General features: G+C 67.8%; 52 protein-coding genes and 1 tRNA gene (1 of these 53 cut by a window edge). 26 read left to right on the plus strand and 27 right to left on the minus strand.

Features of this window, described 5'->3' with window-relative positions; genetic code table 11:
- Window positions 1-768: the end of a S8 family serine peptidase gene (locus tag AC13F7_RS04910; protein WP_482999418.1), read on the plus strand. The gene continues 2,100 nt to the left of window position 1, outside the view; the window shows 768 of its 2,868 coding nt (coding positions 2,101-2,868); its start codon lies beyond the left edge, outside the window; it ends in the stop codon at window positions 766-768.
- Between the two features lie 84 nt (window positions 769-852).
- On the opposite strand, the gene AC13F7_RS04915 is transcribed toward AC13F7_RS04910, so the two are convergent.
- Window positions 853-1,950: a Glu/Leu/Phe/Val dehydrogenase dimerization domain-containing protein gene (locus AC13F7_RS04915; protein ID WP_482999419.1), complete on the minus strand. Its 1,098-nt coding sequence runs from the start codon at window positions 1,948-1,950 to the stop codon at window positions 853-855.
- A 333-nt stretch (window positions 1,951-2,283) separates the two neighbouring features.
- Here AC13F7_RS04915 and AC13F7_RS04920 point away from each other — a divergent pair, with 333 nt between their 5' ends.
- On the plus strand, window positions 2,284-3,363 hold the full coding sequence (locus AC13F7_RS04920) for an HDOD domain-containing protein (RefSeq protein ID WP_482999498.1): 1,080 nt from the start codon (window positions 2,284-2,286) through the stop codon (window positions 3,361-3,363).
- A gap of 1 nt (window position 3,364) precedes the next feature.
- Here AC13F7_RS04920 and AC13F7_RS04925 read toward each other — a convergent pair whose 3' ends face one another.
- From AC13F7_RS04925 to AC13F7_RS04935, 3 genes are all read right to left on the minus strand, one after another.
- Window positions 3,365-4,942: a phospholipase D family protein gene (locus AC13F7_RS04925; RefSeq protein ID WP_481468874.1), complete on the minus strand. Its 1,578-nt coding sequence runs from the start codon at window positions 4,940-4,942 to the stop codon at window positions 3,365-3,367.
- A gap of 48 nt (window positions 4,943-4,990) precedes the next feature.
- Window positions 4,991-5,701 (minus strand): rRNA pseudouridine synthase, encoded by a 711-nt coding sequence (locus AC13F7_RS04930; RefSeq protein WP_482999420.1) that lies wholly within the window; start codon window positions 5,699-5,701, stop codon window positions 4,991-4,993.
- 81 nt (window positions 5,702-5,782) lie between these two features.
- Complete coding sequence (locus tag AC13F7_RS04935; protein WP_121038688.1) at window positions 5,783-6,280, minus strand: M48 family metallopeptidase; 498 nt, start codon at window positions 6,278-6,280, stop codon at window positions 5,783-5,785.
- A 72-nt stretch (window positions 6,281-6,352) separates the two neighbouring features.
- Here AC13F7_RS04935 and AC13F7_RS04940 point away from each other — a divergent pair, with 72 nt between their 5' ends.
- Window positions 6,353-6,904, plus strand: coding sequence for a DUF2058 domain-containing protein (locus AC13F7_RS04940; RefSeq protein ID WP_482999421.1), 552 nt, complete (start codon window positions 6,353-6,355; stop codon window positions 6,902-6,904).
- 109 nt (window positions 6,905-7,013) lie between these two features.
- A complete protein-coding gene (locus AC13F7_RS04945) occupies window positions 7,014-7,280 on the plus strand; it encodes a DksA/TraR family C4-type zinc finger protein (protein WP_482999422.1) in 267 nt (88 codons plus the stop codon).
- A 22-nt stretch (window positions 7,281-7,302) separates the two neighbouring features.
- Here the strand turns inward: AC13F7_RS04945 and AC13F7_RS04950 are convergent, their stop codons facing one another.
- Together AC13F7_RS04950 and AC13F7_RS04955 are read right to left on the minus strand one after the other, a co-directional pair.
- Entirely contained in the window at window positions 7,303-7,884 is a 582-nt protein-coding gene (locus tag AC13F7_RS04950) for a mechanosensitive ion channel family protein (protein WP_482999423.1), read from the minus strand.
- An 80-nt stretch (window positions 7,885-7,964) separates the two neighbouring features.
- Complete coding sequence (locus tag AC13F7_RS04955) at window positions 7,965-8,156, minus strand: hypothetical protein (protein WP_259259557.1); 192 nt, start codon at window positions 8,154-8,156, stop codon at window positions 7,965-7,967.
- Window positions 8,157-8,291: 135 nt separating this feature from the next.
- Between AC13F7_RS04955 and AC13F7_RS04960 the strand changes: the two genes are divergently transcribed.
- From AC13F7_RS04960 to AC13F7_RS04970, 3 genes are read left to right on the plus strand one after another with little or no spacing between them, the layout of a single operon-like run.
- Window positions 8,292-8,876, plus strand: coding sequence for an RNA polymerase sigma factor (locus AC13F7_RS04960; RefSeq protein ID WP_482999424.1), 585 nt, complete (start codon window positions 8,292-8,294; stop codon window positions 8,874-8,876).
- On the plus strand, window positions 8,873-9,394 hold the full coding sequence (locus AC13F7_RS04965; protein WP_481468861.1) for a hypothetical protein: 522 nt from the start codon (window positions 8,873-8,875) through the stop codon (window positions 9,392-9,394). Before AC13F7_RS04960 ends, AC13F7_RS04965 begins: the two co-directional genes overlap by 4 nt.
- A gap of 11 nt (window positions 9,395-9,405) precedes the next feature.
- Complete coding sequence (locus AC13F7_RS04970; protein ID WP_482999425.1) at window positions 9,406-10,287, plus strand: DUF4097 family beta strand repeat-containing protein; 882 nt, start codon at window positions 9,406-9,408, stop codon at window positions 10,285-10,287.
- A gap of 50 nt (window positions 10,288-10,337) precedes the next feature.
- Here the strand turns inward: AC13F7_RS04970 and AC13F7_RS04975 are convergent, their stop codons facing one another.
- The 3 genes from AC13F7_RS04975 to AC13F7_RS04985 form a co-directional block, all read right to left on the minus strand.
- Window positions 10,338-10,517, minus strand: coding sequence for a hypothetical protein (locus tag AC13F7_RS04975; protein WP_019183415.1), 180 nt, complete (start codon window positions 10,515-10,517; stop codon window positions 10,338-10,340).
- Window positions 10,518-10,528: 11 nt separating this feature from the next.
- Entirely contained in the window at window positions 10,529-10,828 is a 300-nt protein-coding gene (locus AC13F7_RS04980) for a YkgJ family cysteine cluster protein (protein ID WP_481468956.1), read from the minus strand.
- A 317-nt stretch (window positions 10,829-11,145) separates the two neighbouring features.
- On the minus strand, window positions 11,146-12,501 hold the full coding sequence (locus tag AC13F7_RS04985) for an Hsp70 family protein (RefSeq protein ID WP_482999426.1): 1,356 nt from the start codon (window positions 12,499-12,501) through the stop codon (window positions 11,146-11,148).
- A gap of 118 nt (window positions 12,502-12,619) precedes the next feature.
- Between AC13F7_RS04985 and AC13F7_RS04990 the strand changes: the two genes are divergently transcribed.
- Window positions 12,620-12,955, plus strand: a complete 336-nt coding sequence (locus AC13F7_RS04990; RefSeq protein ID WP_346471812.1) for a zinc ribbon domain-containing protein YjdM — start codon at window positions 12,620-12,622, stop codon at window positions 12,953-12,955.
- Window positions 12,956-12,961: 6 nt separating this feature from the next.
- Here AC13F7_RS04990 and AC13F7_RS04995 read toward each other — a convergent pair whose 3' ends face one another.
- The gene (locus tag AC13F7_RS04995) at window positions 12,962-14,098 is read right to left on the minus strand and encodes a tetratricopeptide repeat protein (protein ID WP_482999427.1); all 1,137 of its coding nucleotides are present in this window, start codon (window positions 14,096-14,098) and stop codon (window positions 12,962-12,964) included.
- Window positions 14,099-14,331: 233 nt separating this feature from the next.
- Between AC13F7_RS04995 and AC13F7_RS05000 the strand changes: the two genes are divergently transcribed.
- The 4 genes from AC13F7_RS05000 (at window position 14,332) to AC13F7_RS05015 (ending at window position 17,267) form a co-directional block, all read left to right on the plus strand.
- A complete protein-coding gene (locus AC13F7_RS05000; protein ID WP_482999428.1) occupies window positions 14,332-14,937 on the plus strand; it encodes an HD domain-containing protein in 606 nt (201 codons plus the stop codon).
- A gap of 63 nt (window positions 14,938-15,000) precedes the next feature.
- Window positions 15,001-15,180: an oxidoreductase-like domain-containing protein gene (locus AC13F7_RS05005; protein WP_088434487.1), complete on the plus strand. Its 180-nt coding sequence runs from the start codon at window positions 15,001-15,003 to the stop codon at window positions 15,178-15,180.
- A 14-nt stretch (window positions 15,181-15,194) separates the two neighbouring features.
- Window positions 15,195-15,842, plus strand: a complete 648-nt coding sequence (locus AC13F7_RS05010) for a DUF998 domain-containing protein (RefSeq protein WP_482999429.1) — start codon at window positions 15,195-15,197, stop codon at window positions 15,840-15,842.
- Between the two features lie 78 nt (window positions 15,843-15,920).
- Entirely contained in the window at window positions 15,921-17,267 is a 1,347-nt protein-coding gene (locus AC13F7_RS05015) for a virulence factor family protein (RefSeq protein WP_481468848.1), read from the plus strand.
- 27 nt (window positions 17,268-17,294) lie between these two features.
- Here the strand turns inward: AC13F7_RS05015 and mprF are convergent, their stop codons facing one another.
- Complete coding sequence (gene mprF, locus AC13F7_RS05020; RefSeq protein ID WP_482999430.1) at window positions 17,295-19,859, minus strand: bifunctional lysylphosphatidylglycerol flippase/synthetase MprF; 2,565 nt, start codon at window positions 19,857-19,859, stop codon at window positions 17,295-17,297.
- A gap of 193 nt (window positions 19,860-20,052) precedes the next feature.
- Here mprF and AC13F7_RS05025 point away from each other — a divergent pair, with 193 nt between their 5' ends.
- A complete protein-coding gene (locus AC13F7_RS05025; RefSeq protein ID WP_121038644.1) occupies window positions 20,053-20,400 on the plus strand; it encodes a RidA family protein in 348 nt (115 codons plus the stop codon).
- Between the two features lie 94 nt (window positions 20,401-20,494).
- Here the strand turns inward: AC13F7_RS05025 and rnfB are convergent, their stop codons facing one another.
- The 8 genes from rnfB to AC13F7_RS05065 form a co-directional block, all read right to left on the minus strand.
- Window positions 20,495-20,914: an Rnf electron transport complex subunit RnfB gene (rnfB, locus tag AC13F7_RS05030; RefSeq protein WP_482999431.1), complete on the minus strand. Its 420-nt coding sequence runs from the start codon at window positions 20,912-20,914 to the stop codon at window positions 20,495-20,497.
- A gap of 28 nt (window positions 20,915-20,942) precedes the next feature.
- A complete protein-coding gene (locus AC13F7_RS05035; RefSeq protein ID WP_482999432.1) occupies window positions 20,943-21,584 on the minus strand; it encodes an HAD family hydrolase in 642 nt (213 codons plus the stop codon).
- 60 nt (window positions 21,585-21,644) lie between these two features.
- On the minus strand, window positions 21,645-23,723 hold the full coding sequence (gene metG / locus AC13F7_RS05040; RefSeq protein WP_482999433.1) for a methionine--tRNA ligase: 2,079 nt from the start codon (window positions 23,721-23,723) through the stop codon (window positions 21,645-21,647).
- 97 nt (window positions 23,724-23,820) lie between these two features.
- Window positions 23,821-24,264 (minus strand): DUF2147 domain-containing protein, encoded by a 444-nt coding sequence (locus tag AC13F7_RS05045; RefSeq protein ID WP_070425636.1) that lies wholly within the window; start codon window positions 24,262-24,264, stop codon window positions 23,821-23,823.
- Window positions 24,265-24,365: 101 nt separating this feature from the next.
- The gene (gloA2, locus tag AC13F7_RS05050) at window positions 24,366-24,785 is read right to left on the minus strand and encodes an SMU1112c/YaeR family gloxylase I-like metalloprotein (RefSeq protein ID WP_482999434.1); all 420 of its coding nucleotides are present in this window, start codon (window positions 24,783-24,785) and stop codon (window positions 24,366-24,368) included.
- Window positions 24,782-25,822 (minus strand): serine hydrolase domain-containing protein, encoded by a 1,041-nt coding sequence (locus tag AC13F7_RS05055; protein ID WP_482999499.1) that lies wholly within the window; start codon window positions 25,820-25,822, stop codon window positions 24,782-24,784. Before AC13F7_RS05055 ends, gloA2 begins: the two co-directional genes overlap by 4 nt.
- A 57-nt stretch (window positions 25,823-25,879) precedes the next feature.
- Window positions 25,880-27,796: a DUF885 domain-containing protein gene (locus AC13F7_RS05060; RefSeq protein WP_481468837.1), complete on the minus strand. Its 1,917-nt coding sequence runs from the start codon at window positions 27,794-27,796 to the stop codon at window positions 25,880-25,882.
- Between the two features lie 131 nt (window positions 27,797-27,927).
- Window positions 27,928-28,605, minus strand: coding sequence for a DUF502 domain-containing protein (locus AC13F7_RS05065; protein WP_123730567.1), 678 nt, complete (start codon window positions 28,603-28,605; stop codon window positions 27,928-27,930).
- A gap of 99 nt (window positions 28,606-28,704) precedes the next feature.
- Here AC13F7_RS05065 and AC13F7_RS05070 point away from each other — a divergent pair, with 99 nt between their 5' ends.
- Window positions 28,705-29,976 (plus strand): hypothetical protein, encoded by a 1,272-nt coding sequence (locus AC13F7_RS05070; protein WP_482999435.1) that lies wholly within the window; start codon window positions 28,705-28,707, stop codon window positions 29,974-29,976.
- 23 nt (window positions 29,977-29,999) lie between these two features.
- Here the strand turns inward: AC13F7_RS05070 and AC13F7_RS05075 are convergent, their stop codons facing one another.
- The 5 genes from AC13F7_RS05075 to trxA form a co-directional block, all read right to left on the minus strand.
- A complete protein-coding gene (locus AC13F7_RS05075; RefSeq protein ID WP_482999436.1) occupies window positions 30,000-30,728 on the minus strand; it encodes a hypothetical protein in 729 nt (242 codons plus the stop codon).
- Between the two features lie 51 nt (window positions 30,729-30,779).
- The gene (locus AC13F7_RS05080; RefSeq protein WP_482999437.1) at window positions 30,780-31,244 is read right to left on the minus strand and encodes a DUF4442 domain-containing protein; all 465 of its coding nucleotides are present in this window, start codon (window positions 31,242-31,244) and stop codon (window positions 30,780-30,782) included.
- A 64-nt stretch (window positions 31,245-31,308) separates the two neighbouring features.
- On the minus strand, window positions 31,309-32,940 hold the full coding sequence (locus AC13F7_RS05085; protein WP_482999438.1) for a CHASE2 domain-containing protein: 1,632 nt from the start codon (window positions 32,938-32,940) through the stop codon (window positions 31,309-31,311).
- A complete protein-coding gene (locus AC13F7_RS05090) occupies window positions 32,937-34,595 on the minus strand; it encodes a FecR family protein (protein WP_482999439.1) in 1,659 nt (552 codons plus the stop codon). The genes AC13F7_RS05085 and AC13F7_RS05090 overlap by 4 nt, the downstream gene beginning before the upstream one ends.
- A 213-nt stretch (window positions 34,596-34,808) precedes the next feature.
- Window positions 34,809-35,672 (minus strand): thioredoxin, encoded by an 864-nt coding sequence (trxA, locus tag AC13F7_RS05095; protein ID WP_482999440.1) that lies wholly within the window; start codon window positions 35,670-35,672, stop codon window positions 34,809-34,811.
- A gap of 126 nt (window positions 35,673-35,798) precedes the next feature.
- Here trxA and AC13F7_RS05100 point away from each other — a divergent pair, with 126 nt between their 5' ends.
- The 8 genes from AC13F7_RS05100 to AC13F7_RS05135 all read left to right on the plus strand — a co-directional run bounded on the left by AC13F7_RS05100 (window position 35,799) and on the right by AC13F7_RS05135 (window position 42,916).
- On the plus strand, window positions 35,799-36,410 hold the full coding sequence (locus AC13F7_RS05100) for a DUF998 domain-containing protein (RefSeq protein ID WP_482999441.1): 612 nt from the start codon (window positions 35,799-35,801) through the stop codon (window positions 36,408-36,410).
- 186 nt (window positions 36,411-36,596) lie between these two features.
- A complete protein-coding gene (leuS, locus tag AC13F7_RS05105) occupies window positions 36,597-39,245 on the plus strand; it encodes a leucine--tRNA ligase (RefSeq protein ID WP_482999442.1) in 2,649 nt (882 codons plus the stop codon).
- 117 nt (window positions 39,246-39,362) lie between these two features.
- Entirely contained in the window at window positions 39,363-39,998 is a 636-nt protein-coding gene (locus tag AC13F7_RS05110) for an LPS-assembly lipoprotein LptE (RefSeq protein ID WP_481468821.1), read from the plus strand.
- Window positions 39,999-40,029: 31 nt separating this feature from the next.
- A complete protein-coding gene (holA, locus tag AC13F7_RS05115) occupies window positions 40,030-41,067 on the plus strand; it encodes a DNA polymerase III subunit delta (protein ID WP_481468819.1) in 1,038 nt (345 codons plus the stop codon).
- A 4-nt stretch (window positions 41,068-41,071) separates the two neighbouring features.
- The gene (gene nadD / locus AC13F7_RS05120; RefSeq protein WP_482999443.1) at window positions 41,072-41,737 is read left to right on the plus strand and encodes a nicotinate-nucleotide adenylyltransferase; all 666 of its coding nucleotides are present in this window, start codon (window positions 41,072-41,074) and stop codon (window positions 41,735-41,737) included.
- 58 nt (window positions 41,738-41,795) lie between these two features.
- Window positions 41,796-42,227: a ribosome silencing factor gene (gene rsfS, locus AC13F7_RS05125; RefSeq protein ID WP_481468815.1), complete on the plus strand. Its 432-nt coding sequence runs from the start codon at window positions 41,796-41,798 to the stop codon at window positions 42,225-42,227.
- An 84-nt stretch (window positions 42,228-42,311) separates the two neighbouring features.
- The gene (gene rlmH / locus AC13F7_RS05130) at window positions 42,312-42,782 is read left to right on the plus strand and encodes a 23S rRNA (pseudouridine(1915)-N(3))-methyltransferase RlmH (protein WP_259259584.1); all 471 of its coding nucleotides are present in this window, start codon (window positions 42,312-42,314) and stop codon (window positions 42,780-42,782) included.
- A gap of 57 nt (window positions 42,783-42,839) precedes the next feature.
- Window positions 42,840-42,916: transfer RNA gene (locus AC13F7_RS05135), tRNA-Asn, on the plus strand.
- A 126-nt stretch (window positions 42,917-43,042) separates the two neighbouring features.
- Here the strand turns inward: AC13F7_RS05135 and AC13F7_RS05140 are convergent.
- The 3 genes from AC13F7_RS05140 to AC13F7_RS05150 all read right to left on the minus strand — a co-directional run bounded on the left by AC13F7_RS05140 (window position 43,043) and on the right by AC13F7_RS05150 (window position 47,644).
- Window positions 43,043-45,862: a TonB-dependent receptor gene (locus tag AC13F7_RS05140; RefSeq protein WP_346471833.1), complete on the minus strand. Its 2,820-nt coding sequence runs from the start codon at window positions 45,860-45,862 to the stop codon at window positions 43,043-43,045.
- Window positions 45,863-46,040: 178 nt separating this feature from the next.
- Window positions 46,041-46,694, minus strand: a complete 654-nt coding sequence (locus AC13F7_RS05145; protein WP_482999444.1) for an energy transducer TonB — start codon at window positions 46,692-46,694, stop codon at window positions 46,041-46,043.
- 212 nt (window positions 46,695-46,906) lie between these two features.
- Window positions 46,907-47,644, minus strand: coding sequence for an SIMPL domain-containing protein (locus AC13F7_RS05150; RefSeq protein WP_346471835.1), 738 nt, complete (start codon window positions 47,642-47,644; stop codon window positions 46,907-46,909).
- 130 nt (window positions 47,645-47,774) lie between these two features.
- On the opposite strand from AC13F7_RS05150, the gene AC13F7_RS05155 reads away from it, so the two are divergent.
- The 4 genes from AC13F7_RS05155 to tldD are packed head-to-tail and all read left to right on the plus strand — an operon-like array spanning window position 47,775 to window position 55,227.
- A complete protein-coding gene (locus tag AC13F7_RS05155; RefSeq protein WP_482999445.1) occupies window positions 47,775-48,356 on the plus strand; it encodes a Maf-like protein in 582 nt (193 codons plus the stop codon).
- Window positions 48,349-49,836 carry a ribonuclease G gene (gene rng, locus AC13F7_RS05160; RefSeq protein WP_346471837.1) on the plus strand — a complete coding sequence of 496 codons (1,488 nt, stop codon included), beginning with the start codon at window positions 48,349-48,351 and terminating at the stop codon, window positions 49,834-49,836. Before AC13F7_RS05155 ends, rng begins: the two co-directional genes overlap by 8 nt.
- 30 nt (window positions 49,837-49,866) lie before the next feature.
- Window positions 49,867-53,727 carry a YhdP family protein gene (locus tag AC13F7_RS05165; RefSeq protein ID WP_482999446.1) on the plus strand — a complete coding sequence of 1,287 codons (3,861 nt, stop codon included), beginning with the start codon at window positions 49,867-49,869 and terminating at the stop codon, window positions 53,725-53,727.
- A 54-nt stretch (window positions 53,728-53,781) separates the two neighbouring features.
- Window positions 53,782-55,227 (plus strand): metalloprotease TldD, encoded by a 1,446-nt coding sequence (gene tldD, locus AC13F7_RS05170; protein ID WP_481468808.1) that lies wholly within the window; start codon window positions 53,782-53,784, stop codon window positions 55,225-55,227.
- The last annotated feature ends 52 nt before the right edge of the window (window positions 55,228-55,279 follow it).

Genomic DNA, 55,279 nt, shown 5'->3' on the forward strand with positions numbered 1-55,279 from the left:
GGGCAGGGCAGCTTCGCCGGCAACGGCGTGGCCACCCGGGGCTGGATGATGGGCCAGGACATGGCGCTGGGCAGCCACGGCATGCTCGGGTTCGCGTTCGGTGAAACGCGCAGCTTCGGCGGCCGTGACTGGGGCAGCGACCGTGGGCGCGACCGCCAGTCGCAGGCGCAGTTGTATGCAGGCTGGGGCACCGGCCGCGCCTATGCGATGGGGCAGCTGGGGGCAGGCCAGTTCACGCGCGAGATCGACCGCCAGTTGCTGCTCGGCGCGGGCCAATACGGTGTCAACGCACGCTATGGCGGCAGCTTCAGTGCGGCCAGCGTGGAATCGGGATATCGCTTCGGCAATGCCGTCGCGTCGCTGACGCCCTATCTGGGCGCGGAGTATGCCCGCGTGGACAGCGACGGTTTCAGCGAGCAGGGCGGCATGGGCTTCGGCCTGCGGACGCTCGATGCGGTCAGTACGCGCACCCAGGCCTTGATCGGCATGCGTGCCGAGCGTCGCTGGGGTGGGTGGTCGCTGCGCGGCTATGCCGAGTGGCAGCAGCACCTGGCCAGTACGGGACAGGTGCAGGAGGCCAGTTTCGTGGGCGTGGAGGCCTGGGCGCCACTGTCCGGCCTGCAGCCGGCGCGCTCGGGCGGCCTGTTCGGGCTGTCCGTGGAATCGTGGTTGAGCCGCAACACGCGCCTGGCGTTCGGCTATGACCAGCGGTTCGGCCCGCGGGGCGATCTGCGCCAGGTGCAGCTGCGCTACTCGGCCGGGTTCTGAGGGCGGGCCCCACCGCGAGGTGCGCTACAAAAAAGAGGGCGCGATCCATGATCGCGCCCTCGTCGTTTTGATCGCCGCAGCAGATCAGTTGCCGCGCAGCGTTCCCAGCCGCGGCGTGGCGCGGCCCAGTGGCATCTTCAACTTGCCGATCGACAGGATGCGCGACTCGGCGATCTGATCGGCGGCGCGCTGTGGCGCGATGCCTTCGCTCTGCGACAGCGCGAAGATGCGGCCCAGGTTGTGGTAAATGCTGCGGATCAGGCGCATCGCACGCTCGCGGTTGTAGCCGTCGATTTCCAGCGAGACGTTCATCACGCCGCCGGCGTTGACCGCGTAATCGGGCGCGTAGAGGATGCCGCGCGCATGCAGCTCGTCACCCACGTCCAGGCTGGAGAGCTGGTTGTTGGCGGTGCCGCAGACGATCTTGCACCTCAGGCGCGGCAGCGTCTCCGGGTTGATCGCACCTTCCAGGGCGCAGGGCGCGAAGATGTCGGCATTGACGTCGTAGATGTCCTCCGGCTTGACGGCTTCGGCACCGTATTCGGTCACCGCACGCTCGACCCGCGCGCTGTCCAGGTCGCTGACGTACAGCTTGGCGCCGCGGTCGCGCAGCAGCTTCACCAGTTCCATGCCGATGTGGCCCAGGCCCTGCACCGCGATGCTGGCCTTGCCGACTTCCTCATGGCCCAGCTTGTGCTGCATCGAGGCCATCAACGCCTGCAGTGCGCCGTACGCGGTGAACGGTGCCGGATCGCCGGAGCCGCCATGCACCTGGTGTACGCCGGTGACGTACTCGCTTTCCAGGTAGATGTTCTCCATGTCGTTGACATCGGTGCCGACATCTTCGGCGGTGATGTAACGCCCGCCCAGCGAATCCACGTAACGGCCGAACGCGCGGAACAGCACTTCGGTCTTGTCGCGCTTGGGGTCACCGATGATCACGGCTTTGCCACCGCCTACGTTGAGGCCGGCCAGCGCGTTCTTGTAGGTCATGGTGCGGCTCAGCCGCAGCGCATCTTCCAGGGCCTCGTCAGTGCTGGCGTAGGGACGCATGCGCACACCGCCCAGGGCTGGGCCCAGCGTGGTGTTGTGGATCGCGATGATCGCCCTCAGGCCGGCATCGCGGTTGTGGCAGAACACCACTTGCTCGTGACCGGTAGATTCGAGGGTTTCAAATAACATGGTGGCTCCGATGGTGCGAACGGTGGCGAACAGCGGCGAACGCGCCAGCAAAAGGTGGGGTGTAAAACAAAAAAAGCGACGTCGTCGGGTCTCGGACGGGTCGCGCGGCGCCATTCTAGAGCATTCCGCCGGAGGGTGGTGTCAGGGTTCCGCTGCGGGGGGCATGGCCACCGCCATTAAAGTTGCTGACGTGCAGGCCGATGCCGTCGCAAGGGTGTGCATCACCGGCAATCGCAGGACGGATCACGTGGGCGCAGTCGCAACAAGGCAAGTGCGGTATCCCACGTGGCCAGGAGCCCTGGCGTGACGGGCGCAGTCTTCCTCGCGGTCGTGGTGGCAGCCCTGCTGGGTGGGGGGCTGCTGCTCCGCCGCCGGCGTGCCGCGGCGGCTCCGGCGGCCGCCCGCGCGGTAAGCGGGCACTACCCGGCAACCGCGGCCGCTGGCGCGCCCCTGCACCAGGCAGCCGATCCCGTGGCGGCCCTGCAGGTGGGCCTGCACGCGCTCGCTCTGGTGCCCCGCAGTGGCGATCCGGCCGATGCGGCGGTCGGCCATTCGGTCGAACTGCGCGATGCGGTCACCGCGTCCCTGCTGGCCCGGGACTGGTCGGCCAAGCATCTGCCGCGTCGCCCGCAACTGCTGCCGCAGCTGATCCAGACCGTCAACGACAGCGACGCCTCCGCCCGCGCCATGGCCAGCATCATCGGGCAGGATCCGGTGCTGACCGGCAACCTGCTGCGGATCGCCAACAGTCCCGTCTACCGGGTGCAGGCCAAGCCGGTGGAAACCCTGCAGCGTGCCGTCACCCTGGTCGGCACCGACGGGATCCGCCAGATCATCAGCGCGGTGCTGGTGCAGCCGGTGATGCAGCTGCAGTGCGACGCGTTTCCGCAGTTCAGCGCGGTGATCTGGGAGCATGCGCTGCTGGCCTCGCGCGTCGCCGCCGACCATGCGCGCACGGTGACCCATGAGGACGGTTTCGCTGCGCAGTGGCTCGGCCTCACTCAAGGGCTCGGCGCGGCGCTGGTGATGCGCCACCTGCTCGATGCCTGCGCGCAACAGCAGGTGGCCGCGCCGCCGCGCGTGCTGGCCGCCGACCTGCTCGACAGCTGGACCCTGCCGGTGGCGAGCCGGATTGCCGCGGCATGGGAGTTGCCCAAGGCCGTGCATGATGCCCTGATCCGCCAGAGTGGCAGTGGCCTGGCCGCCAGCCTGCGTTTCGCGCGGGCGGTGGCCGCGGCCAGCCTGCTGTGCCGCCATGGTCAGATCGGGCAGGTCCAGGCACTGGCCTGGCTGGAACAACTGGACGACACGCCGCCGCATGCGCTGCAGTGGATCTGGCGTCGCGTACACGGACGCTCGGTGGAAACGCTGGAGGGCGATGAGCCCGGATTCGAGGTGGCGCAGGCCGGCTGAGCTAGAGCTGCGATTCCAGCGGCAGCCAGCTGATCGCGCGTGCGCTGGCCCGCAGCCAGACGCCGGCCTCCGGCTCGGTGTACAGCCAATGCGGCGGCTGCGCATCACGCTCCAGCCAGCGAACCTTGTCATCCGGCCCCAGCGCCACCCAATAGCTCTGGCGCGGGTCGGCCAGGTGCAGGTATTCCTCGCGCAGCTTCCCCGCCAGCACGGGATCGTCGAACAGCACGCCCATCTCGGTGTTGAGATAGGCTGAGCGGGGGTCCAGATTGAACGAACCGACGAAGCCGCGCTGGTCATCGATCATGAAGGCCTTGGTGTGCAGGCTGGCGCCGCTGCTGCCGAACAGGCCGCCGCCATCGACATTGCCACGTGATTTGAGCTCGTACAGCTGCACGCCACTGCGCAGCAGTGGGGCGCGGTAATGCATGTAACCGCTGTGCACGGCAGCCACGTCATTGGCGGCCAGGGAGTTGGTGATGACCGCGACCTGGGCCCCGCGCGCGACCATCGCACCCAGCCCTTCGGTGCCGTCCTCACCAGGAACGAAGTAGGGCGAGATCAGCAGGGCTTTATGCCGTGCGCTTTCCAGTTCCTGCACCAGGCGCGTGACCAGCCAACCGGCCTGATCGTCGCGGCGGTGCTTCATCGGCGGGTCCGAGGCGATATCCACGTGGTCCGTCCAGTGAAGACCCAGCGTATCGCGGTAGTACGATTTCTCCGCCTGCGAGCGCGCCACGCGTTCCAGGTAAGGCTTGGCACTGTCCAGCCGCGCTTCGTGCTCGCTTTCGCGGATCAGCAGGCGCAGCTGCGGTTCGGTATAGAACGCCAGTGCACGGATCGGCACGGCGGTATCGCTGTTCCAGTAATCGTCGAAAATCGTGTTGGCCTGCTGCACCGATTCGCCGGCCACCAGCAGGTCCAGGTCGCGGAAGTTCACGTCCGGGCGCGCGCTGAAATACTCCTCGCCGATATTGCGGCCACCGACGATCGCCACGCGCCCGTCGGCGATCCATGACTTGTTGTGCATGCGGTGATTCACGCTGAAAACGCGCTGCACCATCTCGACCAGGCGCCAGAGCCCGCTGCGGTTGCGGAACGGGTTGTACAGGCGGATCTCGATGTTGGGGTGCGCATCGAGCGCCATCATCAGCGCGTCCTTGTCCTGTGCGTTCATGTCATCGAGCAGGATGCGGACCCGCACGCCGCGCTCGGCCGCGCGGTACAGCTCGTTGGCCATGAGATGGCCGATCAGATCGTCGTGCCAGATGTAGTACTGCAGGTCCAGGCTGCGCCCGGCGTGCTGGGTGATCACCGCGCGCGCGGCGTACGCATCCAGTCCATCGGACAGGAAGGCCACACCGCTCTGGCCAGGATGCTCGGCCTGCAGGCGGGCCAGCTCGCGATCGATCGCGGTCTGGTCGGCCTGCGTGGGCAGCACCGTGGAACGCTCACCCAGGGCCTGCGGGGTGAGGTGGTCGGCCAGCAGCAAGCCGCTCAGGACCAGCAGGATCAGCAGGGCGAAGACGATCCCCAGCCAGCGCAGCAGCCGGCGCCAGAACGGTTTTTTATCGGTCATGCCCTGATCGTAAGCGGCGCGGGCGTGCAGCGCGAGCGCTGGCGCGGTTCAGAAGCGCTCGTCCGGCGCCAGGTAACGCCATTGGCCCGGCGCCAGTTTGCCCATCGCCACGCGGCCGATGCGCAGGCGGCGGATGCTGATGACCTCCAGCCCGACCTGGGCGCACATGTCGCGCAACTGGCCCGGATGCACCGGCTTGATCGCAAAGCGCAGGCGGGTTTCGTTCTGCCAGCTCACCTTGCACGGTGGCAACGGCCAGCTGCGGAAGCTCAGCCCGTGCGCGAGGCGCTTCATGCCATAGGGCGCCAGCTCGCCACTGACTTCCACCAGGTATTCCTGCTCCAGCGTTGCACCGCGATCCTTCAGGTGCGAGATCACGCGCCCGTCCTGGCTGACCACGACCAGGCCGCTTTCGTCATCGGACAGCGGCATCACCAGTTGCAGGGCGTGGAAATGCCGCTGCAGCAGGGTCACACCGGTGGCATCGAGTTCACTGCGGGTGTCCGGGGTGACCAGCGCGCACAATTCGTCCGAGCGCATGCCGGCCGGCTTGTGCAGCAGCATGCTCACGGTCTCGGTGCGGGTCGCCTCGGCGTTCTCGCGCAGCACGATGTCCTCGTCGGTGACCATCGTCTGCGGCTGTTCGACCACCTTGCCGTTGACGGTCACCCAGCCGCCTTCGATATAGCGCTGGGCGTCGCCACGGGAGCAGCCGATCAGGCTGGTCAGGCGTTTGTCGAGTCGGATCGGGTCGGTCATCGGGCAGGCAACATAAAACGGGAAGCGGGCGGGGAGTGTACTGGCTGGGGCCCGGCGCTGCGCGATGCTGGACGCCGCGGCTCAGGCCGGCGTGCGTTCCAGGTGGGTCAGGTACAGGCGCAGATCGAACTCCAGCTGGTGGTAATCCGCTTCCATGTGGGTGCACAACTGGTAGAACGCCTTGTTGTGGTCCGATTCCTTCAGATGGGCCAGCTCGTGCACCACGATCATCTTCAGGAACGGCGCCGGCGCCTCGCGGAACACCGTGGCGATGCGGATCTCGCGGCTGGCCTTGAGCCGGCTGCCCTGTACCCGCGAGACCGTGGTGTGGGTGCCCAGGGCGTGCTTGAGCACCTGCAGCCGGCTGTCATAGATCACCTTGGAGAGCGGCGCGGACTGGCGCAGATAGCGCTCTTTCAGGCCCTGGGTGTAGTCGTAGAGCTGGCGGTCGTTGCGCACCGTATGCAGTTCGGCGTAGCGCCGCTCCAGCCACGGCCCCAGCCGGTCGCCCGCGATCAGCTCGCGCACCTGCTGCTGCAGGGCGTCGGGATAGCCGGCGAGGTACTTCAGGGCGGTCATGGGGCGGTTGGGACGGGGCGGGCAGACCAGTATGATGGTCCCCGGAATCCCGCAACAACAGATGCTAGGCGTATGGCGAAGGCAAATCCCCTGCAGGAGCAGCTGCTCAAGGCTGGGCTGGTCAAGAAATCCCAGGTCTCCCAGGCCGCCCGTGAACAGGTGAAAGCCCGCCACGGCAAGGCCCCGGTCGCGCCCAGCGAAAGCCAGCGCGAGGCCGAGCGCCTGCGTGCCGAGAAGGCTGAACGCGATCGCGCGCTGGAAGCCGAGCGCAAGGCCAAGGCCCACGCCCAGGAACTGCAGGCCCAGGTCCGCCAGATCGTCGAGGCGCACAAGGTCAAGCGTGAAGGCGAAAGCGAGTACCGCTTCAATGACGGCACGCTGATCCGCACGATGCTGGTCAACAACGTACTGCGTCGCCAGCTGGCCTCGGGCAGCCTGGTGATCGTCCGCCATGGCGACGGCTTCGAACTGCTGCCGAGGACGGCGGCCGAAAAGGTCCGTGAGCGCGACGCCAGCGTGGTCGTGCTCGACAACAGCCAGCCCGGCAGCGAGCCGAGCACCGGCAACGCCGAGGACGATGCCTACTACGCCCAGTTCCAGGTGCCGGACGACCTGGTCTGGTAAGCCACGTCTGAAGCGTTCACCCGGCGCCGCGGGCGTTCAGCCCCACGTTGGCTGGGCGTGGTGGGCCGGGTCTATGCTGGTGCCCTGACACCGGCATGGGAGACACATCATGGCGACAGGTTGGGCAGGCGACGGCGCCGTCCAGGATCAGATCGACGCCACCGTCGATGAGGCGATCCAGCGGGCCCGCGCGCAGCTGCGCGATGGCCCGGGATTGACCCACTGCGAGCACTGCGACGCGCCCATTCCCGAGGCGCGGCGGAAGGCCGTACCCGGCGTACGCCTGTGCGTGCGCTGCCAGGAAGAAGAGGACGCCGCCCAGCAGGAGGGCAGCAGCTACAACCGCCGCGGCAGCAAGGACAGCCAGCTGCGCTAGGTATCGATACTGGGCCGGGGACTCAACCGTCCCCTTGAATACCGCCCGGCGCCTGCGACGGATCCCGCCAGCGGCGTACCGTGCGCTGGAAGAACATGTTGTTGGGCATCTGCAGGACCGTGCCTTCGTGCCCGCTGCCGGTTTCCTGCAACGTGGTGTAGATCAGATTGATGTCGATCACGCGGCCCTTGAGTCCTGGCTTCTCACCGTTTTCCAGCAGCTCGATGTAATCGTGCAGGCGGAACGGCCGCGTGGTGAAGATCAGCAGCGTGCAGAAGATGTTGGACAGCACGCTCCACGCGGCGAAGAACGCCACCGCGCCGACCGCGGCAAACCCGGTGAATGCAGTCCACAGCACCGAGGCCGATGCGCCGATGATGCTCAGCACGATCAACACCGCACCGAAATTGATCACGAAGCTGCTGATGCGGCGCGCGCCCATCACCATTTCCGGCGGCAGCGTGTAGTGTTCGCCGAGGCGGCGGATCAGCCGACGGGCAACCAGCCGCAGCAGCCAGGCCACCAGCAGGGTCACCAGAATCTGCAGGGCAGGGACCCCGTAGTGCAGCCATTCGTGGGTCCAGGCGGGCAGATGCTCTTTCATGGGGGCGGAATTCCTTTGCAGCGATAGTGCCGATCCCGCCATGGTAATGCCGATGCGCGTCACCGCATCGTGGTATCGGTTTACGACAGGGGGCTGCCGTACACGTCGAACACCGCGATCATCGCCGAGGCACACAGCGGCGCGTTCTGCGCGTACTGCACACAGACATCGGGTGCTTCAGGCCTCAACGTGACCTGGATCTGCAGCGGGCTCCACGGCAGCGTGCAGCCGGTGGCCAAAGAGAGCAGCAGGGCCAGGCAACTGGAAGACATGGGAATACTCCTTGGCGGGGGCCGGTAGTGACACAGGCTTGGATGCCGCGTCGGGCAGGAAGGTTTAAAGGCCGCGCAGAAAAAGAAAGTCAGCACGGGCTTAAACCTTTTCCATGCCCCCCGCATCCAACGGATATGCTCGACACGACCATGCCCGCCTCCAGCGCCACGACCCAGGCCGATGCCGCCGATGACCACGCCCTCGTGCGTGCCGCGGCGGCCGGAGACGTGGCCGCATACGAATGCATCTACCGGCGGCATTCGCCGCGCGTGTACGCCGTGCTGTGGCGGCTGTGCGGCGGCCATGCGGCCCGCGCCGAAGACGCCCTGCAGGAGGCCTTCCTGCAGGCATGGCGCGCACTGCCGGGCTTCCGTTTCGAAAGCAGCCTGGGCACGTGGCTGCACCGCCTGGGGGTCAACGCAGCACTCATGGAACTGCGCGCCAATGCCACCGGCGATGCGCGCGATGCCGGCGAGCAAGGCTGGGAATCGCTGGCGATGCTGCCGGCCCAGGACCGCTGCGCCGGCACCGCCATGGACCTGGAGCGCGCGCTGGAAACACTGCCGCCGCGAGCCCGCGCGGTTCTGGTCCTGCATGACATCGAAGGGTGGAAACACCAGGAAATCGCCGACCAGCTGCAGATGGCGGTCGGCAGTTCCAAAGCACAGTTGCACCGTGCGCGCGGCCTGCTGCGTGCACGCCTAGGAGAAACCGCATGACGCCCCATGATGCCGATCACGACGACCTGACCGCACGCCTGCGTGCCTTGCCCGCCGAGCGCGTTCCGCCGGCGCGGGTCTGGCAGGGCATCGCGGCACAGTTGCCGGCACCGCTCACGGCACCGTCCACGCCGATCGCCACCGTTTCGCTGGCCGCACACCGGTCCCGCCGCCAGCGCTGGCCCCTGCGGGTAGGCCTGGGCCTGGCCGCCGCACTGGCCGTGCTGATGGTGGTGCCCACGCCGGTTCCGCACACGCCGGCACCGTCGCTGCTGCAGCGCCAGGCTGACGCGATGGCCGGCGAGTACCAGCAGGCCATCGCCGCCTTGCCCAGTGCCGATGTCACCGATGAGTGGCGCCCGGCTCTGCATGAACTCGATGCCAGTGCGGACACCATCCGCGCGGCCATCGCTGAAAACCCCCGCTCGCGCTATCTGCTCGGGCAACTGCAGCGTACCTATGCGCTGCGGCTGGAACTCACCCAGCAGGCGGTGCTGTCCGCCGGCCTGCCCACTTGAAGGAGAACCCCATGCGCATTCCTCTGTCCCTGCTCGCCGCCCTGGCTCTGTGCCTGCCGCTCGTCGCCCAGGCTGCCACCAACGTCAATGAGCGCCATCCACTGGGCGCCGGCGGTCGCGTGGAAATCAGCAACATCGCTGGCAAAGTCACCGTGCGCGGTTGGGACCGCAGCGACGTGGCGTTGACCGGTTCAATGGCCGATGGGCTCACTCTCAAGCAGGACAAGAGCAGCAACCGCGTGCGCTGGGAAGTGGAATACCCGCGCGGCCGCAGCAACGGCGGGGCGACCCTGGAGCTGCGTGTGCCGCGTTCGGTGGAAGTGCAGCTGGGCACCATCAGCGCCGACATCGACGTGGCCGACATCGACGTGCGCCGCCTGCAGGCCAACAGTGTCAGCGGCAGCATTACCGCGGCCGGGCGCAGTGGCGAGACCACGTTGAACACGGTCAGTGGTGGGATCCGCTCGCAGCTGCAGACGCCGCGGTTGGACGCACGCACGGTTAGTGGCCAGTTGCTGGCCGGTGGCGGGGCGTCGGGAGATGTGGCGGCCGAATCGGTCTCCGGCCGGGTCAACGTCAACGCCGGACGGGTCCAGCGGCTGGCGGTGGAAACCGTCTCGGGCAGCCTGGACGTGAGCGCGACCGGTATGGCGCCGGGCGGCAAGGTGACGATGCAGACGGTCAGCGGTTCGGTCGCGCTGAAGCTGCCGGCCAATGTGTCGGCGCAGTTGAACGTCAAGACGTTCAGTGGTGGCATCCAGTCCGACGCCGGGCAGGTGGAAAAGCCGCGCTATGGTCCGGGCCGCAGCCTGGATGCGCGTCTGGGATCGGGGGATGGGGATATTTCGATCAACGCCCATTCGGGGAGCGTGCGGGTCAGCCTGGGCCGCTGAGTGCGGTGCGGCCACCGCACCGGCCAATGCCGGTGCGGTCGGCAGCAACGTCAGCCGGCTTTCTTCAGCGCCAGGGTATTGCCCAGCACTTCGATCTTGCCGCCACCTTTACGGAAGGCAGCCAGATCCGCAGCGATGCTCTGGCTGCTGACGGCGGAGTTGGACCCTTGCTTGCGGTCGACGCGAACGGTGTTGCTTGCCTTGGGGGAGGTCTTTGGCGTACGAGCCATGGATGCTCCTGCTATGGATGAAGCGTGGAAGAAAACGTCGACAGATCGTGCTCTTGTCGACGGTAGTCCTGCCGCACGAGGCGGCAATCATCGCCGCCCATGTCGAACTGGCGGCAGATCGCGGGTCGCTGCGAATAGATCGTGCAGCGCAGGTGATACGGGTCGATCGCAGCGCACCAGCCTTCTTCATTGCGTGCCATCACCGTGCCGCCACGCGCATCGGTGTCCAGCAGGTAGCCGGGCACGTTGTCGTCAGGCATGACGGTGACAGTGAGCCGACAGCACACCGCGTCGCAACGACGGCAATCGATGGGGTCGGGCTCGGACGATGTAAGGAGTGCAGCCAGGCGTTCGCCCAATCTGAGTGTCTCTTGGCGGCTCGGGGTGCAGCAGGCTGTGAACGAGCCGGATCACAGCGATGAGCGATCCCGGCACCGCGGACAGGTCCAGACGGTGGCAGCATCGAAGAAGACGGTGGCCAGCAAGGCCAGGAGAGTGTTGCTTGTTGCGTCAAGCGCATTGCGCTTTGAAGCCGAAAGATGATAGCGCTTTCGGCGTAACGTTTTGTTAATAAGGCCTTTCGGACCTCTTCAGGCCTTGTGGAACAAGGCCTGGCGTTGCCGGTGGATCAGTTGGCGGCGGCCAATGCCAGACCGTGGACCACGCCGAAAGACGGATTTCCGCGGACCAGGGTCGAGCCCGGGAACGCGTTGGCCACCGCCTGCCGCAGGTAGCCGGCGCGCGACATGCCGCCGGTCAGGAACACCGCTGCCGGGTCGTGGCCGATGTCGCTGCGCACCTGCTCCAGCAGGGCGGTCAGCTCGCCCAGATAGCCGCCAGCGGCGGTTTCCAGGCGCTCGGCATCGATCTGGACCTGCAGCCCGCGTTCGATGAAGTCCAGCGCGCTGTCGTGGCTGGACACGCTGCTCAGGGCGACCTTGCAGCGCTCGACTTCACGGTACAGGCGCGCGGTATTGCCGGTGTCCTGCAGCGCGGTCAGGCGCGGGCCGAACGGCGCGTCCACATCGCGGTAGGTGTGCTGGCGGAAATCGCGCTGGCGGGTCATGTCCTGCACCATCGCCGCTTCCACGTAGTGGTGCGCCGGCACGCGGGTGATGCCGCGGCCGAACAACGGCATGTAGCCGCCCAGGCTCAGCGCCAGATCGATATCGGTACCGCCGCGGGCGATACCCCAGGCGCGGTGGATGGTCGGGGCCTGGCCGCCGCCTACGCGCGCGTGGGCGACGTCGGTGGTACCACCGCCGATGTCCACCACCACCGCATCGTGCTCCTGCGGGCTCTCGGCGTGGTAATGCATCGCCGCGGCCGCCGGTTCTTCGAGGAAATCGATGCTGTCAAAGCCCGCCGCGATCGCCGCGCCGTGCAGGATCTCGAGCGCCTGCGCGTTGCCGGCCTCGCCGATCGAACTGCGGAACTGGACCGGGCGGCCCAGGGTGGCGGTGCGGATCGGCGTATCCAGCTGGCGCGAGGCGGTCAGGCGGATGTGCTCGAGGATGTGCGTTGCGATGCCGGCGATGGTCTGGCGCGCGCGCGGGTGCAGGTTGTAGCCGAGCATCGACTTCGGGCTCTGCACCAGGTTGCCTTCGTTCTCTTCGAAGTAGGCTTCCAGCGCGTCATCGCCGTAGACCGCGTTCTGCAGCAGGGTGGTGGAGCTGAGCGGGGCACGCATCTGCTCTTCCATCCACTGCCGGCGCACCACGCGCAGGGCCTCGCGGCGCAGTGCATCGGGGGTGCGCTCCTGGCCGGCGGCACGGGCATCGCGCGCGGCCGCGTCGACCAGCCGGGCCAGGTCGTGCTCCAGGGCCGGAGTCAGTTCGAAGTCGTTCGGGTCGCGCATCACCTCGGGGAAATACACCGTGGTGCGGAACTGTTCGGCCTGGCCGAACTGGATCGGCACGACCTTGCCGTCGATCACCACGGCGGCGGCGGAGTTGCTGGTGCCAAAGTCGATGCCGAGTTTCATGCGCGGGCCGGGCCGGTGGTCAGGGGGCGCGCACTTTGCGGCAACGCGTCCGCCGACGCAAGGGCAGACGGTAACGGGCGGTTACAATACCGGCCGTTTCGTAACCGAAGAGCTGTCGATGTCCGCCATTCCCGCCTGCCCGCAGTGCACCCTGGAAAACACCTATGCCGATGGCGCGCTGTTCATCTGCGCGGACTGCGGCCACGAGTGGGCGGCCGGTGACGGTGGCGGCGATGCCCTGGTGGTGCGCGACAGCAACGGCAACGTGCTGGCCGCCGGCGATACCGTGACCGTGATCAAGGATCTGAAGGTCAAGGGATCCTCCATCCCGCTCAAGCAGGGCACCGTGATCCGCAACATCCGCCTGGTCGAGGACGATGCCGAGCATATCGAAGGCAACTCGGAGAAGATCAAGGGTCTGGTCCTGAAGACCTGCTTCCTCAAGAAGGCCTGAGCCGGCTCAGTGGACGTTGGTGCCACGCTGGCGCCAGCGCTGCAGGCTGTCCAGCTTGGCCTGGTAGCGGGAGGTGACCGCATCGCCGTTCTCCCCCGCCAGGTCCCTTGCGCGCTGCATCTCCTGCGAGGCGCGATGCGGGTCGCCGGCCAGGAAGTAGGCCCGGGCCAAGGCGAAATGGAAGGGATGCGCGCTGTCGTACAGGCGCACGGCACGGCGGTAGAACTTCACCGCATCGGGATAGTCCCGGCGCTGCTCCGCCCGCGCGCCGAGCATGTACTGCGCAAAGGGATCGGTGCGCTGCACCCGCGCCAGACGGCCGGCCAGCCGTTGCGCCTGGCGGGTATCGCCCAGGCGCCGGTACAGCGCGCTGGCGTTGCTCAGGCTGGCGCCATGTCGCGGCTGCAGGCGAAGCGCAGTCTCGTAATCGCGCCGGGCCTGGGCCAGCTCACCCACGCGCGCATCCAGCACCCCCAGATTGTTCCAGCTGCCGACAAAGTCCGGTGCCTGGGCAAGTGCGGCACGGAAGTAGAGGCGTGCACCGGCGGTATCGCCGGCGGCCATGCGGTCGGCGCCCCGGTTGTTGTAGAAGTGGGCCAGAGCCCGGGCCTGGTTGACCCGCTGCGGACCGAACCGGTCATAGAGCACGTTGTGGTCCAGATCCACAGTGCCGCTGCGGCCATCCAGCGCTACACCCGCGTTGACGTGGCCGACGCTGTAGATCACGCCCGAAGTTTGATACCAGGTCACCACCTGGGCTACTTCCTGCACATGTGCGTCGATCCCGGCGCGGTTGGCCAGCGTCACGAACAGCAGCGTGAAGGACAGGCAATTGGCGCGGCGCGTCTGCCAGGTTTCGGCCAGGGTATGGGTCGCGTCGGGGTCGTAGGCCAGATTCAGCCCCTGCGCGTCGAAGATCATGTCGACCAGACGTTGCAGGCGCCGTTCGCGCGAGTAACCCGGGTCGATCACCCGTTCATGCAGCAGGGCCAGCAACGGGGCGGGCACGTCCAGGATCTGGGCCGGCGTGGGCACGTCGGTGACGGTCGGTGCGGCCGCAACCGGCGGGCCGGGTGTCTGCGCCGCCCAGACCGGCGCGGCCACCAGCACCATCCACAGCAGCAGGGGGTTGCACCTACTCATCGCCTCACCTCGCCGAGCGCTGGGAATCGACGCCTCCAGTCTAGGCGCGTCGCTGCGCGCCGGCATGCCGTTCATCGGCTGTCTGCGCCATCCACAGAGGATGTGGACCAGCGGTCGACAAACATGTGGATAACCATGGCGACGCCTTGCGCTGCAAGGATGCAACGAACGTGGTGAAAAAAGTGCCGCACCGCTGTCTTGCCAGCGCAGCCGGGACGGCCAATCATGCGGGGATGCGCTTTGAACCGATGTCACTGCCCGCCGGGCAGCTTGCCGAGCTGGAGACCGCCTACGCCCTGCCGCCGCGGGCGTACCACAACTGGTCACATGTGCAGGCCGTTCTGCAGCACTGCGGCACGGTCGCCGCGTCTGGCCCGGGCTGGCGCCAGCCGCGCGAGGTGCAGCTGGCCGCGCTGTATCACGATGCCATCTATGAGGCCGGCCGCAACGACAACGAAGCGCGCTCGGCGGACATGGCACGTGAGGCCATCGGGCGCTGGCTGCCGGGTGCCGGGATCGATGCGGCGCGGGTGGTCGAGCTGATCGAGCTGACCGCCCGCCACAGCAAGCTCGGGCCTGGCGACGTGGATCCAGAGGCCGCCCTGTTCCTGGACTGCGACATGGCGATCCTGGGCGCACCGGCGGCGGTGTTTGATGCCTACGACCGCGGCATCGCCGAGGAGTACGCCGGGCACGTGCCGGGCTTCCTGTTCCGGCTCAACCGCCGGCGCTTCCTCAAGCAGGTGCTGGGGCAACCGCGGATCTTCCTGAGCGACTTCTTCCATCAGCGCCTGGATGCCGCCGCACGCGACAACCTGCGTCGCCGGGTCGAGCGCTGAACCACGGCGGCCATGAGCCACGCCCGCTACACTGTGCGCGCTGTTTTCCCTACGTGTGTGGCCATGTCCGTGTCCGTTCCAGAGTCCGATCCACGTCCGCAGCCGCCGGAAGAACCCGGCCCCAACGAGTGCTGCGGCAGTGGCTGCCCGCTGTGCGTGCTGGATCTGTACAGCGATGAGCTGCAGCGCTACCGCGCGGCGCTGGCCGCCTGGAAGCAGCGTCACCCCGAGGCCACTGACTGACCCCAGGAGCCGCGATGTCGCTTCCCCTGCCACGCCCTTCCCGCTGGCCCGCGCAGCATCACGGACGCGTCGCCCTGCTCACGCTGGTGGCGCTGGCGCTGTTCATTGCCACCGCGTTGTGGACGCAATGGGCGCGCGATGATCTGGACTGGGTGCAGGCCACGTTGAGCCTGTACCTGCATGGCCCGTGGGGGCTGGCCCTGCGCACCGCTTACTGCGTACTGGCGCTGGCGATCATGCTGCTGGCGGTGTCGTTGCATGCCAACAGCCGATCACCCCGCCGCAGTGCGGCCGCGCCGCTGCTGTTCTGGGGGGCCGCGCTGGGGTTGATGGGGGTGGCGATCGGCGACAGCTGGCTGCCCGACCGTGCGCCGCTGCTGGCGCCGCTGGTGCACGGGTTGTCGGCCAATACCGCGTTCCTGTGCGTGAGCGCGGCGATGCTGCTGCAGAGCTGGTACCTGCGCGCCGATCCGCACTGGCGCGACTGGGCCGGGCCGGCCTGGTGGTGGGCCTGGCTGTGCTTCGTGCTGCTGTGGCTGCACGTGCTGTGGCGTGGCCCGCCGCGCGGCGCCGGGCAGAAGCTGGTGATCGCGGTGGTGCTGGTGTGGCTGGTCGCGGTGGCCTGGCAGCTGTGGCGGCAGGCGCGTCGCGATGCGCACTGAGCGTCCGGCCACGCTGTGTACATGCCCTTGGCAGGGCAGGGGCGTATCGTTGGCGCACTAGTCATGGGATGCGCGACGATGCGGCAAGCCGGTTGGGGGATGATGCTGGGTGTGATGCTGGCGGGGATGTCCGGACAGGCGCTGGCCGCGCCGCCGCAGCAGCTCAGTCACGGGCGTTTCGAGAACGTGCCGGTGTATCTGCCGGACGGTCGTCCGCAACGGGTGGTGGTGTGGTTTGACGGTACCGCCAGCCATGCCGACAGCCAGCAGCGCATCGAGGCATTGCGCGCCGATGGCGCCCTGGTCGCCCAAGTCGATGTCGCACACCTGCGCCAGGTGCTGGGCCGCGAGAAGAGCGGTGATTGCGCGTTCGGCGCCGGCGATGTGGAGAATTTCTCGCGCTGGTTCCAGGCCTATCTGCACGTGCCGGGCTATCACCTGCCGCTGATCGGCGGCGACGGCGAGGGTGCGGCGCTGGCGTACGCGGTAGCCGCGGAGGCGGATACGCAGGTGTTCGCCGGACTGCTCACCACAGGCTTCTGCCCGTCGGGCGTGCGCGAGCGCAAGGTCTGCGGCGCCGGCAGCAGCCACGGTCGCCTGCAGCCGGCTGAACTGAATTTCCCCTGGTTGAATGCCGCCGGCGATGTGCATTGCCCGGCCGGCGAGTCGGCTGCGTTCGTGCGCAAGGTCGGCATGGGGCGCCAGTTCGAGCGCACCGCGCGGGGCGACGCGTTGCCCGGCGTGCTGGCCGCAGCAAAGGTGATCGGCGCGCAGAAGGGGGTCAGCCTGGCGCCGCCGCCGGACGATCTCAAGGGCCTGCCGGTGGTGGATGTACCGACGACCAAGCCGGGCGACACCTTCGCCATCTTCGTTTCCGGCGACGGCGGCTGGGCGGGGCTGGACAAGGAGGTTGCCGCGTCGCTGAGCGAGGCCGGGGTACCGGTGGTGGGCGTGGATTCGCTGCGCTACTTCTGGACCGCACGCACGCCTGAAGGCTTCGCCCGGGATCTGGAACGCATCGCCACGCACTACAGCCGCCAGTGGCAGCGTCGCAACGTGGTGCTGGTCGGTTTCTCGCAGGGCGCCGATGTGCTGCCGGCGGCAATCAACCAGCTGTCACCGGCTACGCGGGAATCGGTCTCGATGATCGCGCTGCTGTCGGTGGGCAAGACCGCCGACTACGAGTTCCATGTCAGCAACTGGCTCGGCGGCGGTGGCGATGGCCTGCCGATCGCGCCGGAGGTGGCCAAGCTGCCCGCCGGTAAAACGTGGTGCGTCTACGGCGAAGACGATGGCGACGCGCTGTGCCCGTCGCTTCCCGCCGGTGGCAATGCGCAGGTCATCAAGCTCCCCGGCGACCATCACTTCAAGGGCGATTACGACCGCCTCGCCGACACCATCGTGCAGCATCTGCCGGCGCGCTGAGCGCCGGCGATCCGTTCCGGCACGGGCTCAGTCGTGTCGGCGCGGGTCCAGTGAGATCAGCCGGGTCGCATCCAGCAGGGCGGCGGGCAGGTGTACACCGCCCGGTGCGGCCAGATAACGTGCGCGCCAGACCGGAGCGAACTTCGACTTGAAACGGCGCAGGCCGCTGAAGCCGTAGAAGCGTTCGCCATGCCGCGCGACCACGTTGGCGAAGCGGTTCCAGCGCCCGGCCAGACGATGCTGGGCCAGCCCGGACAGCGGTGCCATGCCCAGCGAGAACCGGTGGAAGCCGTGCTCGCGACCCCACAGGAACAGCTCGATGAACAGGAAATCCATGGTGCCCTTGGGCGCATCGTCGACGTGCCGCATCAGGTCCACCGAGAGCTCGTTTCCGGCCGGTGCCTGCCACAGATTGGCGAAGGCCACGATGCGCCCTTCGGCCTCCACCACCGCGACCGGGAAACGCGCCAGATAGGCTGCATCGAAGCTGCCGAGCGAGAACCCCTTTTCATCGCCGGCCTTGTCGTCCAGCCATTGCTGGGAGACCACTGCCAGCGCCGGCAGCAGGGCAGGTACTTCCTCGGGCATGGCGACCCGGAAGCTCAGCCCACCGCGCTTGCCGCGGTTCCAGGCCTGGCGCAGATCGGCGCGCTCGCGGCCCTCCAGGGTGAAGTCCTGCAACGGCACCATCGCCTCTTCCCCGAGCTTGACCAGGGTCAGCCCGAGGTCGAGATAGGTCTGCCAGTGCGCTTCGCCGACCTGGTAGAACACCGGGCGCAGGCCGAGCCGATCGGCTTCCTCGCGGAAGCGCCAGATCAGCGCGCGCACCACCTCGGGTGGGCCGACCGGATCGCCCATCGCGATCAAGGAGCCGCCGTAGCGCTGCATCATCACGAAGCCCCGCTGCGCTTCATCGCGCAGCACCGCCTTGTCCGCAGTGAGTACCAGGCAGGCCTGGGTGTCTTCGGCGGCGGCCAGGATCGGGGCGAGCGCGTCAAGGGTAGCGGCATCGGCCGCCGGCAACGGACTGCGCGTGCTGTGCAGCAGCCGCGCCAGGCCGAAGATGGTCAGCGCGATCGCCACCAGCAACAAGGCACGCAGCGCGCGAGGCGCGTTGCCCTGCAGCGCGAACTGCCACCACAGCTCATTCTGGTATTCCACGTGGCTGTAGACGAAGAACAGCAGCCAGATCACCGCGACCAGCACCAGGCCGAGGTTGCGGATCCACGGCCACGACCAGGCTTCGTCCAGCAGCGCGCCCTGGCGATAGAACTCGCGGCGCGAGGCCCACAGTGCGGCCGCCACCAGCAGGGCGGACAGCGCGATCAGCACCTGCCCACCGCGTAGCCAGATCGGCAACGGGGACAACACGCAGATGCCGAGCGCGAGCATCCACGCAGCATGGCTGCGCCGCTGCAGGCCCTGACCGATCAACAGCAGCGCGACACCGGCCAGACTGCCAAGCAGGTGCGAGGTTTCCAGGATCGGCAGCGAGGCCGTGACCAGGTGCCGGCGCGGCGTCGGCAAGGTGCCATCGATCACCAGTGCGGCGCCGACGCTGAACACCGCCAGCGCGATGATCTGCGGCAGCCAGGGGCGCAGCGCGGTCCAGCCGACCCGGGTGGCACCGGCGCCGGCACGCAGCGGGCGACGCAGTGCGGGCGCGACTGCCAGCACCGTGGCCAGCAGCAGCGGCAACACGTAATAGGTCACGCGGTAGATCAGTGCGGCCGCCAGCACCGCGGCGGGCGCCACCTGCGGCAGCAGCTTGAGCAGGCTCCACTCGAACACGCCCAGGCCGGCCGGCACGCTGGAGATCAGGCCGGCCAGCACCGCGATCAGGTACAGCCCGACGAACCCGGGCAGGCCGGTCGGCGCATCCATCGGCAGCAGCACATAGAACGCCGCACTGGCCAGCACCAGCTCGACCACGCTCAGGGCGGTCACACCGAGCATGGTGCGGCGGTCGGGCAGCCACAGGGCATGCCCGCGGATCTGGAAACTACGGCCCTCGCGGCCGACCAGCAGCACCGTGCCGGCATACGCCAGCAGGCCGAGAACGCCGATGAGGCGCACCGCCTGGACCGGGATCGGCAGCGCCAGCGCCGCCGCGCCGGGTTCAAGCAGGAAGGCCAGCGCCAGCAGCAGCCACGCACCGAACACGAAGCCCAGTGTGCTCATCAATACGACCTGGCCGATCTCGCCCAGCGTCAGCCCCGCGCGACCATAGCCACGCAGGCGCACGGCGCCGCCGGTGAGGGCCGCAAAGCCCAGGGTCTGCCCCAGCGTATGCGCCAGGAACGCGGTGATGCCGACCCGCGCCGGGTGCAGGCGCTTGCCGCTGCGGCGCAGGCCGATGGCATCGAAGCCGATCAGGCAGCCGTAGCTGGCCAGGCCCAGCAGCACGGTCAGCGCGATCTGACCGGCGCCGAGATGCCGGAAGGCCTCGCGGATCGCGCGGTAGCCGTGTTCGTCGAATTCGTTGGCCAGTCCGCGCAGGGCCAGGGCCAGGATCACCAGCGGGATGACGACGGTTGCGGCGCGGCGCCAGGGCGCGCGGACCGGGGTGGGAGCAGCGGCGGTGTCGGTCATCGGTACAGCGTGCTCCGGGGTGGGCGATGAAGGAGTCAACGCAGGCGCGGGCGCCTGACCGGCAAATCGTGCGCCTGATGCCGACGCTTGCCAAGCGGCTGGGCTGTGCATGCTGTGGCTGCTGGAGGCACGCCGCCGGGCACGCGCGCGCCGCATCGGTGACAATGTGATTTCATCCAGAGGAGCAATCGCCATGTTGGAACGTTTCGATGTCGGCCCGCGCATGTCCGAAATGACCGTGCACAACAAGGTCGCCTATCTGTCCGGGCAGATCCCTGAAGACACCAGCCAGGACATCACCGGCCAGACCCGTCAGGTACTGGAAGAGATCGACAAGCTGCTGGCGCTGGTGGCCAGTGACAAGCAGCACATCCTGCGCGCAGAGATCTTCCTGGCCGACATCAACGATTTCGCCGGCATGAATGCCGCGTGGGATGAGTGGGTGGTGGCAGGGATGACCCCGGCCCGCGCGACGGTGGAAGCCAAGCTGGCGGACGCGAGCTGGAAAGTGGAGATCGTGGTGACGGCGGCGTTGCCGTAAGCGCACCAGGCAACCGCTGGGCGGCATGGTGATCGACGCATCGCCGTGCGCCCAGACCCTGCCGCCGGGAGGCGCATAGCGGCCGGCGCAAGTGTCAGCGCGCGCTGACCAGGTCGATGCAGTCCACCGGGCACGGCGGGATGCACAACTCGCAGCCCGTGCACAGATCGGCGATGACGGTGTGCATGTACTTGGCGCCGCCGACGATCGCATCCACCGGACAGGCCTGGATGCACTTGGTGCAGCCGATGCAGTCGGCTTCGATCACCACTGCCACCTGCGGTGCCTTGTGCGCACCGCGCGTGCGATCGAACGGCACCGCTGCCACGCCCAGGACATTCGCCAGCGCGCGCGCACCGGCATCACCGCCCGGCGGGCAGTGATCGATGCCCGCCTCGCCGCGTGCCATCGCTTCGGCATACGGGCGGCAGCCGTCGTAGCCGCATTGCCCGCATTGGGTCTGGGGCAACAGCCGGTCGAGGCGTTCGGTGAGGGTGTCGATGGGGAGGCTCATGGCGTGGCGGTGGCTGCGCGGTGGGGCATCAGACCCGGCTGTCCCGGGCAGGTGGTGTGCCCGCCAGGAGATCCCGACGCGGCTTCATGGGCTTGCCGCGATACCAGCGCTCGTGGGCGAGTGCCAGCATCGGACGGTCTTCGCGGCTGTCGCCGTACGCGTGGATGCGCAGGTAGCGCGCGAGGTCGAACCGGCGGCGGATGTGGTCAACCTTGCGCGGGCCGCAGTCGCCGTCGGCATAGCGCCCGGTGAGGCGTCCGTCGTGGCTGTCCAGCCGGTTGCAGATCAGCTGCAACCCCATCGCCTCGCACCACGGGCGCAGGTACAGATCCAGCGAGCCGGACACGATCACCACGGTGTGCTGCTGTTTGAGGTGCCAGTGGATCTGCTCGAGCATCTCCGGCCGCATCACCCCGGGCAGCACATCGCGCGCGTAGCCGGCAGCCTGCGCGGTGATGTCCTCGAGATGGCGGTTGGTGAAGGTCAGGCGGGTGACGCGGGCGCGGATGCGTTGCGCGGAGATCAGCTTCAAGCGATAGGCCAGCAACCATGGGCCGACTTTCCACCAGGCCTGTGCAAGCTGTTCGGGGGTGGCTACGCGGCGCAGGAAACGCCCGTAGGTATCGCAGGTGGTGACCGTGTGGTCGAAATCGAACAGCGCCAGTTCCAACCCACACCTCCAGGCAGAAGAGCGTGGCAGGGCGACCGGGTGGCCGCCCTGCCGCAGCGATCAGCGGACCGGCATGCCCGGCAGCGCGGTGCTGTCGGCGTCCAGCAGGGCCAGCGCGCCGCCGTCGAAACCGGCCGACAGGATCATGCCTTCGCTCAGGCCGAAGCGCATCTTGCGCGGGGCCAGGTTGGCGATGAACACCACACTGCGGCCAACCAGCTGTTCCGGCTCGCCGTAGCTGGCGCGGATGCCGGAGAAGATCTGGCGCTTGCCCAGGTCACCGGCGTCGAGTTCGAAGCGCAGCAGCTTGTCCGAACCTTCCACGAACTCGCAGACCAGCACCTTGCCGATGCGCAGATCCAGCTTGGCGAAGTCGTCGATGCCGATGTAGGCCGGTGCGGCCTCGCCATCGGCCGCAGCAACCGGTGCTGGTGCGGCAGCGGGCTTTGCCGGTTTGGCCGGAGCGGCGGGGGCCGGGGTGGCGGCCTGCAGGGTGTCCTTGGATGCGTCGGTCATGGCGTCGATTTTTTTCGGGTCGATACGGGTGAACAGGGGTTCGTACACCGCGATGGTGTGCGCGGTCAGCGGGGCGACGATGTCGGTCCAGGCCTGCACGGGCGCGGCCAGGAAGGCCTCGGCCTGCGCGGCGGTGGCCGGCAGCACGGGCTTGAGCGCGGTGACCAGTACGCGGAAGAGGTTCAAGCCCTGGGTGCACACCGACTGCAACTGCGCGTCGGCGCCGTCCTGCTTGGCGATCACCCACGGCTTCTGGTCGTCGATGTAGCGATTGGCTTCGTCGGCCAGGGTCATGGTCAGGCGCAGGGCGGCAGCTGGATCGTTGCGCTCGTACGCCTCGCGGATCGACGCCAGGGCGGCGACGAACCGGTCGTACTGGGCGGCATCGGGCAGCGCAGCCGCCAGGCGGCCCTCGAAGCGCTTGCTGATGAAACCGGCGCAACGGCTGGCCAGATTGACGAACTTGCCGACCAGATCCGCGTTGACGCGCGCGATGAAGTCACCCAGGTTCAGGTCGAGATCGTCCACGCCGCCGGAGGACTTGGCCGCGAAGTAATAGCGCAGCGCTTCCGGTTCCAGCCCGGCATCCAGGAAGGTACGCGCCATCACGAAGGTGCCGCGCGACTTGGACATCTTCGCGCCATCCACGGTCAGGTAGCCGTTGACGTGCAGGCGGGTCGGCGCGCGGTGGCCGGTGCCGTGCAGCACCGCCGGCCAGAACAGGCCGTGGAAGTTCACGATGTCCTTGCCGATGAAATGGTGCAGTTCGGTGCTGGTCCCGGCGCGCAGGTGCGCATCGAAATCTTCGCCGGTCTTCGCGCACAGCGTCTGGAAGCTGGAGAGATAGCCGATGGGCGCGTCCAGCCACACGTAGAAGTACTTGCCCGGGTGGCCCGGAATCTGGAAGCCGAAGTACGGCGCATCGCGCGAGATGTCCCACGCGCGCAGGCCACCTTCGGCATTGAGCCACTCGCCAAGCTTGGCCTTCACGCCAGGCAGGGCGACGTCGCCGGCCAGCCACTCGCGCAGGAAACCTTCGAAGCGGCCGACCTCGAAGAAGAAATGCTCCGAATCGCGGATTTCCGGCGTGGCGCCGGAGATCACCGACTTGGGATCCTTCAGGTCGGTCGGGCTGTAGGTGGCGCCGCAGACTTCGCAGTTGTCGCCGTACTGGTCCGGGGTACCGCAGTTCGGGCAGATGCCCTTGATGTAGCGGTCCGGCAGGAACATGCCCTTGGCCGGGTCGTAGAACTGGGCCACGGAGCGGCGCGCGATGTGCCCTTCGGCCTCGAGCTTGAGGTAGAAGGCTTCGGTCAGCGCCTTGTTGGCCGCCGAGTTGGTCGAGTCGTAATGATCGAACGCCACGCCGAAGGCGGCGAAATCGCGCTCATGGCTGGCCTGGATGTTGGCGATGAAGGCCTCCGGGGTCACGCCGGCCTTTTCGGCTGCGAGCATGATCGGGGTGCCATGGGTGTCATCGGCGCAGACGAACCAGGTCTTGCCGCCGCTCATTCGACGCGCGCGCACCCAGATATCAGCCTGGATGTAGCCGACCAGGTGGCCCAGGTGCAGCGGGCCGTTGGCGTAGGGCAGGGCGGTGGTGACGAGAGCGGTGCGGGTCATGATGAGCGCTGTTGCCAGGGGAACCGGGGATTATCGCACGCCAAAACGCAGTAACCCGGCCGAAGCCGGGTTACTGGGGCTGAAACCTGCGCGCGGCTTACTCGCGCACCCAGGTCTGGGCGCGGCAGATGAAGGCCACGCAGCCGGACACGTCCAGCTTGGCGCCGCCGGTCTGCAGCTTCATCTTGGACTTGTAGGTCTTGCCGTTGCCCGGATCCAGGATGGTGCCGCCGGACCAGGCGTTGGCGCCATCGGCCTTGAGGTTCCAGAGGATGGTCATGCCCTTGACCGGCTTGTTCTTGTTGGCGCCCTCACAGCCGTCGCAGACCGGATTGGGGCCCTTGTCCGAATGCAGGATGTCCACGACCTTGCCGGTCAGGGTGCCGTTGGTGGCCTGGGTGATCTCCACGATCGACTTCACCTTGCCGGTCTTGTCATCGATGGTCTTCCAGCGGCCGACGGCGCCGTCGGCGGCGCTGGCCGACATCGCCGCCATCATCAGCGGCAGCGCCAGCAACAGGGTCTTGAAGGTCTTGCGCATGTTCCCCTCCCAGGGATATCCGTGAACGCCGGCGCAGACGGCCGGTACAGGGCCGACTGTATACCCATTCGCTCTGGTACGGAACGTGCCCGGCGCACGGTTCAGCCGGCGCCGGCCGGGATCTCGTACAGCTCCAGCGGCAGGTCGTCCGGGTCGGCGAAGAAGGTGAAGCGGCGGCCGGTGTACTCGTCCACCCGGATCGGTTCGCAGGCCACGCCGGCCGCGGTCAACCGCTCGATCATCGGCTCCAGCAGATGCACGCGGAAGGCCAGGTGGCGCAGGCCCTGCGCCTCGGGGCGGCTTGGCCGTGCCGGCGCGGCCGGGAACGAGAACAGTTCCAGCTGGCCGCCATCGGGCAGGGCCAGGTCGAGCTTCCAGGAGTCGCGCGCCTGCCGGTAGTTCTCGGCGATCACGTGCAGGCCGAGCACGCGGGTGTAGAAGTCTTTGGAGCGGACGTAATCGGCGCAGATCAGGGCCACGTGGTGGATACCGATCAGTAGGGAAGCGTCAGAAGCGTTCATTGCAGAGTATCCAGCCAGCGCCGGGCGATCTGCAGCGCCAGCGGATAGGGTTCGGGGGCGTTTCGGTTGCTGAGTACGATTACGGTGAGGCGCTGCGCGGGGTAGCGCAGGATCACGTTGCGGAAGCCGATGCTCTCGCCGCTGTGCCACTGCGCGCCACCGTTGAGCCGCCAGCCGAAGCCATAGAACGGCACATCCGGTTCGGTGGTGGGTGTGGCGGGGGAGAACATCTGCTTCAACGATGTTGCCTTCAACAGGCGCTGGTCATACAACGCCGCATCCCAGCGCGCCAGATCATCCAGCGAGGAATACACTCCACCGTCGCCGAGCACCGCGCTGGTCGGGCTTTGATCGGTACGCTGCCACCGCCCGTCGCGCTCGCTGTAGCCATAGGCGCGGCGCGCGATATCGTCCACGCCGTCCTGGTGCGCCACGGTGTCGCGCATGCCGAGCGGCAGGAAAATACGTTGGCGAAGGAAGGCGGCAAAATCGGTGCCCGAGGCCTTGCCGACGACCAGCGCCAGCAGCGCATAGCCGCTGTTGCTGTAACGGTAGGCCGAGCCCGGCGCGAAGTAGGTCCGGTCCTGGTGTTCCAGCAGATGCAGCACGTCCTGGTCATGGACCTGCACGGTCGCGTCGGCGGGCATCAGCGCTTCGTAGTCGAGCAGGCCGCTGGTGTGGCTGAGCAGCTGGCGCAGGGTAATGGCATCGGCGGCCGCTGGCAGCGAGGGCAGCCAGCGCTTCACTGGGTCATCCAGGGTCAACGCGCCATCTTCGGTCAGCAGCAGGATCGCCGCGGCGGTGAACTGCTTGCTGATCGAGGCCAGGCGGAACTTGGTCTGCGCGGTCACCGCGGTGTGATCTTCCAGCACCGCCAGCCCGTAGCCACGCCGGAACACCGGCGTGCCGTCGTGCAGGACCAGCACCGCGGCGCCGGGCACCTGACCATCGTAGCGTTGCATCAACGCATCGATGCCGGGATCCGGCGGCGTCAGCACCGGCGCTGCGATGACCGTGCCGCTCCCGGCGATGCACATCGCGCTGATCCACACACGCAGATGCCGCAAGATGTGCATGCTCGGTTCCTTCTGGGCTCAGGGCGCGGGCGTTGCCGCGCCACTCTGGCTGGCGATCCAGCGGGCGATCTTGGCGTCCAGGATGTCCAGCGGCATCGAACCGTCTCGCAGCACTTCCTCATGGAAGCGACGTGCGTCGAAACGCGGCCCCAGTGCAGCCCTGGCCTTGTCGCGCAGTTCCATCATCTTCAGCTCGCCCAGGCCATTGGCCAGAGTCTGCCCGGGCAGGGCCATGAAGCGTTCCACTTCGGCGCTGGCGTCGCTGGCGCTCATGTCCGCGGTCTTGACCAGATAGTCCACGGCCTGGCGCTTGCTCCAGCCCTGCGCGTGCACGCCGGTGTCGGCGGACATGCGCGCGGCACGGGTCAGCGCGGCCTGCAGGTAGCCGATCCGCTCATACGGATCCTGGTAGACGCCCAATTCCTCGCCCAGCGACTCGGCGTACAGCCCCCAGCCTTCCACGAAGGCGATATCGCCGCCCAGGCGACGGAAGCGCGGCAGCTTGTCCAGCTCCTGCTGCAGGCCCAGTTGCACGTGATGGCCCGGAATGCCTTCGTGCAGGAACTGCATCGGCGCCGACCAGCGGCGACGGCTCGGCAGATCGCTGGTGTTGATGTACAGCACGCCCGGGCGCATGCCGTCCGGCAGCGGTTGCTGATAGCTCACCGCGCCGGCGGTGGCCGCCCGTTCGGGCTCGACCGCGCGGATCTCCATCGGCGCCTTGGGCAGCGTGCCGAGCAGCGTCGGCAGGCGCGCGTTGACCTGGCTCTGCAGCTGCTTGTAGCGGTTGATCAATGCATCGGCACTGGCGTACTGGAAATCGCGGTCGGTGCGCATGGTGCGCAGCAGCTTCTGCTGCGAGCCGCGGATCTTGTTCTCTTTCATGATCGTGGCGATCTGCGCCTGCAGGGTGGCCACGCGTTGTTCGGCCAGCGCATGGATCTGTTCGGGCGTCAGCGTGGAGGCCGTGCTCTGGACGATGGTCTGCGCATACCAGGCCTTGCCGCCGGGCAGGCCGGCCAGGCCATCGGTGCTGCGTGCCGCGGGCAGGTACTCGGTGGCGATGAAGCCGCGCAGGGCGCGGTAGGACGGCATGATGCGCAGCTCGATCATTCGCTTGTATTCGGCGGTGATGCGCGCCTTGTCGGCGGCCGGGAAATCCTCCGGCAGATTGCGTATCGGCGCCCAGAAGATACTCTCTTCCGCAGTCGGCTTGATGACCGCGTCCAACTGCGGCAGGACCTTTTCCATCAGGTCACGCGGCTGCACCACACCGGCAGCCATGCCTTGGCGCATGTTGGCGATGGCCTGCTCGAACAGGGCCGGAATGCCCAGCGAACGGCGTGACCAGCCATCATAGTCCTGCACCGTGTTGAAGGGCTGCGCACCGGAGCCGGAGCCGAGAATGGCCATGATGCTGCCAAGGTTGTAATACTGGCTCACCGGCAGCATCCAGCCGGGGAACTGCTCGGCGGCCAGCGACATGCGCGCATCGCGCACGAAGATCTCGTAGCTGAGCAGGTCCTGGCCGGTCAGGCCATCCGGGCCGATCTTCTCGACCTTGCCGAGCCATTCCACGGTGAAGTCATGCGACTGCTGGCGGTAGGCGGCGGAGAGGATGTTGGGCAGCTGATCGTTGTGGCGGCTGTCGCCCTGGAAGGTGGCCTGCAGCGGATTGAGCCGCATCGCGGCATCCCAGTACTCATCGTAGATCCGGTCCAGCTGCGCGGCCTTGCTCTGCTGGCGCACCAGCGGCTGGCGGGCAGGGGCGGCGGCCGGGCGTGCACGCGGCTTGGCTTTGGGCTTGGCCGCAGGCCGGGTCTGCGCTGCGGCGGGCCGGGTGGCCTTTTTCTTGGCAGCTTCGGCCGGGGCGGCGGCGCTGAAGGCCATCAGTACGGCGATGGCAAGCGCCAGGGCGCGGGCGGGGTGGGGCATCGGCTGTTTCCGTAAACGCACAGACACGGGAGCTTGCCCGATTCGCCTGCGTACGGCCAGCACCGGTCCCCGGTCAGCTTTGTCACGTACGGCGCTCAGTCAGCTGCGGCAGCGCGCGGCTGCCACGAAGTTCAGCGATCGCCGGCGCGGGTGAACGGCACGCTTTCCGGTGCGACCGCGCCGCCGGAGATGATGAAGCTCATCGCCTGGTCCACGGTCCAGTCGGTGGGCGTAAGCAGTTCCACCGGCACGATTTCCAGATAGCCCGAGGTCGGGTTGGGGGTGGTGGGCACATACACCGCCGCCAGCTCGCGGCCCGTGCCCTGTTCCTTGATCACCCGCGTGACCAGGCCGACCGACTTCATGTCCCGGTGCGGGAAGTCGATCAGCACCACCCGCTGGGTACTGCCCGGTTCGGTCTGCAGCATGTCCAGCAGTTTCTTGGCGCTGTCATAGATGATGCTGGCCAGCGGAATGCGCTTGATCACCGCGCCGAACCAGCGCAGCAGGCGCTGGCCGATCACGCGGCGGCTCAGCACGCCCACCGACAGGATCACCAGCAGGGTGGCGGCCAGGGCGATGATGTCCTGCATCCACTCGACCTTGATCCAGCCCAGGTAATGCGGGAACGAGGCCGCGATCTGCTCGGACAACGGCACCACCAGCGGGCTGGAAATGCCCGACAGCAGCACGAACACGAATTTGACCACCACCCAGGTCAGCCAGATCGGCAGCAGGGTCAGCAGGCCTGTCAGGAACAGGCGCTGCAGGGAGGGACGCGGAACGAGTTGGGGGGCTTCGGGCGACATCTGCGCATTGTAGCGGTGGCGATGCCCGGTTTACGCTGCCCGTCCCCGCAGGACGCGGGCGCTGGGGAGAATGCTGTGTTGAAGAATGGACTGAAATGGGTGGGCATCTCGATCCTGAGCCTGGTAGTGGCGGTCACGGTGCTCTGGGGGGGCTCGCGGTTCTGGCCGCTGCCGGCGGAGCAGCGCGAGGCGATGCGGCTGCTGCAGGCGCCGTTGCCAACACGCGGCGAAAGCGGCTTCACCGCGTTGTGGACGCTGCGCTACGACGGGCTGGAGGACGCGGGGCGTGAGGCCATCATGGCGCAGGATGTCGAACGTTGGCGGAGCGGTACGCCCGGCCAGCGGCCCGTATCGTCCAGCGCGGAAGCGCGCTACCCCGCAGCGCCGCTGTCTGCCTTCGCGGGCTGCGGCCAGCGCGGTATCGGCTGCCTTGCGGCGGTGCGCGCCGACCCGGACGGTGTCGAGGCCGCGCACGCCGGCCACGAGGCGCTCCACCAGCGCGTGGCCGCGCTGGCCGGGTACGGTCACTTCACCTCGCCGTTCAAACCGTTCGACACGGATCCGATGGTGCCGCTGCCGGTCTTTCAGCCGGTGCTTGATCCGTTGACAGCCCACGCGCTCGCGCACGTACGGGGCGACAGTGAAACCGCAGTTGCGGGTACCTGTGCGGACATCCTCAGTGGTCGGGCGATGACCGGGCAGGGCGATACGCTGATCACCAGCATGATCGGCGCGGCGATGGTGGAGAGCAACGCCCGGTTGCTGGCCGATATCCTGATTGAACTGCCTGCTGATGCCGCGCTGCCTGCCGTCTGCGATGCTGCGTTGGCGCCCATGACGCCCAGCGAGCAGAGCCTGTGCACCGCGATGCGCGGTGAGTTCGCGCTGGCGGGAGCGGGATTGCGCCTGACGACCGGGAATCCGGCGGCGCAGTATCTGTTATTGGATATGCCGCGCACCCAGGCACGCCTGGCACCCCGCTACGCGTGGGCGTGCGCCGCCAGTGCTGAACTGGTGGCCAGCCGGGATGCGCCCACCCCGATTCCCGGGCCCGCACAGGATCTCTTTGCCTGCATCGCCAATCCGCTGGGATGCGCCTTGGCCAACATCACCGGGCCGGACATGCGGCAGTACGCAGGCCGCCCGCAGGACGCTGCCGCGATGCTGCGCCTGGTGTCAGCGCAGCGCTGGCTGCGGCAGCAGCCCACCGCCGCATCCGTGGCCCTGCAGAGCCTGCCGGAAGCACTGCGGTCGCCAACCCGCACGCCGGTGCTCAGCGACGATGGCCGCTGGCTGCAGGTGGAGCGGCGCGCGGTGACGAGCGATGTCGGACCGACGCTGCGCGTGCCGATGCGCGCGCCGGTGCACTGAAAAGCGCGCCGGGGCGCAGCGCCTCAGTGGTCCTGCGCTGATGCCAGCGGTTCGAACGCGCTGCCGTCGCCGACGGTCTCCAGTGTCCAGCGGCGTGGCGAGGTGAGCGTCTCCCAGCGCACGCGTTCCTGGTCCGATTCGATGCTGCCCTCGGCATGGCGCACGCGGCGGGTCGAGTAATTGATGCTCAGGCTTTCGGTCTGCCCGGAGTTGCGCATCATCGAGTTGCGGTCATAGCCGATCAACGCGAAGGCGCCGTCCTGCCAGCGGAACGTGTAGCTGGCCGAGCCTGTGGACCAGCTGCCAGCGTTGGAAAAGAAGAACAGCGTGGTGCGCAGCGTGCCCCGCACGATCGAGACGCCATCGCCGTCTTCGAATACATCGGACAGGTTCGGCGCCTCGTGGCGGGTGATCAGCGTGTGGTTCTGCGCAGCGAGCGTGTAGCCGCCCGGCGTGGACCAGGCGATGGCCAGCAGGCGTGGATTGCTGTCCAGCGGGCTGATGCCAAAGCCATCGTGTTCGACGATGTTGCGCGGGTCCTGCTGACGTAGCACGAGAACGAGATCCTCGCGCTTGTCGCCGTTGAGGTCACCGCGAAGCTGCTGCTCGATGCGCCACCCTGACGGCACAAAACCTTCGGCCCGGGTGGCGTGGGCGGGCAATACCGGATAGTCGACCGGTGGAATCCGCAGTTCCTGCGCGAACGCGGGTAGGGCAGTGAGCAGCAGGGCAGCAAGCAGGGGCAGGCGCATGGTCGTCCGTGGGGTGGAGCCGGCGCGCGAGCATAGCAAGCGCGCGATGACTCATCCCGCGCGCTGGCGTGCCTCGGGCTTGAGCCGCAGGTAGACCTGCTTGCGCACGCGGGCGATGACCTCGCCTTTCGCATCGACAATGTCGTTGCTGAACCAGTGCAGGTACTTTTCCCCGCTGGCGGTGGCGGTACGCAGTTGATCCAGTAGGACTTCGTCCAGCCTGAACTCGGCGGCCACGGTGCCGCGGCCCGGCTTGAGGAACTCGATCTCCCCGGCGCGGTCCCAGACGTAGTAATCCCGGCCCAGGTTCTGCATCACGGTGAGCATCCAGAACGGATCGGTCATCGCGAACAGGCTGCCACCGAAATGGGTGCCCACGTAATTGCGGTTCCAGGGGCGCATGCGCAACTCGACGCGCACATGGCGGTAGTCCGGGCTGACATGGGTGACATGGATGCCGGTGAACAGGAATGGCGGCCACAGGTTGAGGCCAAGGCGGAAGACGGAGGCCTTCATTCGGATCGCAGCTCAGTGGAGAGGAGATCCGAGTCTACCATTCGCATGCGTATGGAGTTGCGCCTCAGCCCAGTCCACCGTCATCCACCGCATACCCATTCCGGCCGGCCGCCTTGGCCTGGTACAGCGCCGCATCGGCACCTTCGAAGAAATGCCGCGGCTCGGTGCTCGCGGTCGGCACGCGCGTGAACACGCCGACGGTCACGGTGATATGCGTGGTCGAACCCCGCCCGGCCGGAATCTCCAGCGCCTGCGCGCGCCCGACCAGATCCTGCACCACCTGGATGGCGCCTTCCGGCGTCGTGTCGGGCAGGATCAGCGCGAATTCGTCGCCGCCGAAGCGCGCGGCCATGTCACGTGGGCGACGGGCATGCGCGCGGATTTCCTGCGCGATCCGGCGCAGCACGTTGTCGCCGGCCTGATGGCCGAACTCATCGTTGTGGCGTTTGAAGTGGTCCACATCGATCAGCACCAGGCTCAATGGCCGCCCGGTGCGCCGGCCGGCATCGTGCTCGGCCTGCAGGGTCTGCTCGAAACGCAGCCGGTTGCCCAGCCCGGTGAGCGCGTCGCTGTTGGCCTGACGCCGCCAGGCACTGACGCGCCACAGCGCCCACGCCAGGATCACCGCCAGCATGCCGACCAAGGCGGCGGCCGGGGCGAACCACAGGTTGCCGGCGCGCAGCAGCACGAAGCTCACCAACAGCGTCGATGGCAGGGCGAGCACGCCGCTCAGCCATGCCCGCGGCATCGTCAGCAGCAGGCAGCACAGCGCCACCAGTATTCCGGTAAGCGCGCTCTGCGCGAGGGGCGCCAATGGCACGATGGCCTTGTCGCCCAGCAGCATGGAGGCCACGTTGGCCTGGTACTCGCTGCCGCTCATCCAGCGGTCGCGCGTGGTCGGGGTAAGCAGCGGCGGCGCCATCCCACTGGCAGTCATGCCGACCAGGACCAGGCGGCCACGCAGCAGCGCCGGGTCCACCTCACCGTTGAGCACATCCGCGTAGGACAGCTGCGGGAAGCGTTCGGGCGGGCCGGCATAGCGCACGCGGACATAGTGGTCGCGCCGCCACTGATAGGGCGACTCCAGGCCGGGGCGCTCATCGCGCAGCCCGGGCAGTGGGCTGGGCGGATTGGCCAGGGCGAGGCCGAGTGCTGGCCAGTGAGGTGAGCCGATGCCCGCGGTAAGGAACAGGCCGCGCGCGACGCCATCGCTGTCGACCTCGATATCGCTGTGCCCCAGGCTCGCCGCGTTGGCGGCAATCAAGGGGATGGGCAGCAGTTCCTCGGCCATGCGCGGGCCGCTGGCCGGCGCGGCCACCACGGGCAGCACGACATGGCCATTGCGACGGATCGCTGCGGCCAGCTCGGCATCCTGGGTGCTGTCCTGGCGGTCGGCTTCGGACAGCATCAGGTCGAGCACCACGCGCTCGGCGCGGGCATCGGTGAGCCGATCGAGCAGGCGCGCATGGGTGCCCCGTGGCCACGGCCACTGGCCGAGCTGCTGCAGGCTGTTGTCGTCGATCGCCACGATCAGCAGGCGTGCATCGGGGGTGTACTCCCAGCCGCCCACGTAGGCGTCGTACACCGCTTCGTCCTGCTTCCAGAACCACTGCCAGTGGCTGGCGGCCACGGCCAATGTACCGACCACTGCTGCCAGCACGATGCGTTGCGGCCAGGGTAGGTGCAGCGGTCTCACAGCAGCAGCCACAGCAGCAGAGCGCCGCCGCCTGTGGCGTAACAGGTGCGGCAGGGCAGGGCGATCTGCTGTGTCGGGGAGAAGGGACCGGCGTAGCCGTCCTCGTCGATGTACTGCACGCGGACGTGCAGCGTGCCGCGCCAGGGCCGCTTGAGTGTCACCGCGGGTTGATCGAGCTCGCGGTCGAGCAGCGGGGTGGCGAAGTCACCGCGACGGTCCAACTGCACGCGATAGCGCTGCCCCGGTGCGCCGGCCTGCCAGCGCAGCGTCAACTGCCCTTTTGCCGCCTCGGGGGGCTGCAGCGCGGGATCGACCGGTTCATCGGTGATGGTCAGCGGCAGCGGCTGCCCGAAACGCCCGCGGTCGCCGTTGCGATCCACCGAGGCCACGCGCCAGACGTAGGCGCCGGGCACCAGGTCCTGGCCAGGACGCAGATGGGTGGCGCGGGTGTCCTGCTCCACCAGCGGATCGAGGAACTGCGGGTCGCGGGCGATCTGCAGCACGGTCCGCTCGGCGTCGGCCACCCGGGTCCATTCAAACCGCGGGCGTGCGCTGTTGACCGTCTGGCCATGCAGCGGGCGCACGGTCAGTGGGGCGGGCGGCTGGTCACGCACCTGGAAATCGTGTTCGGCATCCAGACCTTCAACGTGCTCCGCACTGACCGCCCGCACCAGCAGGCGCAGATCGCCCGGCGGCAGGTCGGGCAGGGTCAGCGCGGTAGCGTCGGTGTCGCGTGCGAACAGCAGCACCTCGGGTTGGTCAGCGCGGACCACCTCGACCCGGTAACCCACCGCGCCCGTCACCGGTTGCCAGGCCAGCGCGGCGGGCAGGGTGGCCAACCGCTGGGGATCGGTCGCCAACACGGGGGCTGGCAGCAGCGCTTCCAGCTCGGCCGGTCGTGCATCCAGCGACGGGCTGCGCGTGGCTTGGCCGTGGGTGACCAGGCGCTGGCCGCGACGGTTGCCGACCTGCACGCGGCCTTCCAGTACTTCAGTGGCCGCGCCACGACCGGCCTGGCCGGCGCTGACCCGGAAGACGGTGCCGCGCACGCTGCTGGTCGCGGTGGGCGCATCAATGATGTAGCGCGAGGCCGGGCCATTGGCCGGCGTCACGCGGTTGCTGGCACGGCCCTGTTCCAGACGCAGGCGGGTATCGACCATGCCGGTGCGGCCATAACGGGAGAGCTGGTCGAAACGCAGCCGCGAACGCTCGCGCAGCTGCAGGCGTGAATCATCGGCAAAGACCACCGTGACGCTGGCATCGTCGCCGGTGACCAGTTCCTGCCCGATCCGCAGCAGATCGCCTTCGGCGACGTCATGGCGGGGCTTGCCATCGGTCTGGCTGTGTACCGCTCCCCGCACGGCAAGGACCCGCGCCGGCGCAGGCTGGACCTGCAGCCAGGCGACGGGAAAGCGCAACTGGCTGCCGGGCGGCAGGCGGTAGGGATCGGCGATATCGTTGTGCGACTGCAGCTGCTCCCAGGCGATGGATGGCTTCAGATAGCGGGCGCTGAGGTCCCAGATCGTGTCGCCGGGGCGAACCCGGTAGGTCCAGTCCTGGGCGAGCACCGGCGCGGCGGACAGCAGCAGCACCGCCAGCGCAATCGCGCGTACGGCCAGGGGGAAACGAAGCAAACGGGTCACTCTCACGGTCATTACGGCCCTGCAAGGCGGGGCGCAGCCACGGGGCCGGCATGGCCCAGACCTCATCCTCCCCGATGGATCGCGACCTCCAGTGTGCCGCGGCGGCATTATTGCCCGGCGGCTGTGCAGGGTTTCTGAACGTGATTCACGTCACACATCGAAGTCGCCGATTCCGATAGGCGACTTCGTCAGGCCAGCGCCCCGGACGGCGCTGGCCTGCATCCATCAGAACAGCAAGGAGGCCATCCGGCGGCGGTACTGGCCGACCAGGTCTTCATCCTCGATCACCTTGAAGGCATCGATCAGTAGTTTGCGCGGACGACCCTCGTCGTAGGTGCGGTCCCGGCGCAGCATGTCCAGGAACTGCTCCAGCGCGGCGGCGTCCTGTCCGGACAGCAGCAACTGCACGCCACGCAGATGGCGGGCCTGCAGGTCATCGCCATTGGCCGCGATGCGTGCTTCCAGCACCTCGGCGGCCGGGGCTTCCTGCAGGGCGCTGGCGAATTCCAAGCGGGCGCGGGCGCGCACGGCGCGGTCATCGGTGGAGAGATTGGCCGGCAGCGCATCGATCAGGGCGGTGGCTTCGGCGGTGGCGCCGGTCTGCAGCAGCGCCAGGGCCAGATCGAGTTTGAGTTCTTCCCTGTCCGGCTCGGCGGCGATGGCTGCGCGCAGCACATCGACCTGGGCCTGCGGGTCCAGCGGCGGCGCCTCGACGGCTTCTTCTTCGTCCGGGACCGCCTCCAGCGGGACCACGCCATGCTGGGTCAGGAACTCGCGCAGTTGACCCTCCGGCACCGCGCCGGGGAAGCCATCCACGATCTGCCCGCCCTTGACCAGAAACACGGTCGGCACCGAGCGGATCTGGAAGGCGGCCGCGATCTGCTGTTCCTTGTCGACATCGACCTTGGCCAGCTCGAACGCGCCGTGATATTCGCCGGCCAGCTTTTCCAGCATCGGGCCCAGAGTCTTGCAGGGGCCGCACCAGGTGGCCCAGAAATCGACCAGCACGGGGGTCTGCAGGGACTTCTGCAGCACCTCGGTCTCGAAGGTCTCGGTGGTGGCGTCAAACACGTGGGGCAGATCGCTCATGGTTTCAGATCAACGGGAAACTGGAGAGCAAGTGTATGGTGCCGGTCGCGGCCGGACGCAACCCCAGCGGGCGGAATCCGCCCGGAACGGCCACAATGCAGGCCTTGTGAACTCGCCGGGTGCAACATGCTGGGACTCCATCGTTGGGAACGTGCGCTGGGCATCGCCGCCGCCGTGTTGTTCGTCGGGGCGGTGATTGGATTCGGCGCGGCGCTGCCGCTGTTCGATCCGATCGGCCACCCGGTCGCGCTGCTGGGTGCGATGGGCGTGCCGCATGCGCTGGCCTTCAACCTCCTCGGCTTCGCGCTGCCCGGCCTGCTTGCCAGCGTGGTCGCGCTGCGCCTGCTGTTGCGGGTGCCACGTACGGCACCCTGGTCGATGCGGGTGGGGGCGCAGTTGTTGATGCTGGCCGGCGTCGGGTTCACCGCGATGGGGGTGCTGCCGTTGGATACCAGCGATCTGGACAATCCGGCCAGCCAGTACCACGCCAGTGCGTGGATGGTCTGGGTGCTGGCCTTCGTGCCGGGTGCGGTGATGTCCGGCATTGGTGCGTTGCGCATATCGGCCTGGCGTGCCGTCGGCGGCCTGCATCTGGCGTGCGGGGTGGGCGTGCTGCTGGCCGCGTTCGCGCTGCAGGCACTGCTGCCGGCCCCGCTGGCACAGCGCGTGGCGTTCGGGGTGTGGCTGGTCTGGCTGGTGGCGGTGCTGCCGTTGGCCCCGGCCGCGCGGCGGTCCTGAGCGCGGGCGTGGCCTCTGCTGCGCCCGGCTACGCGCCTGGACCGAAGTCAGGGAGTGATGCTTTTCGCCAATCTCCTGTCAATTCAATGAGATGAGGGGTTTGGCCAAGGCGGTGGGCAACGTCGATTGGAGCCCTTTGCCGCACTGCGGTACCCTGTGCCGCTTTGCCGCCGCACTAGCGTTTTTATGACCAGCGTCGAACCCAACGTTTACGATCCGCAGCAGGTTGAATCCGCCGCCCAGCAGTACTGGGATGCCACCCGTGCCTTCGAGGTCACCGAGACCTCGGACAAGCCGAAGTTCTACTGCCTTTCGATGCTGCCGTATCCGTCCGGTGCGTTGCACATGGGCCACGTGCGCAACTACACGATCGGTGACGTGATCAGCCGCTACAAGCGGATGACCGGCCACAACGTGCTCCAGCCGATGGGCTGGGATGCCTTCGGCCTGCCCGCTGAAAATGCGGCGATCAAGAACAAGACCGCGCCGGCCAAGTGGACCTACGCCAACATCGAGCACATGCGTGGCCAGTTCAAGGCCATGGGCTATGCGATCGACTGGTCGCGCGAGTTCGCCACCTGCACGCCCGAGTACTACGTGCACGAGCAGCGCATGTTCACCCGCCTGATGCGCAAGGGCCTGGCCTACCGCCGCAACGCGGTGGTGAACTGGGACCCGATCGATCAGACCGTGCTGGCCAACGAACAGGTCATCGACGGCCGCGGCTGGCGTTCCGGCGCGCTGGTGGAAAAACGCGAGATCCCGCAGTGGTTCCTGCGCATCACCGATTACGCCCAGGAACTGCTGGATGGCCTGGACGAACTGCCGGGCTGGCCCGATTCGGTCAAGACCATGCAGCGCAACTGGATCGGCCGCTCGGAAGGGCTGGAGATCCAGTTCGACGTGCGTGATGCCGACGGCAGCACGCTGGATCCGCTGCGCGTGTTCACCACCCGTCCGGACACCGTGATGGGCGTGACCTTTGTGTCGATCGCCGGCGAACACCCGCTGGCCCAGCACGCGGCCAAGTCCAACCCGGCGCTGGCCGCGCTGCTGGCCGAGATGAAGCAGGGCGGCGTCTCCGAGGCCGAGCTGGAAACCCAGGAAAAGCGCGGCATGGATACCGGCCTGCGCGCCATCCATCCGGTCACCGGCGCCCAGGTGCCGGTATGGGTCGCCAATTTCGTGCTGATGGGCTACGGCACCGGTGCGGTGATGGCGGTCCCGGGCCACGATCAACGCGACAATGAATTCGCCAACAAGTACGGTCTGCCGATCCGCCAGGTCATCGCGTTGAAGTCGCTGCGCAAGGAAGAGAGCGCCTACGACCCCACCCGCTGGCAGGACTGGTACGGCGACAAGACCCGCGAGACCGAGCTGGTCAACTCCGAAGAGTTCGACGGGCTGGATTTCCAGGGCGCCTTCGAGGCGCTGGCCGAGCGCTTCGAGCGCAAGGCCCAGGGCCAGCGCCGTGTGAACTACCGACTGCGCGACTGGGGCGTGAGCCGCCAGCGCTACTGGGGCTGCCCGATCCCGGTGATCTACTGCCCCAAGTGCGGCGCTTTGCCGGTGCCGGAAGAGCAGCTGCCGGTGATCCTGCCGGAGAACGTCAACTTTGTCGGCACCGGTTCGCCGATCAAGGCCGATCCGGAATGGCGCAAGACCACCTGCCCGGACTGCGGCGGCGCAGCCGAGCGCGAGACCGACACCTTCGATACCTTCATGGAGTCGAGCTGGTACTACGCGCGCTACACCTCGCCCGGTGCCCGTGACGCGGTCGACAAGCGCGGCAACTACTGGCTGCCGGTCGATCAGTACATCGGCGGCATCGAGCACGCGATCCTGCACCTGATGTACTTCCGTTTCTTCCACAAGCTGCTGCGTGATGCGCGCATGGTGGACAGCAACGAGCCGGCGCAGAACCTGCTGTGCCAGGGCATGGTGATCGCCGAGACCTACTACCGCCCGAATCCGGACGGCTCCAAGGACTGGATCAACCCGGCCGATGTCGATGTGCAGCGTGACGAGCGCGGCCGCATCGTCGGAGCGACCCTGATCGCCGACGGCCAGCCGGTGGTGATCGGTGGCACCGAGAAGATGTCCAAGTCCAAGAACAACGGCGTGGACCCGCAGGTGATGGTGAGCAAGTACGGCGCCGATACCGTGCGCCTGTTCTCGATGTTCGCCGCGCCGCCGGAGCAGTCGCTGGAGTGGAACGAAGCCGGCGTGGACGGCATGGCGCGCTTCCTGCGTCGCTTGTGGGCGCAGGTGCAGAAGCATGCCGCCGACGGTGCCGCCCCGGCCCTGGACGTGGCCGCGCTCAACGCCGAGCAGAAGGCGCTGCGCCGCAAGACCCACGAAACCATCGGCAAGGTCGGCGACGACTACGGCCGCCGCCACAGCTTCAACACCGCCATCGCGGCGGTGATGGAACTGATGAACGCGCTGGCCAAGTTCGATGACGTCAGCGAGCAGGGCCGTGCGGTGCGCCAGGAAGCGCTGCGTGCCACCGTGCTGCTGCTCAATCCGATCACCCCGCATGCCAGCCATGCGCTGTGGCAGGTGCTGGGCCACGGCGAGGAACTGCTGGAAGACCAGGCGTTCCCGGAAGCCGATCCGGCCGCGCTGGTGCGCGACGCAGTGACGCTGGCCGTCCAGGTCAACGGCAAGCTGCGTGGCACCATCGATGTCGCGGCCGATGCCCCGCGGGATCAGATCGAAGCGCTGGGTCTGGCCGAGCCGAACGCGGCCAAGTTCCTGGAAGGGCTGGTGGTGCGCAAGATCATCATCGTGCCCGGCAAGATCGTGAACATCGTGGGGGCCCCGCAGGGCTGATCCTGTCGTGCCTACCGGGTGCCTGTGCACCCGGTCCGGTATCAAGTCCTGTTCACGCGGCATCCGGCACGATCACTGCTTGTTGCCGCGACCGCCCGGCTCCTACAGACTGTGTCCATGACCCGATTCCTGCTTGCCCTTGTCCTGACCGCGACCCTTGCCGGGTGCGGTTTCCATCTGCGCAACAAGCTGATGCTGCCGGCCGACACCGCCGCAGTCCAGGTAGTGTCCACTGCGCCCTACAGCGAGCTGGTGAAGCTGCTGCGTCGTGGTCTGCAGTCCTCGGGGGCACAGCTGGCCGATCCGGACAGCACCGGTCCGGCCTCGCAGCTGCAGGTGGTGTCCGAGCGTTGGGGCGACCTGCCCATCGCGATCGATGCCCAGGGCCGTGCCCAGGAATACAGCCTGCGCTACGCGGTGATCTTCATCTTCCGTCGCGAAGATGGCAGCGAGCTGGTGCCGCAGCAGGTGATCGAACTCTCGCGCGATTACGTGTCGCCGCCGACCGACGCCACCGGTACCACCACCGAGCGCGAAATCCTCGCCGACGAACTGCGTCGCGAGATGTCCGCCTCGATCATGCGCCGCATCGACAGCGTGGTCCGTGCCGAGCTGGAGCACGGCCGTGCGCCGGCCAAGCCGGGTACGACGCCGGTGGAAACGCCGGTTGAGATCCCGGCCGCAACTCCGGCAAGCCCGACCTCGACGACCCCGACGCCGGCGGTCCCCGCCGTCGTCCCGCAGGGGCGCTGAGCCCGGTCCGCCTGCGGATCGGCCTGCCCGGATGGAACTGCGTCCCGAACAGCTCGCCAGCCAACCGGCGAGCCAGCCGTTGGCCCCGGTCTACCTGATCGCCGGCCCTGAGACCCTGCGTGTGCTCGAAGCCGCCGATGCGGTGCGTGCGCGGGCGCGTGCCGATGGCGTCAACGAGCGCGAAGTCTTCGATGCCGATGGCCGTGACTTCGACTGGAACCAGCTCGACGCCAGCTTCAACGCGCCCAGCCTGTTCAGTGCCCGACGTCTGATGGAGCTGCGCCTGCCCAGCGGCAAGCCGGGCAAGGAAGGGGCCGAGGTGATCAGCCAGTTCTGTGCCAATCCGGCGCCGGACGTGATCCTGCTGATCACCTGCAACGAATGGAGCAAGGCCCACCAGACCAAGTGGGCCGATGCGGTCGGCCGCGCCGGGGTGATCTCGGTGGCCTGGGCGATCAAGCCGCATGAGCTCACCGAATGGATCGAGCGCCGCCTGCGTGGCAAGGGCCTGCGCGCCGATCCCCAGGCCGTGCAGCGCCTGGCCGAGCGGGTGGAGGGCAATCTGCTCGCCGCCGCGCAGGAAATCGACAAGCTGGCCCTGCTGGCCGATGGCCAGACGCTGGACGTGGACACGATGGAGTCGCTGGTGGCCGATGCCGCCCGCTATGACGTGTTCCGCCTGGTTGAAGCGACCTTCTCCGGCCAGCCCGCCGCCGTCCTGCGGATGGTCGCCGGCCTGCGTGCCGAGGGTGAAGCGGTGGCCGCGCTCACCCCGATCGTGATCCGCGAGCTGCTGTCCACGGCCGGTCTGGCGCGGGTACAGGCGCGCGGCGGCAACCTGGCCGCGGAAATGAAAAGCCGCGGCATCTGGGAGTCGCGGCAGGCACCGTTCAAGCGCGCGCTGCAGCGTCACCCCGAGGTCAAGCGCTGGGAGCGTTTCGTGGCCGAAGCGGGGCTGGTGGACCGCATCGCCAAGGGGCGCGCCGATGGCGATGCCTGGCTGGCGCTGGAACGGCTGCTGATCGCCGTCTCCGAAGCCCGCGCCGTGCGCCTGCTCGCCCGGGCCTGAGCCCATGGGGCTGCGCATCTATTACGGCGGGACCTTCGATCCCGTCCATCTGGGCCATCTGGCCATTGCTCTGGCTGCGCGCGACCAGCTGCAGGTCGCAGTGCGCCTGCTGCCGGCCGCCGATCCTCCGCACCGTGCCGCCCCCGGCGCCGATGCCGCGCAGCGCTTGGCGATGCTCGCCCTGGCGATCGGTGACGAGCCCGGCCTGCTGCTGGACCGCCGCGAGCTGGACCGGGCCGAGCGCACCCCGGGCGTGCCGTCCTATACCGTCGATACCCTGCGCGAGCTGCGTGCCGAGCTGGGCCCGCGCCAGCCGATCGCCTGGCTGATCGGAGCGGACAGCCTGCTGGCCCTGCCCAGTTGGCATCAGTGGGCGTCGTTGTTCGATCTGGCGCATTTCATCGTCGCCGACCGCCCGGGCAGTCCCCTGGCCGACACCCTTGACCCGGTGCTGGCGCAAGCCCTGGAAGGGCGCTGGGCCAGTCATGAGCGCGAGCTGTTCAACGCGCCGGCCGGCCGCCTGCTGCGCCTGCAGGCCCCGCTGCGCGAGGAATCGGCGACCGCCGTGCGCGCACAGATCGCGGCGGGCGGCCCCTGGCAGTCGCTGCTGCCCGGGCCAGTGGCGGGCTACATCCTGGATCACCGCCTGTACGGGGCGACACCGTGGTGAATACGCGCGGGCGCGCCGCCCCGTATAATCGATCCCACATTTATCGAGTTGACCCGCTTTGAGCAACCAAGCCCAGCCCCAGACCATCAAGGTCCAACTGCCGAATCCGGCGCCCTCCGTTCTGCAGCTGCTCGAGTGCGTGCGCGGGGCGACCGAAGAACTGAAGGCCAAGGATCTCGTTGAGATCGACGTCATCGGCCGCTCCAGCGTTGCCGATTACATGGTGATCGCGTCGGGCACCTCCAGCCGTCACGTGAAGTCGATCGCCGACGAAGTGGTGAAGTTCGCCAAGAAGCTGGGTGTGATGCCGCTGGGTGTGGAAGGCGAACGCGAAGCCGAATGGGTGCTGGTCGACCTGGGCGACGTGATCGTCCACGTGATGCTGCCGCGCGTGCGTGAATTCTACGCGCTCGAGCGCCTGTGGACCGTGGGTGACCAGCCGCCGATCGAACTGCTCGACGATACGGACGACGACTACGACGCGCGGTAATTCCCGCACGTACGGTCACGACGACGGCGCCGATGGCGCCGTTGTCTTTTGCGGCGCCACGCAGGGTGTCCGCGGAGGATGGAGATGAAAGCCAAGTTGATCGCCACCGGCGAACGCGCCCCGTCCTGGGTGGCGCAGGGGTTTGCCGAGTACCAGAAGCGGCTCTCGCACTGGCTGCCGTTCGAGCTGGTCGAGATCGAGCCCGGCCTGCGCGGCAAGGGCCGCGATGCGCGCCGCGCCACCGATGACGAGGGCAAGCGGGTGATCGCTGCGCTGCCGAAGAATGCCTACGTGGTCGCGCTCGATGTGCCGGGGCGCCAGCTCAGCTCCGAGCAGCTGGCGCAGCGTCTGGAACATTGGCGCGGGCAGGGCAGGGACCTCGCCTTCCTGATCGGCGGGCCCGAAGGCCATTCGGCGGAAGTGTCGGCCATGGCGGACGAGAAATGGTCGATCGGCCCGCTGACGCTGCCGCACATGCTGGTGCGTCTGGTGGTGGCCGAGCAGTTGTACCGCGCCGCGGCGATGCTGGCCAACCATCCGTATCATCGCGCGTGAAATAGTTGTCGCCAGACGGGTTACATCTCGCGAAAAACGGGCTACAATGCGCACCCCGCCCGAATAGCTCAGCCGGTTAGAGCACTTGACTGTTAATCAGGGGGTCGTTGGTTCGAGTCCAACTTCGGGCGCCAAGATCTGAGAAAAAGCCTCGCAACGATGCGAGGCTTTTTTTTGTCCGCGATCCGCGTGCTTCGCATGACCGGCCAACAAAAAGCCCGGGCACTGCCCGGGCTCCTTGTTCCCCAAGTGCGGCTACCTCATTCGAAGGTGTACTTGGCACCGACGGTGAAGTAGCGGCCGATCGCGCCGCTGAAGTGCAGCGGGTTGTAGTTCACGCCACCGTAGGTGGTCGGATCCAGCGGAGCGATGCGGTCGAACAGGTTCTGCACCGATGCGTTCAACTCGAAGGCCTCGGTGATGTTCCAGCGACCGGACAGGTCGAAGGTGGTGAACGAGGAAATCTTGGTGACGTCCGTGCCGTCGGCATAGGAGAACTGGTACGAGCCGTCCGGACCGCGGAAGTCGGTGTTCTCCATCTTGGAGATGTAGTTGGCCACGCCGCTCACGCTCCACGGGCCCTGCTTCCAGGTGGTGCCGAAGTTGATGCGGTCCTTCGGCGTGCCGATGCAGTTGGTCACGTCGCAGTTGCCATGCGTGCCGGCATAGTCGACGGTCACATCCGAATCGGTACGCTCGAACTTGAGCACGTGGCTCCACTGCAGGTCCATTTCCAGCTGGCCCGGACCGATGTCAAAGGTCTGGCGGATGTCGGTATCGATACCGCGCACGCGGGTCGACGCGGCATTGATGTACGCGGTGTTGACCGCCAGGATGGTGCCGGTACCGGGAATGCCATTGATCAGATCGCTGTCACGCAGCACGTTGCCCGCTGCGATCGCGTCGGCGGTGGAGCCCTGCGCGATTTCATTGGTGCGTTTGATCTGCCACGCATCGACGGTCATCGAGGTGCTGGAGGTGGGCTGCAGCACCACGCCGAACGAGTAACTCTTGGATTCTTCCGGCTTCAGGTCGGGATTGGGGCGGGTGATGATCGCCACCGGTCGCGAACTGCAGTTGGTCCCGTTCGGCTGAAGGTCGCAGCGAAGGGCGTCGCGGGCATTGGAGAAGGCGGCCAGGCCACCGTCACCGTTCTCGGCCGGGTTCGGTGCACGGAAGCCTTCGGCATAGCTGCCGCGGACCGCGATCCAATCGGCCGGCGTCCACTTCACACCGAGCTTCGGCGTTGCCTTGCCTTCACCACTTTCATACTTGTCGTAGCGGACCGCGCCGGACAGCTCCAACTGTTCCAGCACCGGGGCGGACAGTTCGACATACCCGGCATATACATTCTGGGTGCCGTCGTAGGCCGAGTAGCCCAGGCCGATGATCTGGCCCTGGTCGGTGAACGTCTGCGGGGTCAGGCTGTTGCTGGTCTTGCGCCATTCGGTACCCAGTGCCAGGCCCAGCGGGCCGCCCTTCAGGTCGGCCAGACTGCGCGAGACGGTGAAGTCGAACATGTCCAGGCTGGACTTGGCGCGGGCACTGATGTCCGGCGAGATGTAGTCATACAGCGCCTGCGAGTTCAGGCCTGCGTTGTCGCCGATGCGCCACACACCTGCCGGGCAGGCCGGGTTGCCGAGCACGCAACGGACCGCGTCGTAATTCAGGAAACCGGTGCGCTTGTTGACCAGGTCGGTGCCCGAATGCAGGTAGGCGGTGTCGTAGCTCCACTCGCCCCAATTGCCCTTGACCCCGACCAGGAAGCGATTGAACTCGTTGGTGTTCTCGGTCACGCGCGGACCCACGTCCCAGGCCGAGTAGCGCAGGCGAGAGGCCTGGCCCGGGATGGGATTATCCGGATGGGTCGGGCTGAGGACAGTGGCCCCGGGGCCGCTGTTGGCGTTGACTGGACCCTCGGGATAGCCCCAGCCACCGGACACGCCGGAGGGCGTGTTGCTGAAGGTGGTTTCCTTCTTCGAGTAGCCGATCTCGGTATAGATTTCACCGCCCTCGCCGAAGGCGAAGCTGGCGCGGCCGAACACGTTGACGTACTTCTCTTCCGGGGTCAGGTCACGGTACAGCTGGGCGGGATCCCAGAGGCAGCCCTGTTGCTGCGCGGTGATATCGTTCTGTCCGGGGATGGTGGTCAGGCCAGCACACCCCGGCAGCGCAACGAGGAAGGCGGGATTGTCATCGGTCACGGCGCGGTCGTCGAACACCGAGCCGTTGGGGCCCACGCCACCGCTCGTGCCACCATTGAGGAACGCGCCACCCAGGAACTGCGCATTGTTGCCGTAGCCATAGCGACGGATGTCACCGGTGCCGATCCACTTGCGATCCTTGCGGTCGCTGATCTTGATCGCGTCGGTCTTGCCCACGTCCAGGCTGAAGAACGCATTCCAGCCATCGGTGGCCAGATCGCCGGTGCCGGCGGTCAGGGTGGCCTTCTTGGCATCGCCGTCGCTGTCGCCAGACAGGCCGTAGGAGGCACGCAGAATGGCGCCGTTGAAGTCGCTGCGCAGGATGATGTTGACCACGCCGGCGATCGCGTCCGAACCGTAGATCGCAGAAGCGCCGTCCTTGAGGACTTCAATGCGCTCGACCGCATCCAGCGGAATGGTGCTCAGATCGGTGAACACCTTCTGGCCGTCATCGGCCAGGCCGTAGGTCGCCATGCGGCGGCCGTTCAACAGCACCAGCGTGGAGCCGGCGCCCAGGCCGCGCAGCGAGATGCCTGCGCCACCGCCGGCAAAGCCGTTGCCGAAGGTCTTGGGAATGGAGCCCGAGCCGTCCGCGGTCAGGGTCTGCAGGTACTCGGCGACGGTGGTCTTGCCGGTACGGTCGATCTCCTGGCGGGTGACCACCTGGACGGGGGAGGGGGTTTCGGTATTGGTGCGGGGGATGTTCGATCCCGTGACGGTGATCCGGTCAAGGTTGGTCGCCTGCTCCTGCGCGAACGCGGAGGACGACGCCATGGCACCCACCAGCAGCAGGGCGCCGCCGGTCAGGATCGTGGAAATGGAGGTGGCCAGGCTGGTGCGGCGGCTGTCGTCGCGGCGTTGGATCGGGTGTTTCACAGCATCTCTCCTGACTGGGAAAACCTAGATGTCAATAAGTCGACACCAGGACGGTGGCAACGGCGCCAATCTAGGTTTACGTCCTGTGACGCAGGAGTGAAAAAATGCTTAATTGGGGAAAGATGCAGTGCGTCTCATTTTGTGAATGGGGAGCCCCGTCGTGGGGCTCCCGGATCACTCAGCGCGGCAACGTAAAATCGATGGGCACCAGGCCATCGGCGGCGATGGCCTGACCATCGACGATGGCCGGCACGAAACGCCAGTGGCGCAGGACCTGCTGGCGGGCCGCCTGGTCAAGCACGCGCGAGCCGCTGCTCTTCTCGATGCTTACCGCCACCGGGTTGCCCTCGACATCGACCCGGATGCGCAGCAGGACCGTGCCCTGCTGGCCGAGGCGGATCGCTGCAACCGGATACGGCGGTGGGGGTGCGCTGCGGTACTGGAGCTGAGCACCCCCGCCCGGTGCAGCCGCGGCGGGGGCCGCTTCCAGTGACGGTGCGGTCGCGTCGCTGGCCGGAAGCGGGGCCGTGGCCAGCGCGTCATCAAGGGTGGCCGTGGGGGTCGGCAAGGGGGTTGGCGCGCGATGCGTGTTCACCCGAACGGTCCGAGGCGGCACCGGGTCCGGATGGCGAGGGGTCAGATCCATCGGCGGAGGTGGCGGAAGCACCCAGGTCACCTGAAGGCGTTCGCGCGGGGCCTTGATGAGCGGCTGGGTGGCAGGAATCAACAACAGCATCAAGGCCAGCGCGTGGACCGCGATGGCGGTGCTCCACCCGAGCACTCGGGAGGCGTCGATCTGCAGCGGGACAACCGGGGACGGGGTACGGACCATGCTCCACTCTCCTTGCCAGATGTGCGGGAACATCAACGTGCCTGCGCGGCGCATGGGGTCAGGCGGGGGCCGCGCACTGACAGCAATACGCGAGCCCGGCGCGGGCCGGAAGTCAGGGGCAGGGGGGAGGTTTTGCTGGCAGTCAGAATCAGGCCGTGCACAGCATGACGGCGCCCTTCGGCGCCGTCATGGAGGACTGACCGGGGCGCGGATCAGCGGCCCAGATCGAACACCACGTCCAGGTTGACCGAGACGGTCGATTCGCCCGGCGATACCGGGGTGGACTCGTCGGCCGACATCGGCGCGGCGGCCGCGCGCATCATCATCATCGGGCGCACGTTGCCGCCGCTGCCCTCGGAGATGCTCACGATCCGGCGCACGCGCAGACCCAGTGCCTTGGCGTAGGTCTCGGCACGCGACTGGGCTTTCTTCAGCGCGGCCAGGCGAGCCTCGTCATACACCGGCTCGGGCTGGTCGATCTCGAACTGCGGGCCGTTGATCTGGTTGGCGCCCTGCGCGGCCAGTGCATCGAGCACTTTGCCGAGCTTGGCGATGTCACGCACCTTCAGGCTGACCGTGTTGCTGGCCTGGTAGCCGGTGATCTTCGGCGCTTCATTGTCGGCGTAGCGATACTGCGGGCTCAGATTGACGCCGCTGGTCTGCACATCCCGCTCGGCGATGCCGGCCGCCTTGATCGCGGCGAGCACCTTGGTCATCTGCGTGGCGTTCTCACGCATGGCGCTGTTGCCATCCACGGCCTGGGTCACAACACCGGCCGACAGCGTGGCCACGTCCGGCACGCGCTTGGCTTCGGCATTGGCCGAAACATTGAGCAGGGTGCCGTCGGCCGGCACAGCGATGGTGGGCTGGGACTGGGCGTGGGCGGTCATCGAAGCTCCCAGGGCAAGGGACAGGGCGAGCAGCAACGGGGACAGGGACGGGCGGCGCATGTACATCTCCTTGTGAAGGCGTTGAGGTTGGTGTCGGGGCGATGAACGCGTCGTGAGGTTTGGCGGGGTTGATCACGATTCGAGCGTGTTGCTCGCGATTCAGACAGTAGGCACAGGTTATGCTTCCTCGATGCTTTATCTCGCCTCTCGATCCCCCCGACGAAACGAACTGCTTGCGCGCCTGGACCGGCCATTCCGGGCGCTCGACCTTGACGTTCCTGAAGTCCGTGCCCCCCACGAGTCCGCTGCCGATTACGTCCAGCGGGTGGCCGCCGACAAAGCGCGCGCGGGGCTGGCTCTGGTCGCCGAGGATCCGGAGGCGGTCGTACTGGGCTCGGATACCGAAGTGGTCCTCGATGGCCGCGTGTTCGGCAAGCCGGTGGACGCCGCCGATGCCTGCGCGATGCTGCGCACCCTGGCCGGGCGCACCCACCAGGTGATGACCGCCGTGGCGCTGGTCGCTGCGGGCCGGGAGCAGGGCGTGCTGGTGGTCTCGGAGGTGACGTTCGCGGCAATCGATGAGGACCGGATCGCGGCCTATGTGGCCAGCGGCGAGCCGATGGACAAAGCCGGCGCCTACGCGATCCAGGGCGGCGCTGAACGATATATCCGCCATCTGGCGGGAAGCTATTCGGGTGTGATGGGTTTGCCCCTGCAACAGACCGAGCAGTTGCTGCAGGCGTTTGAACTGAAGGGAGTCGCCCATGTCTGAAGAAATCCTGGTCAATGTCACCCCGCGGGAAACCCGCGTCGCCGTCATCGAGAACGGCATGCTGCAGGAACTGCATATCGAACGCGGCTGGCGCCGTGGCGTGGTCGGCAACATCTACAAGGGCAAGGTGCAGCGGGTGATGCCGGGCATGCAGGCGGCCTTCGTCGAGGTCGGGCTGGAGCGCGCCGCGTTCCTGCACGCCAACGATGTCATCCGCCCGGCCCCGGTGGCCAGCGCCGATACCGAAGGCACCACCCTGCCGCCGCCGTCCTCGGTGCCGATCGTGGAGCTGTTGCGTGACGGCCAGGACATCGTGGTGCAGGTGGTCAAGGACCCGATCGGCACCAAGGGCGCCCGCCTGACCACCCAGATCAGCATTCCCTCACGCTACATGGTGCTGCTGCCGCAGTCCAAGGTGGTGGGCGTGTCGGCCCGGATCGAGGACGAGGCCGAGCGCGCCCGCCTGAAAACGCTGGTGACCGAGCTGTCGGCCCAGCACGGCGGCTACGGCTACATCGTGCGCACCAATGCCGAAGGCCAGCCGGCCGAGGCGATCGCCGAGGATGTCGCGTATCTGTCGCGGGTCTGGAACGTGGTCGAGCGTCGTGGCCGCGATGCTGCCCCGTGCAGCGTGATCTACGAAGACCTGAGCCTGCCGCTGCGCTCGGTGCGTGACCTGATCCGCAAGGACGTGGACAAGGTCAAGGTCGATTCCAAGGAGACCTTCACGCAGTTGCAGGCCTTCGTGGCCAAGTACATGCCGGTGCTGGCCGAGAAGATCGAACTGTACAGCGGTGATCGCCCGATCTTCGACATGTTCGGGGTCGAGGATGAGATCGGCCGCGCGCTGGACAAGCAGGTACCGCTGAAGTCCGGTGGATATCTGGTGATCGACCAGACCGAGGCGATGACCACGATCGATGTGAACACCGGTTCCTTCCTGGGCCAGCGCAATCTCGAAGAGACGGTGTTCCGCACCAATCTGGAGGCTGCGCAGGCGGTGGCGCGCCAGCTGCGGCTGCGCAACCTGGGCGGCATCATCATCATCGACTTCATCGACATGGACGATGCCGAGCATCGCCGTCAGGTGCTGCGCACGCTGGAGAAGGCGTTGGCCCGCGACCATGCCAAGACCACCGTCTACGACTTCTCGCCGCTGGGCCTGGTCGAGATGACCCGCAAACGCACGGTGGAAAGCCTGGAGCGCCAGCTGTCCGAGCCGTGCCCGGAGTGCAGTGGCCGTGGCTCGATCAAGACAGCCGAAACGGTGACCTACGAAATCTTCCGTGAGATCACCCGGGCCGTGCGTCAGTTCGATGCGGCGCGCCTGCTGGTGATCGCGTCCTCCAAGGTGGTCGCACGCATCACCGACGAGGAATCCTCGGCCGTGGCCGAACTGGAGGAGTTCCTCGGCAAGAGCATCCGCTTCCAGGCTGACGAGCAGTACCTGCAGGAGCAGTTTGATGTCGTGCTGCTCTGATCACGGCCGGTCCGGCGTTCCCACGTTCCGATGAGCACACCGCTGCGCCTGCGCCTGCGCCGGATCCGCCGCCATGCTGTGTATGCGGTGGCGATCGTGCTCGTGGGCGTGGCCCTGTTGGTCGGCACCGCCAGCCAGCTGTTGCCCTTGGCCGAGCGTCACCCGGAGAAGGTGGCGGCGTGGCTGAGCGCGCGCGCGGGCCAGCCGGTGCGCTTCGACGCGCTGGATACTGCCTGGACCCGACGGGGGCCGCTGTTGCAGCTCAAGGGGCTGCACATCGGTGAAGGACAGGGCCTGCGCATCGGCGAGGCCGAGGTACTGGTCTCGATGTATGCCGGCCTGCTGCCGGGCCACTCGCTGACCGAGCTGAGGCTGCGTGGTGTGGCGTTGGTACTGCAGCGGGCCGACGACGGTCGCTGGTCTGTTCAGGGCCTGCCGCAGTCCAGTGCGGGCGACCCGCTGGAAACCCTGCGTCGGCTGGGCGAACTGCAGGTGATCGGCGGGCGTTTGCGCGTCGATGCACCGTCGCTGGGTGTGCAGGCCGAACTGCCGCGGATCGACCTGCGCCTGCGCGTCAACGGCCAGCGCCTGCGCGTCGGCGCGCGCGCCTGGGCCGACCCGGCCGCACAGCCGCTGACGGCGGTGCTGGAGTTCGAGCGCAAGCGGGGTGACGGGCAGGCGTGGCTGTCGGCCGACCCGGCCGATTTCCGTGCGTGGTCCTCGCTGCTGCAGGTTGGCGGCATCGGCCTGCAGCAGGGCACGGGTGAATTCAATGCGTGGGTGGACCTGCGCGATCACCGCGTGGTGATGGTCACCACCGATGCGGACCTGCAGAACGTCCAGGTGCGCGGGGTGAAGCTTGCCGACGGCACACATCCGCAGCTTGCGCTGGATACGCTGGAACTGCGTGCGCGCTGGCGCTGGGTAAAGGGCGGCTGGCGCGCCGATGCGCCGCGGCTGCGGATCGGTCTGGAAGGCAGCACCCAGCAGCTGGATGGCCTGCTGCTGGCGGGCGGCCAGCACTTCGCGCTGGCCGGCGACAACATCGATGCCACCGCGCTGCTGCGCGGGCTGGCACTGACCGACCGGATCGATCCGGGGCTGCGTGAGTGGCTGCATGACGCCGCGCCGAAGGTGCGGATGACGCGCGTGCGCGTGGCCGGCGAGCAGGGCGGTCCGCTGTCCATCGACGGCGATCTGGAAGACATCCGCTTCGCGGCGGTCGGGCATTCGCCAGGGCTCAGCGGCGTGGGCGGCCGATTCACCGGCGATGCCGATGGCTTCACCCTGGATCTGCAGCCGCAGCGGGTGATGCACTTCGATTGGCCCAGCGGATTCGGCGAGCGCCACGATGTGCGCCTGGCGGGGCAGCTGGTCGGGTGGCGCGACGAGGCCGGCGGCTGGCGGATCGGCACCCCGGCGCTGCGCGTGCAGGGCACCGATTACGCCGCCGATGTGCGCGGTGGCATCTGGTTCCAGAACAACGGCACCCGCCCGTGGCTGGAGCTGGCGGCAAAGATCGACGATGTACCGATGACCGCCGCCAAGCGTTTCTGGATCCATTCCAAGATGAGCAAGGCCGCCACCGACTGGCTGGATGCCGCACTGGTGTCCGGCCAGGTGCGCGACGGCGTGGGCCTGGTCACCGGAGATCTGGAGGACTGGCCCTTCGACAAGAACAATGGCCGCTTCGAAGCGACCGGGCACATCGATACCGGCAGCATCCGCTTCCAGCACGACTGGCCGACGATGGACAAGGTGGATGCGGACATCGCGTTCATCGGGCCGGGCTTCGAGCTGCACGGTAAAGGCGATCTCGCGGGCGTCGCGGTGGACCACTTCGACGCCGGCATTCCGGATTTCGGCGTGACCGCGCTGTACGTCAAGGCGACCAGCCGCAGCGATGCCGGCGCCCTGCTGGCCATGCTCAAGCAGAGCCCGTTGCAGGCCACCTACGGTGAGACCCTGAACAACCTCACCGCGAAAGGGCCCGCCGCGGTCACCTTCGATCTGCTGCAGCCGCTGCATCACGACGAGGGCGGCGGTCACCTGCAGGGCACGGTCGATCTCAATGGCGCCACCCTCACCGAGAAGCGCTTCGACCTGGTCTTCGAGAACATGCGCGGCAAGGCCCGGTATGGCCATGGCGGCTTCGATGCGGAGAACCTCGCGGTGCGCCACCAGGGCCAGGACGGGCTGCTCAGCCTGCGCGCCGGCGAGTTCGTGCGCGATCCGCAACAGGCGTTCGAATCCGAGCTGAGCGCTTCGCTGGAAGCGGGCGCGTTGCTGGACCGCGCGCCGGAACTGAACTGGCTCAAGCCTTACATCCAGGGCACCTCGCGCTGGACCATCGGGGTGACCCTGCCCAAGGTGGCCGCCGGCAGCAAGGTCGAGCCGCCCACGGTGCTCAAGCTGCATTCGGATCTGGTCGGCACCACGCTGGAACTTCCTGCGCCGCTGGACAAGCCGGCGGCGACACCGTTGGCGACGGATGTGACGGCGCAGCTCCCGATGGGCAGCGGTCGCGTCGATGTCGCCTTCGGCCAGCGCCTGGCCTTGGCCGCGCGTACGCATGACAACCAGACCGGCGTGCAGGTCACCCTCGGCAGCGACCATGTGGATCGCGATCCGCCGGCCAGCGGGCTGGTGGTGAACGGCCGCAGCGGCTCGCTGGATGCGCTGGAGTGGATCGCGCTGGCCCGCTCGCCGCAGGGCGGCGACGGCAAGGACCCGATGCCGCTGCGGCACGTGGACGTGCAGGTCGGCCAGTTGCTGCTGGCCGGCGGCATGTTCCCGCAGACCCGGCTGCAGCTGCGGCCGACCGGCAACAGCGTGGACGTACGCATGGATGGCCCCTCGTTGGCGGGCAGCCTGAGCGTGCCCAATGCCGACGGCGGCACCATCGTCGGCAAGCTCAGCCGCGTGCACTGGCAATCGCTGCCGACGCCGGTGAAGCCGCCCAGCGATGGCGCCCCGATCCTGCTGCCGCCGGACGTGGCCCTGCCGGCGCGGGTCCAGGCCAGTGCCAATGACACCAATCCGGCCAAGATCCCGCCGCTGTCGCTGGATATCGACGACCTGCAGTTCGGCAAGGCCAAGCTCGGCCAGGCGGTATTGCGCACGCGGCCGATGGCCAACGGGCTGAGTGTGGATCAGCTGCAGTTCCGCGCCCCCAAGCAGGCGATCGACGTCAATGGCCGCTGGATGGGCATGGGGGAAGCGGCGCGCAGCCAGTTCAACGTGCAGGTCAAGAGCGAGGACCTGGGCGGGCTGATGCAGAACCTCGATTACGGCGGCCAGCTGCGTGGCGGCCAGGGCCAGCTGACGATGTCGGCCGGTTGGCAGGGTGGACCGTCCGATTTCCAGCTCGGTGCCCTGCAGGGTCAGCTCGATGTGCAGGCCCGCAACGGCCAGCTGCTGGAGCTTGAGCCCGGCGCCGGCCGCGTGCTCGGGCTGCTCAGCGTGACCCAGCTGCCGCGCCGGTTGATGTTCGATTTCCGCGATTTCTTCTCCAAGGGCTTCGCCTTCAACCAGGTGGAGGGCAGCGTGGCCTTCGGCAACGGCATGGCCACCACCGACAAGGTGCTCATTGAAGGCCCGGCGGCGAACATCACCATCCGTGGCCAGACCGATCTGCGCCAGCAGCGGTTCGACCAGACCATCGACGTCAACCCCCGCGCGGGCAACCTGCTGACCGTGGTCGGCGCGGTCGCCGGCGGCCCGGTGGGAGCGGCGGTCGGCGCGGCTGCCAATGCAGTGCTGTCCAAGCCGCTGGGGGAGATCGGCGCCAAGACTTACCGCGTGACCGGCCCTTGGGCCGAACCCAAGGTCGACGTGATCGACCGTGACGCAGCGCCCAGGCCGGCCCCGGCCGCACCGCCGGCGCGCTGATCCCTTTCCTGCGCCCGGGTTGCGATTGCGCCCGGCGCCCACAGATCAAAGAGCATGAACAACAACGCACTTTCGCTGGCCACCGACCGTCTGCTGCTGCCCGCCGGGCTGGATGCGAACGGTCTGGAACGTACCTTCGGCACCCTGTTGGGGCCGGGCATCGATTTCGGGGATCTGTATTTCCAGCACGCGCGCCGCGAGAGCTGGAGCGTGGAGGACGGCATCGTCAAGGACGGTGCGCATTCGATCGAGCAGGGCGTGGGCGTGCGCGCCATCGCCGGTGAGAAGACCGGCTTCGCCTACTCCGATGACATCCACAGCGACGCGTTGCTGGCCGCGGCCAGCTCGGCCCGCGCCATCTCCCGCGAGGGTGGGGCGCAGTCGGCCCGCTCACTGGTGCGTGGCAGTGGCCGCGCGCTGTACCCGGCGCTGGACCCCATCGACGGCATGGGCAACGAGGCCAAGGTGGAGATGCTCAAGCGGCTGGACCGCTACCTGCGCGCCGCCGACCCGCGCGTGCAGCAGGTGATGGTCAGCTTGTCCGGCGGTGTGGATACGGTCCTGATCGCGCGCAGCGATGGCGTGCTCGCCGCGGATATCCGCCCGCTGGTGCGCTTGAACGTGCAGGTCATCGTCGAGCAGCATGGGCGTCGTGAGTCCGGCTACTCCGGTGGTGGCGGCCGTTACAGCTATGAAGAGCTGTTCGCCGATGGGCGCCCGGAAGGTTTTGCCCGCGAGGCGCTGCGCCAGGCGCTGGTGAACCTGGAGGCGATTCCGGCGCCGGCCGGGGTGATGACCGTGGTGCTCGGCCCGGGCTGGCCCGGCGTGCTGCTGCACGAAGCGGTCGGTCACGGCCTGGAAGGCGACTTCAACCGCAAGGGCACCAGCGTTTACGCTGGCCGCATCGGCGAGCGCGTTGCCGCACCGGGCGTGACCATCGTCGATGACGGCACCCTGGACGGACGCCGCGGCTCGCTGAACATCGATGACGAAGGCCACCCGACCCAGTGCACCACGCTGATCGAGGACGGCATCCTGGTCGGCTACATGCAGGATTCGCTCAACGCGCGCCTGATGGGCGTGGCCCCGACCGGCAACGGCCGCCGCGAGTCGTTCGCGCACATGACCATGCCGCGCATGACCAACACCTATATGCGCGCCGGCCAGCACGATCCGGAAGAGATGATCCGCTCGGTCAAGCGTGGCCTGTACGCCGTCAACTTCGGTGGCGGCCAGGTCGACATCACCAGCGGCAAGTACGTGTTCTCGGCCACCGAGGCCTACCTGATCGAAGACGGAAAAATCACGGCACCGGTGAAGGGCGCCACCCTGATCGGCAACGGGCCGGAAACCATGCAGAAAGTGCGCATGATCGGCAACGACCTCGCCCTGGACGAGGGCGTGGGCATCTGCGGCAAGGATGGCCAGAGTGTGCCGGTCGGCGTGGGCCAGCCGTCGCTGCTGATCGATGGCATCACCGTGGGCGGCACCCAGGCCTGAGCCGGGATGCATTCGCCTGCGCTGCCTGATCACGCGGCCGCCAGCGGGATGC

This window comes from Stenotrophomonas sp. K-6, assembly GCF_056861555.1.

Excerpts from the sequence above, each read along its gene's own strand:
- AC13F7_RS04915 (WP_482999419.1), bottom strand. The coding sequence starts at position 1,950 with ATGTTATTTGAAACCCTCGAATCTACCGGTCACGAGCAAGTGGTGTTC.
- AC13F7_RS04925 (WP_481468874.1), bottom strand. The coding sequence starts at position 4,942 with ATGACCGATAAAAAACCGTTCTGGCGCCGGCTGCTGCGCTGGCTGGGG.
- AC13F7_RS04930 (WP_482999420.1), bottom strand. The coding sequence starts at position 5,701 with ATGACCGACCCGATCCGACTCGACAAACGCCTGACCAGCCTGATCGGC.
- AC13F7_RS04935 (WP_121038688.1), bottom strand. The coding sequence starts at position 6,280 with ATGACCGCCCTGAAGTACCTCGCCGGCTATCCCGACGCCCTGCAGCAG.
- AC13F7_RS04940 (WP_482999421.1), top strand. The coding sequence starts at position 6,353 with ATGGCGAAGGCAAATCCCCTGCAGGAGCAGCTGCTCAAGGCTGGGCTG.
- AC13F7_RS04945 (WP_482999422.1), top strand. The coding sequence starts at position 7,014 with ATGGCGACAGGTTGGGCAGGCGACGGCGCCGTCCAGGATCAGATCGAC.
- AC13F7_RS04950 (WP_482999423.1), bottom strand. The coding sequence starts at position 7,884 with ATGAAAGAGCATCTGCCCGCCTGGACCCACGAATGGCTGCACTACGGG.
- AC13F7_RS04955 (WP_259259557.1), bottom strand. The coding sequence starts at position 8,156 with ATGTCTTCCAGTTGCCTGGCCCTGCTGCTCTCTTTGGCCACCGGCTGC.
- AC13F7_RS04960 (WP_482999424.1), top strand. The coding sequence starts at position 8,292 with ATGCTCGACACGACCATGCCCGCCTCCAGCGCCACGACCCAGGCCGAT.
- AC13F7_RS04965 (WP_481468861.1), top strand. The coding sequence starts at position 8,873 with ATGACGCCCCATGATGCCGATCACGACGACCTGACCGCACGCCTGCGT.
- AC13F7_RS04970 (WP_482999425.1), top strand. The coding sequence starts at position 9,406 with ATGCGCATTCCTCTGTCCCTGCTCGCCGCCCTGGCTCTGTGCCTGCCG.
- AC13F7_RS04975 (WP_019183415.1), bottom strand. The coding sequence starts at position 10,517 with ATGGCTCGTACGCCAAAGACCTCCCCCAAGGCAAGCAACACCGTTCGC.
- AC13F7_RS04985 (WP_482999426.1), bottom strand. The coding sequence starts at position 12,501 with ATGAAACTCGGCATCGACTTTGGCACCAGCAACTCCGCCGCCGCCGTG.
- AC13F7_RS04990 (WP_346471812.1), top strand. The coding sequence starts at position 12,620 with ATGTCCGCCATTCCCGCCTGCCCGCAGTGCACCCTGGAAAACACCTAT.
- AC13F7_RS04995 (WP_482999427.1), bottom strand. The coding sequence starts at position 14,098 with ATGAGTAGGTGCAACCCCCTGCTGCTGTGGATGGTGCTGGTGGCCGCG.
- AC13F7_RS05000 (WP_482999428.1), top strand. The coding sequence starts at position 14,332 with ATGCGCTTTGAACCGATGTCACTGCCCGCCGGGCAGCTTGCCGAGCTG.
- AC13F7_RS05005 (WP_088434487.1), top strand. The coding sequence starts at position 15,001 with ATGTCCGTGTCCGTTCCAGAGTCCGATCCACGTCCGCAGCCGCCGGAA.
- AC13F7_RS05010 (WP_482999429.1), top strand. The coding sequence starts at position 15,195 with ATGTCGCTTCCCCTGCCACGCCCTTCCCGCTGGCCCGCGCAGCATCAC.
- AC13F7_RS05015 (WP_481468848.1), top strand. The coding sequence starts at position 15,921 with ATGCGGCAAGCCGGTTGGGGGATGATGCTGGGTGTGATGCTGGCGGGG.
- mprF (WP_482999430.1), bottom strand. The coding sequence starts at position 19,859 with ATGACCGACACCGCCGCTGCTCCCACCCCGGTCCGCGCGCCCTGGCGC.
- AC13F7_RS05025 (WP_121038644.1), top strand. The coding sequence starts at position 20,053 with ATGTTGGAACGTTTCGATGTCGGCCCGCGCATGTCCGAAATGACCGTG.
- rnfB (WP_482999431.1), bottom strand. The coding sequence starts at position 20,914 with ATGAGCCTCCCCATCGACACCCTCACCGAACGCCTCGACCGGCTGTTG.
- metG (WP_482999433.1), bottom strand. The coding sequence starts at position 23,723 with ATGACCCGCACCGCTCTCGTCACCACCGCCCTGCCCTACGCCAACGGC.
- AC13F7_RS05045 (WP_070425636.1), bottom strand. The coding sequence starts at position 24,264 with ATGCGCAAGACCTTCAAGACCCTGTTGCTGGCGCTGCCGCTGATGATG.
- gloA2 (WP_482999434.1), bottom strand. The coding sequence starts at position 24,785 with ATGAACGCTTCTGACGCTTCCCTACTGATCGGTATCCACCACGTGGCC.
- AC13F7_RS05055 (WP_482999499.1), bottom strand. The coding sequence starts at position 25,822 with ATGTGCATCGCCGGGAGCGGCACGGTCATCGCAGCGCCGGTGCTGACG.
- AC13F7_RS05060 (WP_481468837.1), bottom strand. The coding sequence starts at position 27,796 with ATGCCCCACCCCGCCCGCGCCCTGGCGCTTGCCATCGCCGTACTGATG.
- AC13F7_RS05065 (WP_123730567.1), bottom strand. The coding sequence starts at position 28,605 with ATGTCGCCCGAAGCCCCCCAACTCGTTCCGCGTCCCTCCCTGCAGCGC.
- AC13F7_RS05075 (WP_482999436.1), bottom strand. The coding sequence starts at position 30,728 with ATGCGCCTGCCCCTGCTTGCTGCCCTGCTGCTCACTGCCCTACCCGCG.
- AC13F7_RS05080 (WP_482999437.1), bottom strand. The coding sequence starts at position 31,244 with ATGAAGGCCTCCGTCTTCCGCCTTGGCCTCAACCTGTGGCCGCCATTC.
- AC13F7_RS05090 (WP_482999439.1), bottom strand. The coding sequence starts at position 34,595 with ATGACCGTGAGAGTGACCCGTTTGCTTCGTTTCCCCCTGGCCGTACGC.
- trxA (WP_482999440.1), bottom strand. The coding sequence starts at position 35,672 with ATGAGCGATCTGCCCCACGTGTTTGACGCCACCACCGAGACCTTCGAG.
- AC13F7_RS05100 (WP_482999441.1), top strand. The coding sequence starts at position 35,799 with ATGCTGGGACTCCATCGTTGGGAACGTGCGCTGGGCATCGCCGCCGCC.
- leuS (WP_482999442.1), top strand. The coding sequence starts at position 36,597 with ATGACCAGCGTCGAACCCAACGTTTACGATCCGCAGCAGGTTGAATCC.
- AC13F7_RS05110 (WP_481468821.1), top strand. The coding sequence starts at position 39,363 with ATGACCCGATTCCTGCTTGCCCTTGTCCTGACCGCGACCCTTGCCGGG.
- holA (WP_481468819.1), top strand. The coding sequence starts at position 40,030 with ATGGAACTGCGTCCCGAACAGCTCGCCAGCCAACCGGCGAGCCAGCCG.
- nadD (WP_482999443.1), top strand. The coding sequence starts at position 41,072 with ATGGGGCTGCGCATCTATTACGGCGGGACCTTCGATCCCGTCCATCTG.
- rlmH (WP_259259584.1), top strand. The coding sequence starts at position 42,312 with ATGAAAGCCAAGTTGATCGCCACCGGCGAACGCGCCCCGTCCTGGGTG.
- AC13F7_RS05145 (WP_482999444.1), bottom strand. The coding sequence starts at position 46,694 with ATGGTCCGTACCCCGTCCCCGGTTGTCCCGCTGCAGATCGACGCCTCC.
- AC13F7_RS05150 (WP_346471835.1), bottom strand. The coding sequence starts at position 47,644 with ATGCGCCGCCCGTCCCTGTCCCCGTTGCTGCTCGCCCTGTCCCTTGCC.
- AC13F7_RS05155 (WP_482999445.1), top strand. The coding sequence starts at position 47,775 with ATGCTTTATCTCGCCTCTCGATCCCCCCGACGAAACGAACTGCTTGCG.
- rng (WP_346471837.1), top strand. The coding sequence starts at position 48,349 with ATGTCTGAAGAAATCCTGGTCAATGTCACCCCGCGGGAAACCCGCGTC.
- AC13F7_RS05165 (WP_482999446.1), top strand. The coding sequence starts at position 49,867 with ATGAGCACACCGCTGCGCCTGCGCCTGCGCCGGATCCGCCGCCATGCT.
- tldD (WP_481468808.1), top strand. The coding sequence starts at position 53,782 with ATGAACAACAACGCACTTTCGCTGGCCACCGACCGTCTGCTGCTGCCC.